48 protein-coding genes, 1 rRNA gene, 3 pseudogenes and 1 riboswitch are annotated in these 54,327 nt (G+C 42.3%); of the genes and pseudogenes, 29 read left to right on the top strand and 23 right to left on the bottom strand.

Going from position 1 to position 54,327, the window contains the following annotated elements:
- The 9 genes and pseudogenes from E2K74_RS11475 to E2K74_RS11435 all read left to right on the top strand — a co-directional run.
- Positions 1–115 (top strand): annotated as a pseudogene (locus E2K74_RS11475) (IS5/IS1182 family transposase); the annotation flags it as partial.
- A 251-nt stretch (positions 116–366) separates the two neighbouring features.
- Complete coding sequence (gene sstT / locus E2K74_RS11470) at positions 367–1,563, top strand: serine/threonine transporter SstT (RefSeq protein WP_151207701.1); 1,197 nt, start codon at positions 367–369, stop codon at positions 1,561–1,563.
- Between the two features lie 44 nt (positions 1,564–1,607).
- The gene (locus E2K74_RS11465) at positions 1,608–2,282 is read left to right on the top strand and encodes a YoaK family protein (protein ID WP_151207699.1); all 675 of its coding nucleotides are present in this window, start codon (positions 1,608–1,610) and stop codon (positions 2,280–2,282) included.
- Between the two features lie 15 nt (positions 2,283–2,297).
- Positions 2,298–2,834 (top strand): DUF2058 domain-containing protein, encoded by a 537-nt coding sequence (locus E2K74_RS11460; protein WP_151207697.1) that lies wholly within the window; start codon positions 2,298–2,300, stop codon positions 2,832–2,834.
- Between the two features lie 197 nt (positions 2,835–3,031).
- A complete protein-coding gene (locus E2K74_RS11455; RefSeq protein ID WP_151203385.1) occupies positions 3,032–4,288 on the top strand; it encodes a mechanosensitive ion channel family protein in 1,257 nt (418 codons plus the stop codon).
- A gap of 274 nt (positions 4,289–4,562) precedes the next feature.
- Positions 4,563–6,419 (top strand): ABC transporter ATP-binding protein, encoded by a 1,857-nt coding sequence (locus tag E2K74_RS11450; RefSeq protein WP_151203384.1) that lies wholly within the window; start codon positions 4,563–4,565, stop codon positions 6,417–6,419.
- Between the two features lie 378 nt (positions 6,420–6,797).
- A complete protein-coding gene (locus E2K74_RS11445) occupies positions 6,798–7,826 on the top strand; it encodes an AraC family transcriptional regulator (RefSeq protein WP_151203383.1) in 1,029 nt (342 codons plus the stop codon).
- An 81-nt stretch (positions 7,827–7,907) separates the two neighbouring features.
- Positions 7,908–8,282 carry a glycine cleavage system protein GcvH gene (gene gcvH, locus E2K74_RS11440; protein WP_151207695.1) on the top strand — a complete coding sequence of 125 codons (375 nt, stop codon included), beginning with the start codon at positions 7,908–7,910 and terminating at the stop codon, positions 8,280–8,282.
- Positions 8,283–8,536: 254 nt separating this feature from the next.
- Positions 8,537–9,709 (top strand): MFS transporter, encoded by a 1,173-nt coding sequence (locus tag E2K74_RS11435; protein WP_151207693.1) that lies wholly within the window; start codon positions 8,537–8,539, stop codon positions 9,707–9,709.
- A gap of 452 nt (positions 9,710–10,161) precedes the next feature.
- On the opposite strand, the gene E2K74_RS11430 is transcribed toward E2K74_RS11435, so the two are convergent.
- The 3 genes from E2K74_RS11430 to E2K74_RS11420 all read right to left on the bottom strand — a co-directional run bounded on the left by E2K74_RS11430 (position 10,162) and on the right by E2K74_RS11420 (position 13,775).
- The gene (locus E2K74_RS11430) at positions 10,162–11,211 is read right to left on the bottom strand and encodes a 3-deoxy-7-phosphoheptulonate synthase (protein WP_151207691.1); all 1,050 of its coding nucleotides are present in this window, start codon (positions 11,209–11,211) and stop codon (positions 10,162–10,164) included.
- Between the two features lie 520 nt (positions 11,212–11,731).
- Positions 11,732–12,262, bottom strand: coding sequence for a hypothetical protein (locus E2K74_RS11425; protein WP_151207689.1), 531 nt, complete (start codon positions 12,260–12,262; stop codon positions 11,732–11,734).
- Between the two features lie 400 nt (positions 12,263–12,662).
- Entirely contained in the window at positions 12,663–13,775 is a 1,113-nt protein-coding gene (locus tag E2K74_RS11420; RefSeq protein ID WP_151207687.1) for an S-(hydroxymethyl)glutathione dehydrogenase/class III alcohol dehydrogenase, read from the bottom strand.
- Between the two features lie 120 nt (positions 13,776–13,895).
- Here E2K74_RS11420 and E2K74_RS11415 point away from each other — a divergent pair, with 120 nt between their 5' ends.
- Entirely contained in the window at positions 13,896–15,449 is a 1,554-nt protein-coding gene (locus E2K74_RS11415; RefSeq protein ID WP_151207685.1) for a phospholipase D family protein, read from the top strand.
- A 173-nt stretch (positions 15,450–15,622) separates the two neighbouring features.
- On the top strand, positions 15,623–16,060 hold the full coding sequence (locus tag E2K74_RS11410; RefSeq protein WP_151207683.1) for a hypothetical protein: 438 nt from the start codon (positions 15,623–15,625) through the stop codon (positions 16,058–16,060).
- 150 nt (positions 16,061–16,210) lie between these two features.
- On the opposite strand, the gene E2K74_RS11405 is transcribed toward E2K74_RS11410, so the two are convergent.
- From E2K74_RS11405 to E2K74_RS11380, 6 genes are all read right to left on the bottom strand, one after another.
- Positions 16,211–16,795: a uracil-DNA glycosylase family protein gene (locus tag E2K74_RS11405; RefSeq protein ID WP_151207681.1), complete on the bottom strand. Its 585-nt coding sequence runs from the start codon at positions 16,793–16,795 to the stop codon at positions 16,211–16,213.
- A gap of 32 nt (positions 16,796–16,827) precedes the next feature.
- Entirely contained in the window at positions 16,828–17,538 is a 711-nt protein-coding gene (locus E2K74_RS11400; RefSeq protein ID WP_151207679.1) for an SGNH/GDSL hydrolase family protein, read from the bottom strand.
- A gap of 203 nt (positions 17,539–17,741) precedes the next feature.
- A complete protein-coding gene (locus tag E2K74_RS11395) occupies positions 17,742–18,485 on the bottom strand; it encodes an SDR family oxidoreductase (protein ID WP_151207677.1) in 744 nt (247 codons plus the stop codon).
- Between the two features lie 30 nt (positions 18,486–18,515).
- The gene (locus E2K74_RS11390; RefSeq protein ID WP_151207675.1) at positions 18,516–19,214 is read right to left on the bottom strand and encodes a histidine phosphatase family protein; all 699 of its coding nucleotides are present in this window, start codon (positions 19,212–19,214) and stop codon (positions 18,516–18,518) included.
- Positions 19,211–20,332 (bottom strand): phosphotransferase family protein, encoded by a 1,122-nt coding sequence (locus E2K74_RS11385; RefSeq protein WP_151207673.1) that lies wholly within the window; start codon positions 20,330–20,332, stop codon positions 19,211–19,213. Before E2K74_RS11385 ends, E2K74_RS11390 begins: the two co-directional genes overlap by 4 nt.
- Positions 20,333–20,458: 126 nt before the next feature.
- Positions 20,459–21,703 (bottom strand): acyl-CoA dehydrogenase family protein, encoded by a 1,245-nt coding sequence (locus E2K74_RS11380; RefSeq protein ID WP_151207671.1) that lies wholly within the window; start codon positions 21,701–21,703, stop codon positions 20,459–20,461.
- 89 nt (positions 21,704–21,792) lie between these two features.
- On the opposite strand from E2K74_RS11380, the gene E2K74_RS11375 reads away from it, so the two are divergent.
- Positions 21,793–22,710: a LysR family transcriptional regulator gene (locus tag E2K74_RS11375; RefSeq protein WP_151207669.1), complete on the top strand. Its 918-nt coding sequence runs from the start codon at positions 21,793–21,795 to the stop codon at positions 22,708–22,710.
- Positions 22,711–22,963: 253 nt separating this feature from the next.
- Positions 22,964–23,488: a thermonuclease family protein gene (locus E2K74_RS15070; protein ID WP_162850571.1), complete on the top strand. Its 525-nt coding sequence runs from the start codon at positions 22,964–22,966 to the stop codon at positions 23,486–23,488.
- 60 nt (positions 23,489–23,548) lie between these two features.
- Here the strand turns inward: E2K74_RS15070 and E2K74_RS11365 are convergent, their stop codons facing one another.
- From E2K74_RS11365 to E2K74_RS11355, 3 genes are read right to left on the bottom strand one after another with little or no spacing between them, the layout of a single operon-like run.
- Positions 23,549–23,656 carry a DUF2474 domain-containing protein gene (locus tag E2K74_RS11365; RefSeq protein WP_151207665.1) on the bottom strand — a complete coding sequence of 36 codons (108 nt, stop codon included), beginning with the start codon at positions 23,654–23,656 and terminating at the stop codon, positions 23,549–23,551.
- 9 nt (positions 23,657–23,665) lie between these two features.
- On the bottom strand, positions 23,666–24,670 hold the full coding sequence (gene cydB / locus E2K74_RS11360) for a cytochrome d ubiquinol oxidase subunit II (RefSeq protein ID WP_151205199.1): 1,005 nt from the start codon (positions 24,668–24,670) through the stop codon (positions 23,666–23,668).
- Positions 24,667–26,112, bottom strand: coding sequence for a cytochrome ubiquinol oxidase subunit I (locus E2K74_RS11355; protein ID WP_151207663.1), 1,446 nt, complete (start codon positions 26,110–26,112; stop codon positions 24,667–24,669). Before E2K74_RS11355 ends, cydB begins: the two co-directional genes overlap by 4 nt.
- Before the next feature lie 542 nt (positions 26,113–26,654).
- On the opposite strand from E2K74_RS11355, the gene E2K74_RS11350 reads away from it, so the two are divergent.
- Both E2K74_RS11350 and E2K74_RS11345 read left to right on the top strand, forming a co-directional pair.
- Positions 26,655–27,098, top strand: coding sequence for a MarR family winged helix-turn-helix transcriptional regulator (locus E2K74_RS11350; protein ID WP_227548032.1), 444 nt, complete (start codon positions 26,655–26,657; stop codon positions 27,096–27,098).
- The gene (locus E2K74_RS11345) at positions 27,085–28,284 is read left to right on the top strand and encodes an MFS transporter (RefSeq protein ID WP_151207659.1); all 1,200 of its coding nucleotides are present in this window, start codon (positions 27,085–27,087) and stop codon (positions 28,282–28,284) included. Before E2K74_RS11350 ends, E2K74_RS11345 begins: the two co-directional genes overlap by 14 nt.
- A gap of 4 nt (positions 28,285–28,288) precedes the next feature.
- Here the strand turns inward: E2K74_RS11345 and E2K74_RS11340 are convergent, their stop codons facing one another.
- Positions 28,289–29,269 (bottom strand): GlxA family transcriptional regulator, encoded by a 981-nt coding sequence (locus tag E2K74_RS11340; protein ID WP_151207657.1) that lies wholly within the window; start codon positions 29,267–29,269, stop codon positions 28,289–28,291.
- 113 nt (positions 29,270–29,382) lie between these two features.
- Between E2K74_RS11340 and E2K74_RS11335 the strand changes: the two genes are divergently transcribed.
- Positions 29,383–31,170 (top strand): acyl-CoA dehydrogenase, encoded by a 1,788-nt coding sequence (locus E2K74_RS11335; protein ID WP_151207655.1) that lies wholly within the window; start codon positions 29,383–29,385, stop codon positions 31,168–31,170.
- A 309-nt stretch (positions 31,171–31,479) separates the two neighbouring features.
- On the opposite strand, the gene E2K74_RS11330 is transcribed toward E2K74_RS11335, so the two are convergent.
- A complete protein-coding gene (locus E2K74_RS11330) occupies positions 31,480–32,697 on the bottom strand; it encodes an alkane 1-monooxygenase (protein ID WP_151207653.1) in 1,218 nt (405 codons plus the stop codon).
- Between the two features lie 184 nt (positions 32,698–32,881).
- On the opposite strand from E2K74_RS11330, the gene E2K74_RS11325 reads away from it, so the two are divergent.
- Complete coding sequence (locus E2K74_RS11325; RefSeq protein ID WP_151207651.1) at positions 32,882–33,832, top strand: AraC family transcriptional regulator; 951 nt, start codon at positions 32,882–32,884, stop codon at positions 33,830–33,832.
- Here E2K74_RS11325 and lpxB read toward each other — a convergent pair.
- A complete protein-coding gene (lpxB, locus tag E2K74_RS11320; RefSeq protein ID WP_151207649.1) occupies positions 33,821–34,993 on the bottom strand; it encodes a lipid-A-disaccharide synthase in 1,173 nt (390 codons plus the stop codon). The genes E2K74_RS11325 and lpxB overlap by 12 nt on opposite strands.
- A 548-nt stretch (positions 34,994–35,541) precedes the next feature.
- Between lpxB and E2K74_RS11315 the strand changes: the two genes are divergently transcribed.
- From E2K74_RS11315 to E2K74_RS11305, 3 genes are all read left to right on the top strand, one after another.
- Positions 35,542–36,432, top strand: a complete 891-nt coding sequence (locus E2K74_RS11315) for a sulfite exporter TauE/SafE family protein (protein WP_151207647.1) — start codon at positions 35,542–35,544, stop codon at positions 36,430–36,432.
- 127 nt (positions 36,433–36,559) lie between these two features.
- Complete coding sequence (locus tag E2K74_RS11310) at positions 36,560–37,651, top strand: 3-deoxy-7-phosphoheptulonate synthase (RefSeq protein ID WP_151204388.1); 1,092 nt, start codon at positions 36,560–36,562, stop codon at positions 37,649–37,651.
- 64 nt (positions 37,652–37,715) lie between these two features.
- The gene (locus tag E2K74_RS11305; protein WP_151207645.1) at positions 37,716–38,240 is read left to right on the top strand and encodes a protein tyrosine phosphatase family protein; all 525 of its coding nucleotides are present in this window, start codon (positions 37,716–37,718) and stop codon (positions 38,238–38,240) included.
- Between the two features lie 2 nt (positions 38,241–38,242).
- Here the strand turns inward: E2K74_RS11305 and ispF are convergent, their stop codons facing one another.
- Entirely contained in the window at positions 38,243–38,731 is a 489-nt protein-coding gene (ispF, locus tag E2K74_RS11300; protein ID WP_151207643.1) for a 2-C-methyl-D-erythritol 2,4-cyclodiphosphate synthase, read from the bottom strand.
- 100 nt (positions 38,732–38,831) lie between these two features.
- Between ispF and E2K74_RS11295 the strand changes: the two genes are divergently transcribed.
- Positions 38,832–39,488, top strand: a complete 657-nt coding sequence (locus E2K74_RS11295) for a hypothetical protein (RefSeq protein ID WP_151207641.1) — start codon at positions 38,832–38,834, stop codon at positions 39,486–39,488.
- Between the two features lie 118 nt (positions 39,489–39,606).
- On the opposite strand, the gene E2K74_RS11290 is transcribed toward E2K74_RS11295, so the two are convergent.
- The 6 genes and pseudogenes from E2K74_RS11290 to E2K74_RS11265 all read right to left on the bottom strand — a co-directional run bounded on the left by E2K74_RS11290 (position 39,607) and on the right by E2K74_RS11265 (position 45,656).
- Positions 39,607–40,851 carry a D-amino acid dehydrogenase gene (locus E2K74_RS11290; protein WP_151207639.1) on the bottom strand — a complete coding sequence of 415 codons (1,245 nt, stop codon included), beginning with the start codon at positions 40,849–40,851 and terminating at the stop codon, positions 39,607–39,609.
- Positions 40,852–40,977: 126 nt separating this feature from the next.
- Positions 40,978–41,065, bottom strand: a riboswitch (glycine riboswitch).
- Positions 41,066–41,330: 265 nt separating this feature from the next.
- The gene (locus E2K74_RS11285; RefSeq protein ID WP_151207637.1) at positions 41,331–42,239 is read right to left on the bottom strand and encodes an AEC family transporter; all 909 of its coding nucleotides are present in this window, start codon (positions 42,237–42,239) and stop codon (positions 41,331–41,333) included.
- A gap of 126 nt (positions 42,240–42,365) precedes the next feature.
- Positions 42,366–42,884: pseudogene (locus E2K74_RS11280) on the bottom strand (GNAT family N-acetyltransferase).
- 68 nt (positions 42,885–42,952) lie between these two features.
- Entirely contained in the window at positions 42,953–44,047 is a 1,095-nt protein-coding gene (gene aroC / locus E2K74_RS11275; RefSeq protein ID WP_151207635.1) for a chorismate synthase, read from the bottom strand.
- 13 nt (positions 44,048–44,060) lie between these two features.
- The gene (gene prmB / locus E2K74_RS11270; protein WP_151207633.1) at positions 44,061–45,071 is read right to left on the bottom strand and encodes a 50S ribosomal protein L3 N(5)-glutamine methyltransferase; all 1,011 of its coding nucleotides are present in this window, start codon (positions 45,069–45,071) and stop codon (positions 44,061–44,063) included.
- A 198-nt stretch (positions 45,072–45,269) separates the two neighbouring features.
- Entirely contained in the window at positions 45,270–45,656 is a 387-nt protein-coding gene (locus E2K74_RS11265) for a lysozyme inhibitor LprI family protein (RefSeq protein WP_151207631.1), read from the bottom strand.
- Positions 45,657–45,857: 201 nt separating this feature from the next.
- Between E2K74_RS11265 and E2K74_RS11260 the strand changes: the two genes are divergently transcribed.
- From E2K74_RS11260 to E2K74_RS11225, 8 genes and pseudogenes are all read left to right on the top strand, one after another.
- Positions 45,858–46,166 carry a hypothetical protein gene (locus tag E2K74_RS11260; protein WP_151204378.1) on the top strand — a complete coding sequence of 103 codons (309 nt, stop codon included), beginning with the start codon at positions 45,858–45,860 and terminating at the stop codon, positions 46,164–46,166.
- A gap of 156 nt (positions 46,167–46,322) precedes the next feature.
- Positions 46,323–47,696 (top strand): ABC1 kinase family protein, encoded by a 1,374-nt coding sequence (locus tag E2K74_RS11255; RefSeq protein ID WP_151207629.1) that lies wholly within the window; start codon positions 46,323–46,325, stop codon positions 47,694–47,696.
- A gap of 255 nt (positions 47,697–47,951) precedes the next feature.
- On the top strand, positions 47,952–49,238 hold the full coding sequence (locus E2K74_RS11250) for an acyl-CoA dehydrogenase family protein (protein WP_171480679.1): 1,287 nt from the start codon (positions 47,952–47,954) through the stop codon (positions 49,236–49,238).
- 22 nt (positions 49,239–49,260) lie between these two features.
- The gene (locus E2K74_RS11245) at positions 49,261–50,460 is read left to right on the top strand and encodes an acyl-CoA dehydrogenase family protein (protein WP_151207625.1); all 1,200 of its coding nucleotides are present in this window, start codon (positions 49,261–49,263) and stop codon (positions 50,458–50,460) included.
- Positions 50,461–50,571: 111 nt separating this feature from the next.
- Positions 50,572–51,057 carry a GNAT family N-acetyltransferase gene (locus tag E2K74_RS11240; RefSeq protein WP_151207623.1) on the top strand — a complete coding sequence of 162 codons (486 nt, stop codon included), beginning with the start codon at positions 50,572–50,574 and terminating at the stop codon, positions 51,055–51,057.
- Positions 51,058–51,143: 86 nt separating this feature from the next.
- A complete protein-coding gene (locus E2K74_RS11235; protein ID WP_151207621.1) occupies positions 51,144–51,965 on the top strand; it encodes an IS5 family transposase in 822 nt (273 codons plus the stop codon).
- A gap of 236 nt (positions 51,966–52,201) precedes the next feature.
- Positions 52,202–52,783, top strand: a complete 582-nt coding sequence (locus E2K74_RS11230; RefSeq protein WP_151207619.1) for a lytic transglycosylase domain-containing protein — start codon at positions 52,202–52,204, stop codon at positions 52,781–52,783.
- A 449-nt stretch (positions 52,784–53,232) separates the two neighbouring features.
- Positions 53,233–54,071, top strand: a pseudogene (locus E2K74_RS11225) (IS30 family transposase).
- A gap of 141 nt (positions 54,072–54,212) precedes the next feature.
- Here E2K74_RS11225 and rrf read toward each other — a convergent pair.
- Positions 54,213–54,327 (bottom strand): 5S ribosomal RNA (rrf, locus tag E2K74_RS11220).

Below are 54,327 nucleotides of genomic sequence, written 5' to 3'. Positions count from 1 at the left end.
ATTTGCGAGATTAAAACATTTCCGTGCTATTGCTACCCGATTTGATAAGCTTGCACGAAATTATCAGTCTATGATTTACATTGCTTGCATGTTTATTTGGTGTAAAGCCAAATGAGGACACGCCCTAATATTTAATTGCTATTTATTTGATAAATGAAAATCTGGAATTCAAGATAAAATAAGCCCCAAAATAGATATCTTACGGACAGAATCGATTATTTTAAAAAAGGTTTTAACTATAATTTCCATTTCATATCAAGGGTTTATTTTTTATCTGAAAATATTTTCAATCCCTTTGAAATTTAAGTATAAAATAGTGCCAATTTTTTTTAAATTTCGCCCTCGTAATTTTCACAAGGCAACCTTATGTTTTCTGCCCTTTCGCGTATAAGTTTAGTCTCTCGAATCATTATCGCCATTATTTTAGGTGTAGCCGTAGCTGTGGTTTTTCCCGAAGCTGCGCCGTCACTCCGTCTGTTGGGTGATCTGTTTATTAAAGCACTAAAATCTGTTGCGCCGATTCTGGTATTCGTTCTGGTCTTAGCTTCAATCGCGAATTTTAAAGTTGGTCAGACCAATTTCGCGATTCGTCCTATCATGCTGATGTATGGTGCCGGCATGTTCTTGGCTGCACTCAGTGCCGTTGTGGCGAGCATGCTGTTCCCAAGCACGTTATTTCTGGACATTGCAGCCCAGGCTGACTTGCAACCACCGGGGAGCCTGGGTGAAATTTTGCAGAATTTAGTGCTGAGCTTTGTGGCAAACCCGATAGTGGCAATTTCGGAAGCCAATTTTATTGGCATTCTGGCTTGGGCAGTGGCTTTGGGAATGGCATTTCGCCATGCTTCGGACAGCAGCAAAACCTTGCTGAATGACACTGCTTCTGCCGTGAATCATGTGATTCGTCTGGTGATTAGTTTCGCGCCTGTCGGTATTTTTGGTCTGGTGGCAGTGACCTTTGCTGAAGCAGGTCTTGAAACCTTGTCCAACTACGCCCAATTGCTCACGGTTCTTCTGGGCACCATGCTTTTTGTTGCTCTGGTGATTAACCCCTTAATGGTGGCGCTGGTCACACGCCGTAATCCTTATCCTCTGGTCTTTACCTGCTTACGGGAAAGTGGCATTACCGCCTTCTTTACCCGCAGTTCCGCAGCGAATATTCCTGTTAATCTGGATCTGGCCAAGCGTTTAGGAGTGAGTGAGTCAACCTCAAGTGTGGCAATTCCACTAGGTGCGACCATCAATATGGGCGGTGCTTCAGTCACCATTACAGTACTTACTTTAGCCGCAGTTCATACGCTGGGCATCAGCGTAGACTTTAGCACCATGCTGATTCTGTCTGTTGTTGCGGCGGTATCTGCATGTGGGGCTTCAGGTGTAGCCGGTGGCTCCCTGTTGCTCATTCCAGTAGCATGTGGCCTGTTTGGAATTTCTTCGGATATTGCCATGCAGGTGGTTGCGATTGGTATGGTGATTAGTGTCTTGCAAGACTCGACTGAAACTGCCTTAAACTCCTCTACCGATGTTTTATTTACGGTAGCAGTAGACCGCGCTTTAAATTGATTTTATATTGATTAATCAATAATTTTTTTGTTAATGATGTTGTTATGCCGTTACAGCGTTTGCCCGTGTGGGTACAGTTGGGTGCGTTTTTACTTGCCCTGAATGCAGGTATGATTAACGTGCTGGGACTGCTGACTGTATTGAATCAGTCTGTTTCCCATATGACCGGTAATGTCAGCATGCTGACTATGGCTTTACTAGAATGGCAGCCAGAAATGATGCTATATCTGGTATTGATCATCCTGTGTTATGTAATGGGTTCTATGTATAGTGGCCTGATTCTTGGAAACAGCCACTTTCGCCTGAGACGCCTGTATGGCTACCCTCTCAGTCTGGTGGCTTTTTTTATTTTTCTGTGCTGGTTATTACTGCCCTATTTTCCACGGTATGCTCTGCTTTGGGCCTGTGTCGCCATGGGTCTGCAAAATGCCATGGTCAGCCATTATAAAGGCACGATTATCAGGACCACCCATTTATCCGGTGTTCTCACGGACTTAGGTCTGGCTTTGGGCTATCGCCTGCGAAGGCTGGAAGTGGAATCTCGCCGCGTCATTCTGCATGGGCTGATTTTTCTTGGTTTTCTGATTGGTGGTATCCTTGCCAGTTGGACCTATCCTTATTTAAAATTGAATGCATTCCTGATTCCTACGGCGCTCAGCTTTCTGTTAAGCCTGAGTTATTGGATCATCTATTTGCGTTATCGGCATCAACACGACTAATTTCTGGAAATTCTCATGGTTAAAAATGCATTACAGGCACAATTGTTAAAAGCTGGCCTGGTCGATAATAAAAAAGCAAAAAAACTGTCTAAACAGGCAGTACATGCAAAACGTACGGGTGACAGCAGTGAAGCTGAAATCAAGGCGAAGATTGCACAGGACCAACAGGAAAAGCTGGCCAAAGATCAGGCCATTGAGCGAGCGAAAAAAGCCCAGTTACAGGAAAAAGAACTGCAAGCTGCCATCGTACAGATGATCAATCAGCATAAAATCCGCGATACCGATGGCGAAATCAGCTACCAGTTCATTGATAATGATAAAATCAAAAAAGTCTATATCAATCAACAGATTTATAATGCTTTAGTGGCTGGCAGTCTCGTGATTGCGCGTGACAATACCCAGTATGCTTTCCTGCCTAAAGCATTGGCAGAACGTATCAATGCCAAAATGGAAGGTTTTATTCTGGTTAACAATTCAGAGAAAAATGAAAAAATTACTGATGAAGAGGATCCGTATGCAGCCTATGTCATTCCAGATGACCTGATGTGGTAGTTTGCTCTGCAACCTCGCCAGAAAACATCTGGAAATATAAACCGGCAAACCTGCCGGTTTTTTATATTCAATGAAACGATGAGGCTAAAAAAAGTATAAGACCTAGAGGGATATGTTTTAAAAAGTTATCCAGGATTAAAAAGTCAGCTTCAAAGCTATAAACTCTATCAAATTTTTTAGTCTAAGAGAAAGATCAGTTGGAACAGTTTAATTTTATTCAGAACATTCAGGATTGGACAGATCAGTATCCCTGGCTGGAAATGCTGTCTTCATTAAGCATCCTGATTCTATTTGCCCTTATTACCAATTTATTTGCTAAAAAAGTGGTTGTTCGTGGAATTCGTAAACTCATTTCCAAAATGCCTTTTGCCAATAACACGATTTTTGCTCAGCATAGCGTGATTCGCCGGATTGCCAATATTGTGCCGGCCATCGTGATCATGAATGGTATCAGTACCGTACCGCATTTATCAGATAAGGCTCAAGCCCTTATCGAAATGGGCGCGCAAGCCTTTATTTTCCTGACCATTGCACTGGCACTCGGCGAGCTGCTTAATATTTTCAACCTGATTTACCAGCGTAATCCAAAATCGCGTAACAAACCGATTAAAGGTTATTTACAATTGGTAAAGCTGATTATTTTTATCGTTTGCGGCTTGATGATTCTGGGTACCTTCCTGAGAAAGGATGTATTCACCCTGCTCGCCGGTTTTGGTGCGATGGCCGCGGTGTTGATGCTGGTTTTCCAGAACACGATTTTATCGCTGGTGGCTTCAGTCCAGATTTCCTCGTATGACATGGTACGTATTGGTGACTGGATTGAAATGCCTTCACTGAATGCCGATGGTGATGTCATTGATATGTCATTACATACCGTGACAGTGCAAAACTTTGATAAGACCATAACGACCATTCCCACCAACAAGCTGGTCACGGATACCTTTAAAAACTGGCGCGGTATGCAGGAAGCTGGTGCACGCCGGATCAAGCGTTCAATCCACATTGACCAAAGCAGTGTGCATTTTATGAGTGCCGAAGAACAGACCAAGCTGAAAAATTTTATCCTGCTGGATCAGTATTTGAATAGTAAAAGTGAAGAAATAGAAAAATTCAACCAACAGTTACAGCATCATTCACAATATAACCAGCGCCGTCTGACCAATCTGGGAACATTCCGTGCCTATCTGGAGTTTTATTTACAGCAGCATCCCGGGATTGCCAAAGATTTTTCTTTAATGGTGCGTCAGTTACAACCGACCAGTGAAGGCTTGCCGCTTGAAATTTATGCCTTTACCAATACCACTGCCTGGACTGAATATGAGAATATCCAATCCGATATCATGGATCATATCTTGGCGATTATTCCCGAGTTTGAGCTGAAAGTGTATCAGGCTCCTTCAGGTCATGATCTAAAAGAAGCTTTTACTCCACCACCTTCGCCAATTATTCACTAAACGTTTCACTGAATAGCGCAAGCCTAAATGCAAGCCTGAAATGATGCGTCATTTCAGGCTTTTTATATGCGTATTGTCTGCTGCTTTACCCAATGCCATCAAATATTTCTTTTAAATACAGCAATAGAGATACAACTCATCTAAGCGTTCAACCTGCAATCTAAAGTTTGATTTCGTTAATCATTGTGTGGCAATTTCACCCAATTGCAGACTTTAAAAAATAGAATCCTTTATACTTCCTGAAAAGCAGCATGCATGAGCAAAGAGTACGACAATGTTTCGATGGCTTGAACGGCTGGTGGACCCTTATCCCACCAAACATCTGAATCAGCCCTTGCCTACCCAGTTTTTTCCTTTTGTCTGGCAGGCGGCCTATGGAGTGCGCCGTTATTTATTGATTCTGGTGCTATGTACCGCAGGTGCTGCCAGCTTTGAAGCCGTGCTCTATTCCCAGATTGGCGAACTGGTCAACTGGCTCAGCCGCAGCCAGCCAGAGACTTTTTTAGAAGAACATGCCCGTAATCTTATCTGGTTAAGCTTTATTCTGCTGGCCAATATTTTATTTGCCAGTGCCCAGTCGCTCATCAAACATCAGATTCTATACAGTAACTTTCCGATGCGCTTGCGCTGGCGCTTTCATAATCTGTTACTTAAACAAAGTCTGGATTTTTTCCATAATGATTTTGCCGGACGCTTATCTGCCAAAGTGATGCAAACCTCTCTGGCGATTCGTGAATTCTGGGTGATTCTGGGCGATATGCTGGCCTATGTCCTGATTTACTTCATTACGATCAATATTGTACTAGGCGCCATTTCTCCTTTACTGGTTCTGCCCCTGTTGTTATGGCTGCTGCTGTTTATTTGTGCTGCCTGTTACTTTATTCCAAAACTGAGTAAAATTTCCTCGCAACAGGCTGATGCCCGTGCAGTGATGACCGGACGGGTCACCGATGCTTATACCAATATCCAAACGGTCAAGCTCTTTGCTCATGCCGGACGCGAAAGTCAGTACGCCAAGTCCTCCATGCAGGAGTTTATGCAGACTGTTTATAAACAAATGCGTCTGGGCGCCCAATATGAAATCAGCATTTTATTTCTGAGCGTGATTCTGTATGGAGGTGTCTTGGGGACGGCGGTCTGGCTCTGGATGCAGGGACAGGCTGAACTCGGCATTATTGCAGCTACCACCGCCATGGTGCTGAAATTGAACAGTATTGCCGAATTTATGATGTGGCAAACCTCTGCTCTGTTTGAAAATGTCGGCACCATTCAGGACGGAATGCGTACGCTGGGACGTAAAATTTCTATTGAAGACCGTCCGGATGCGAAAGAGTTACAGCTCAAGCAAGGAGAAATCAGGTTTGAAAATATCACCTTTGCCTATAATGAAAAACCGGTCATTGACCAGTTTGATCTAACGATTCGTCCGGGTGAAAAAATCGGCATCGTTGGTCGTTCAGGTGCAGGAAAATCCACCCTGATTCAATTATTATTACATTTCTACCAGCTGGATCAGGGCCGAATCCTGATTGATGGTCAGGATATTGATCATGTCACTGAGGACAGCTTGCGTAAAAATATTGCCCTGGTAACCCAAGACACCTCTTTATTGCATCGTACAGTCGCAGAAAATATCAAGTATGGCCGTCCGGATGCGACCGATGAAGAAATGTATGATGCTGTGCGCAAAGCCAAGGCAGAAGAATTTATTCCGAACTTGAGCGACTTACGTGGACGTAAAGGTTATGAGGCTTATGTGGGTGAACGCGGCGTGAAACTTTCTGGTGGCCAGCGTCAACGTATTGCAATTGCCCGGGTCTTTTTGAAAGATGCCCCTATTCTGATTCTGGATGAAGCGACAAGTGCGCTCGATTCTGAAGTAGAAGCGGCAATTCAGAGCAGTCTGGATGACCTGATGCAGGATAAAACAGTGATTGCGATTGCACATCGCCTCTCGACCATTGCCCAGATGGATCGCCTGATTGTCATGGATCAGGGCCGCATTGCAGAGCAAGGCACGCATGAGGAGCTGGTCGCGTTAAACGGTATTTATGCTCATCTCTGGCAGCGACAAACAGGCGGTTTCCTGATCGAACAGCAGGCTCACAAAGCGCCATCGACCGATCTATAACTTTTTTCAAATAGCTTTGATTTAAAAGAAATACTACCTCCAAACCCCAAGCCTGATCCGAATGTACATCTTTCAGATCAGGCCTGCGGCTTTGGTTAAGATTGGTGGTGATGTCTCTTTTTCATTCATTAAGCGGTCTGTTGACATGATTGCCTTTTAATAAAATGGTTTTTATCATTCTGAAAGAATAAATTTTTCTCTTAGATACATGAATTATATAACTTTTAGATCAATTTTTGGCTATAATCAGGCTCATCCTCTAATTTAAGCAGGACAATTTAGCCAGCTTTTGTCCAACAATATGAATGAAAAAATGACTGTTTCATGCCAATATCAGGGCATAAGTAGAAAAACTTGTATGAGTGCAACGGATCGCGCATGAAAATAATAGCCTCACGCCAAGACCAGGGTATTCCTGGCGTATACGGTCTTTTACTCCTCGATGTGATTTCTCGCTGGGGGTATAACAGTGAATCATTATTTACACCATTTGGCCTAACTGCTGAACAACTGGCCGATCCTGATTTTCGGATCCCGACTCCTGTGGCCAATGAGCTGGTTAAGCATGCCCTGAAACTGACTGGTGAACCAACACTGGGTTATCATCTGGGTACGCAAATGCGGATTTCGATTCATGGCTTTATCGGCTATGCCATCATGACAGCTCACGATATTACGGATGCACTGGTACTTGCGAACCGTTTTATCCAGTTGCGTATGCCCTTTCTGCAACTATTTTTTTCAACCTTTGGCAGCAAGGCCACAGTACAGTTACAAACAGATATTCAGCTGGAACCCCTGCGTACCGAAATTTCCATTGCGCTGATTATCGGCATGATCAGCATGGCCAAAGCCATTACGGGCATTGATCATGTCTCCGGTGAAATTGATTTTGACTTTAAAAAGCCCGACGGCTTTGAACGTTTCATGGCGAAATTTCCAAATCACCAGTTCCGTTTTGAACAGCCACATTTAATTTTAAGCTTTGATAAAAGCTACTTAATGAACAAGCTGGTCCACGCCGATCCAATTGCCAGCCAGATCGCCATTAACCAGTGTGAAGCAGAACTGTCTGCACTGGGCGAACGGCACCGGATTGCGATGCGGGTTCGGGATATTCTGACACATTCGGAGCAGCACTATCTGAGTATTGAAAGTGTGGCAGATCGTCTGCATATGTCCGACCGCACCTTAAAACGCCAGTTGGCGGCTGAAGGCACTTCTTTTTCAACCCTGGTCGATGAAGTACGCTACCGGCATGCGACCTCACTGCTGTCGCGGACCGACTTTACTTTAGAACAGATTGCCGATGAGCTCGGTTATAGCGATGTGGCCAATTTTAGCCGGGCATTTAAACGCTGGAGTGGTCGCAGCCCAAGCAGCTGGCGTAAAGATCCTTATTTATAAAGGATCCTAGCCTTTTGTTTTGACCAAAAAGAATGTATAAAACATGTCAAAAATGATCTTAAGATTTTTAAGGAGTTATCAATGAATCATCCTTCAGAACTAAAGTACGCAAGTACACATGAATGGGTACGCATTGAAGGTGATCTTGTTGTGACCGGTATTTCCGACCATGCACAGGATGCACTAGGTGATTTGGTCTATGTCGAAGCACCTGAACTGAATGCACAGCTTACCGCAGGTCAGCAGGCCGGCGTAGTTGAATCGGTTAAAACCGCCTCTGACATTCATGCTCCTGTATCGGGCGTGGTGGTTGAAGTTAATGCTGATCTTGAAGATGATCCAGATTTTATTAATGACGACCCTTATGGCAAAGGCTGGATCTATAAAATCAAACCGGACAATATGGATAATGTGAGCAAGCTGCTCGCCAATACAGAATATGAAGCAGGCTTATAATTCCACTTTTTATAAAATAGTGGTTCATATAAAAAATCAGCTTAAGGGCTGATTTTTTATATCAGTTCAATGGTATAAAAGTCCTGTGAGTATTCAATTTAATGGATCACATTAAAATATTATTGTAATTTTCACGTATTTTTCTTAAAGTTCCTATACACCTTGCTTCGCTCCTAGATATGTCGTGCTTATTTATCACAATAATTCTTTCATATTAAGCCCCGCATCTCGCAGCACATCATTTTAGGAAAATCATGAATACTGCTCCATCGCCGTTATGGACCAAGTCCTTTGTACTTTGTCTGGCCAACAACCTGTTTTTATTTATTTTCTATTTTGCGCAAACGACAATTTTGCCTATTTATATCTTAAATGAACTTGGTGGCAACTTGACCCAAGCAGGTCTGGCCATGACTTTATTTATGGTTTCGGCAATTGCAGTTCGTCCTTTTAGTGGCCTGATTATTGAAAAATTTGGGGTGCGTAAAACTCTGATTGTTTCAGAAGTATTCTTTAGCCTGTTTTCTTTGGCTTATCTGCTGGCAGATCAGCTGATTCTCCTGTTCATCATCCGATTTTTACATGGGATCTGGTTCAGTATATTGACCACGGTTTGTGTCCCTGTAGTCAATCAGTTTATTCCAGAACAGCGTAAAGGCGAAGGTATGGGCTATTTCGTCATGTCGGTCAATCTGGGCATTGTGCTTGGTCCATTGCTGGGGCTTAGCCTAATTGAATACTGGTCTTATGTTGAGGTGAGTACCCTGCTGATCGCTCTGGTCTTTATCGGTTTCGGTTTTTGTTTTCTGATTCCGGTCAAAGAACCTGAAAAATTCGCTGGTCATTCCAATCAAAAGTCTATTGCTCTGACAGATTTGGTGGAAAAGAAAGTTCTACCAATTGCCGTACTGGCGATGCTAATTTCATTTTCTTATGCCAGTATCATGTCCTTTATCGCCCCCTTTGCTGAAAGCAAAAACTTAATGGCCTATGCCGGCTTATTCTTCGTGGTTTTTGCAATTTCCATGATGAGTTTACGCCCCCTTACTGGAAAAGTTTATGATCGTAAGGGGCCGCAATATGTGATTTATCCTGCACTGGTGGCCTTTAGTCTGGGCTTGTTTCTACTGAGCCAGATTCAAACTTTATGGGGGTTTATGCTGGCTGCGGTGATGGTGGGGGTAGGTTTTGGGAGCGTACAGCCCTGTATGCAAACGCTGGCCATTCAACGTGCACCTAAACACCGTATTGGCTATGCAACTTCGACTTTTTATACCTTTTATGATCTGGGCATTGCCATTGGTTCCCTGTTGATTGGCGCCATTATTGCAGCCTACAGTTACCAGTTCGCCTTTATCCTGTGTAGCTTGTTGACTCTAAGCAGCATTGTGTACTTTAAGCTGGTCATTCAGCGCAAATCAACCTAACAGGCTCCATATTAAAAATACAAACAGGCAGATCAATCTGCCTGTTTTTTTAGAAGTTTAGGCCGAGATTTTAAGGGTGTACATAAATGGCAGGACACCTTATAGGAGAAGTTTTACTTAGATTAGCACTTACAATGATTTTTGCTCTTCTTGAGAATAACTGTCTGCTAGCTTGGTTTTTTTACCAGTTAAATCCTACTGATTAAAAGGCTTTATCAGGCCTTGATATTTAATACTTGGCGGAAAATCTGCGGTAATAAATCAATAAAAAAATTGAATCAATGATTTTTTACGAATTGTGCAATGCTTTATGTCCGGAGACAAAATAATTTACTGACAATAAAAATATTATTTTAAAGGTGTGATAGATGTCATATTTATCTTGTTTTTATAAAGCCGATCAAGTGCTAAACGAAAAAGGACTTTCCTCGGGAAAGTCCTGTTCTCTGAATTTAAGCGCTACGTTTTAAACAAGTCGATGCCAGAGTATGAGCCACTTCCAGTAAAAGCTGCTCGGTTTTCTCCCAGCCCAGACAGCCATCAGTCACCGACTGACCATATTGCATCTCCGTAGAAATTTTCTGGTTACCATCTATTAAATGGCTTTCCAGCATCACTCCGCGCACATTGGTTTTCAGACGTTCTGTCACAATCGTATGCAGCACTTGCGGCTGTAATAATGGATTTTTCGAGCTGTTTCCATGACTGCAATCAATTACCAAAGCGGGCAACTCTGCTGCATGCTGGGCCTTGATCTTTTCAATGTCGGCCAACTGGTAATTTGGTCCATTATTTGAACCACGCAGAATAAGATGAGCCTGAGGATTACCCGCTGAGTGAATCATGCAAGGCAGCCCCGACTGGCTCATGCCTAAGAACTGATGTGGCTTGGACGCGGACTGGATGGCATCCAGTGCAATCTGAATAGAACCATCGGTACCATTTTTGAAACCAATGCTATAAGGCATATGGCTGGAAATTTCACGATGAATCTGGGATTCACTGGTACGAGCCCCAATCGCACCCCAAGCCAAAAGATCATCGAAATATACCGTTGCCATAGGACTTAAGACCTCTGAGGCAATCGGCAAACCCAGCTCAAGGATATTTAAGTAAAGTGCACGTGATCTTTCCAAGCCAAGCTGCATATCAGAAGAGCCATCCAGATTGGGATCGTAGAGAAAGCCCTTCCAGCCAACGGTGGTACGTGGTTTTTCAATATAGGCCCGCATGACCAGAAAAATCTGGTCGGCAACTTGAGTCTGGAGCTGTTTTAATTTTTTTGCATAATCCAGTGCAGAAGCTTCGTCATGAATGGAACAGGGTCCGGTAATCACCAGCAAACGCTGATCCTTACCGGCTAGAATATTTTGAATAACTTGGCGATGTTCAACCACCTGAGCAGTCAACTGAGGAGACAGTGGCAAGTGCTGCTTAAGCTGCTGGGGTAAGCTTAGAATTGTTTCTGTTTGATTTTTTACTAATGTATTTGCGGTATTCATGACTTTTCATCCTGGGACTGCTACTCAGTCCGAACTTTTATTTGAGCGTTATGGGTCTGATCGAAGAAATCGAAAGAGTTACTAACTGGCTAAAATAAGACCAATAAAAGTTGCTAAAGTATGAATAGTTAAAGTTGGTCATGGCTGTCTCCGAAAAAATTGTTAAATTACATGCATAAAAAAACCTGATCAGGGTTGCCGATCAGGTATCAACTGGTGGGCAACCTTTTCATCGCCCAAACGCATTCAGGCAATTATCTAAACTGCCAAAAATAAAAATAAACGTTTGAAATGATAGGTTGCTTTAACATGTTTATGTCTGTTCATAAAATGTGGTTCTTAACTTAAAATACGCGCTCTGAACCGGTTTGACAAGCCTAAAATACAAAAAAAATCTTTATGAGTTAGATGATTTTTACTTATTAATCCGATTATTGGTCAACTCAGTGCAAAATTGACAAGCACTGAATCCAAGCAGGTCTTGTCAATTTTGCAGCATTTCGTTGCTAAACAAGCAGAATTAGCGTGTCACGCGGTTCCATGCATCACGTACTGCATATTTTGCCTGTTCCCAGGTCAGACGTGATTCACCTTTCATTTGTTCCCATTTGAGCTTCAGATCAGACTCGGCATCTTCAAAACGGGTATTGGCATCATAAGCCCCGCGATTTTCATAACCCACACGATAAGCTATGTCATAGTCACGGTCATAATCCAGATCACTATAAGTGCTACGTGCTTCTGAATAATAAGGGGTATGTACTGAATTTTCACGCCAATAAGCGGCTTCTTCAGTCGGATTTATCGCTTCACCGACTTCTTTACCTGCAAGACCTCCGACGACTGCCCCCACTACGCCACCGACGACTGCTCCGACAGGCCCACCGGCAGCACCAACAGCTGCACCTGCTGCTGCACCACCGGCAGCACCAACACCTGTCCCAACCGGATGAGCACCGGGTTCACCGGTAATTGGATCGGCATTTAAATCATCCCGGACTTCCTTTGGAGAGTTCTTTATTGCATCACGATCAAAATTATCATTCGACATAGTGCTTATCCTTATTTTTTAAAATGGTTTTAATCACGTATAAATACGCTCTTATCAGAAACTATTGACATTTCATAAATGGATTGTGGTGCAGCGCAAACTGAAAGGGTTTTAGCTGCAGCCTTTTAGGACCAGCATATTTGTTGCTGCTATCTCGTGATGAGTCATTCAAAAGGGCTAAATTTCATGTCTCATGTCTTATAGCAGCTAAAAAAATATGCGATGCTGCAAACATAGAAAAGAAGTGTCAACAGTTCCTAATATAAACATATGTCATGTAATCACCTTAGAAGGCTTGTGTTTTTTCAGTTAATCTATGTGCTGCTTTAATAGGCAAATGTATCTGGAAGCAAAAATATAAAAAAAGACCGGTCAAAGCCGGTCTTTTGAGTCAAATGACTTAGTCAAAATGAATGACACTGCGAATTGACTTGCCTTCGTGCATCAAGTCAAATGCTTCATTGATCTGCTCAAGTGGCATAGTATGAGTTACAAAAGGCTCAAGCTGAATATCCCCCTGCATGGCTTCTTCCACCATACCTGGTAATTGTGAACGGCCTTTCACCCCACCAAAAGCGGTTCCTTTCCAGCTACGACCTGTAACTAGCTGGAATGGACGGGTCGAAATTTCCTGACCTGCCCCAGCCACACCAATAATAATCGATTGTCCCCAGCCACGATGCGCACACTCTAATGCCGAACGCATCACATTGGTATTGCCAATACATTCAAAAGAATGGTCGACTCCCCAGCCAGTTTTTTCAACAATCACCTCTTGAATGGGACGATCATAATCTTTTGGGTTTAAGAATTCTGTTGCACCAAATTGTTCAGCCAATTTGAATTTTTCAGGATTGGTATCAATGGCAATAATACGGCTGGCTTTGGCTTTCTTGGCACCTTGAACTACGGCCAAACCAATTCCGCCTAAACCAAATACCGCAACGGTATCTCCCTCTTGAACTTTGGCGGTATTTTTTACTGCTCCCAAGCCTGTCGTTACACCACAGCCCAGCAAACAGACCTGTTCATGATTAGCTTCAGGGTTGATTTTTGCTAAAGAGACTTCAGCAACGACGGTATATTCACTAAAAGTCGAGCAGCCCATATAGTGATAAATCGGCTGGCCCTGATAAGAAAAACGAGTTGTGCCATCAGGCATCAGGCCTTTGCCCTGAGTTGCACGGACAGCTACACACAAATTAGTTTTACCTGACTGACAGAATAAACATTCACCACATTCTGCGGTATAAAGCGGAATAACATGGTCCCCCGGTTTCACGCTGGTTACGCCTTCACCGACTTCTACCACAACCCCTGCACCTTCATGACCTAAAACAGCAGGAAAAACTCCTTCAGGATCATCGCCGGACAAAGTAAATGCATCAGTATGGCATACTCCCGTATGCGTGATTTTAACCAATACTTCACCTTTTTGCGGTGGAGCAACATCAATTTCAACAATTTCCAAAGGTTGACCTGGACCAAATGCGACCGCTGCACGTGATTTCATAGATAACTCATCCTTCATTTAGTTCTTTAACAGTTGAGCTACAGTAACCTCTTTTTATTATCGGATTCAACCATTAACATGATGTTAATATATTGATAACTTAATGACTTCATAATAAATATGCAGATTAAACCACGCACTCAAGCTGCTTTACTTTCATCTGTAGTCATTACTTTGACAGGATGCAGTTTGCCTATGAATGAATCACAAAAGCAATTGCCTATTCAGGCTCATGCTGAGCATTGGTTAAATGGTGCAAAGGTGGATGAACAACTCGCCCAAGGTTTAAGTGCCTATTTGGCTTTGGATGATGCCTTTATTAGCATCGCATCACGACTGCATCTGATTAACAAAGCACAGTACAATCTCGATTTACAATATTATATTTGGGAAGATGATTCGATTGGACAGCTCATGCTGGCTGAACTGCTCAAGGCAGCAGATCGTGGTGTCAAGGTCCGTTTATTGATTGATGACCAAAATGGAACTCAGCTGGACTCCAACCTCAAACAATTAGCCCAGCATCCCAACTTTGAAATTAAAATTTTTAATCCCTATAAATTTAGAAAATTACGGGTGATTGACTACGCATTTCGATTCAAAAATATCAATCATCGTATGCACAACAAACTGATCATTGCAGATGGCGCTATTGCCGTTACTGGTGGTCGCAACATCAGCCGCGAGTATTTCGAAGCCAGTGACAACTTCCAATTTACCGATATGGATATTTTGTTTTATGGTACTGCGGTCAAGCATGCCAATACAGTTTTCCACCAGTTTTGGCATGACGATTTAAGCTATCCGGTTCCGCAACTATTAGGTGAAGGCCACCCTGAACAACTGGTTAGATTACGCAAGTATTATGAATTGACGGCCTTACAAAAAGACCAATTAAAGAGCCGCATTGAACTTGCCGCACAACAGATCAATGAGCATTTAAAAGCCCGTAAAATGAACTGGGCAAAAGCATATTTTGTGGCCGATGCCCCCGATAAAATTCGTGGTCAAGCTTCCCCAGATCAACTGATTTACAGGCAGATGATCAATATTATGGGAGAACCCAAACAGCACCTGGAACTGGTTTCGGCTTATTTTGTGCCTACCCGTAAAGGCACAGATTATTTGGCGACTTTGGTCCAAAATGGGGTCAATGTTCGGGTATTGACCAATTCATTTTTAGCCAATGATGTGCCTTTGGTTCATGCTTTCTATCAGCAATATCGCCAAAATTTACTGAAAAATGGCGTAAAACTGTATGAATTTAAACCCTATATAGAACGCACCAAAAGAACCTGGTACGAGATAGTGACCGGTAATGTAATTCCCGCTAAGGGTAAAAATGCATCCAGTTTGCATGCCAAATTCTTTGATATTGACGGCATGGTATTTATTGGTTCTTTTAATTTTGATCCACGCTCAGCCAATTTAAACACCGAAGTGGGATTGGTGGTCGAATCTGATCTTTTACAAAATCAGATTTCTACGGCTTTAAATACATATTTACCGCAAATCGCCTATGAGCTCAAACTCAATTCACAAGGTGAAGTCATTTGGCTCGATCACCATAAAGATGGTTCAAGTACAGAATATTCATACGATCCGGAATCTACTAAATTCCAGCGTTTTGCCATGAAAGCAGTGTCTTATCTTCCTATTGAATGGATGATGTAATGACATTATCAGCACAGTTGACGAAAAGAGGCATTGAGAAATAAAACTGACTTTAAACAGCTGAATATAAATCAAGCAAAAGAAAGAAACTGCACCAAAATATTGTACAGTAGCGAGGCGGTGCTTTAAAATCTTGGTTTTTAGTATTTTGCGAATTTTTGCCATTTTCTCCCATGCAATTTTTTGATTTAAGCCGCCAGTTCAAGCTCAGTGATATTCTTACACCCGTAAAAACCCTTCAAGATCTATTGCAGCAGGAATGGTTCCTGAGCAAAATTCGAGTCGAACATGACTGTTTATCTAATTCGGACCTAATAGAAGGTCAAGTCGTCCTAAAATCTAGTGAAAATATTCAGATAGAGCTGGAATGGCTGATTCAGGATACCGGTTATGAGTTGCAGATACTCTTTAAGGGGGTAGAAACTGAAGCTTCAGAAGAAACTCTAGTGGTGGTAAAAGGCGCCCAGCTGATTGATGAACAGCAGCAATTACTTTCTGCACAAGCCTTAAGCCTATGGCTTGATGGCAGCCTGTTACCGATGCTGCCGCATATACGCAAGGAAATAAAAGCACGACTTAATTTGTGGGAGTATGTGGAATATGATGCTTAGTGCGTGTTCATGAGTATTTAAAGTTTTTCTCCCGGCGGTAGGAGGAACATGCTCCACAAGACAGGATGAGGAGCTTGTGATAAGAGCTTCTCCCTAAGCTTCTGCGACCATGAAAGAACACGAATGACCAATTATTTTAAAATCGTAAATTTAAATTAAGCCAACATGTTCAAACATCATCCGGTAGCTTTCAGCTTTTTTCTCTACAGACAAAGGATAAGCACGGGACGAAGATGGCATTCGGTATAAATAAAAATCACGACCTAAAAAGTGAGCCTGGGTGGGTTGGCCAATACTGGGTTTCAAGGTTCCTTCCGGCATGGAGAGCATCAAGGTGTCAGTCGCTTTATCACCAGTGGTCATAATATGATTACATTTAGGTATTTTCTTCAACAATTCCTGTAAATTAGCCGGTACGATAATTTCCAGAAACTTATCTGAAGCATTGCCTTTCAGACGTCTAATCTGATAGCCACTGTCAAAAATCGCAATCCCTGTTTCGGTTAAAAACTCCCGGATTAAAGCCTCCTGAAATTTTTTATTCGGTAAATCCAGAAAATAGTCTTTATTGTCAAAAAAGATTAATCCGAAAATTCGCCACATATCATTATTAAAATTTGGATAATAAAAGTCCATTTTCCAGCGTGTAGGAGGTGGTGGAAAACTGCCTAACATCAATAATTCGGCATTTGGCGGTAAAAATGGTAGGAATGGATGGGTTTCAATATCCGACATAAACTATTCCAAATTCAGGCATTTCGGTTAGTTTAAAATGCCTGGCGAATCCTGTGAGTTACTTCTTGTCCCCAAAGTGTATAAACTTCCTTGCTCGGATGAAAGCCATCCTGCGCCATCTGTAAATTTAATTGCTGATATTTTTCAAGATCATATTCAATCCATTGCATATTATTTTGCTCCCCTACAAACCTGGCCAGTTGCTGATTCATCTTTTGAGCATATTGTCCAAATAACCACGCCAAAGGATGAGGCAAGGCTGGAAATAGGTGCATCGGTGGTACACCTGCTGCAATCACCAGCTTGGGGCTAAAGTTTTGCTGAATTTTTCCATAGAGTTGGTGTTGTTTTTCAATCCAGGTTTTGGCCGACATCAGTTGAGTGACGTCATTTACTCCCACTGAAGTCACAACAACATCATAATGACGCTTTTCAAGCTCATCTAAGGCATGCAGGACTTTAGAAGTCGTATCACCAGTTTTGGCCTGGAGTTTCCATTCAATTTCAAAATCATTTTTTAATTGCTTTAAAATCGCCCCCAATAAGGCATCATCCTGATGCTCCACCCCCACACCTGCTGCCGCAGAATCACCCAGAATTAATAAGGACAGCTTTTTTCCTTTTCCGGTAATTCCTTCACGTTCTCCTAAAGGTTCGGAAAGTTTGAGCGTATTTTTTTTGACACGCCAGCCCTGAAACACCAGTGCCGGAATTAACACAACAGTAATGGTTTTTAATAGCATATGATTTATTTTCTTGGCACAGATTTTATTGGAATATTAATATATTTTATCGCTTCTGGTGGACTGAATCATCTACTCATAAAAATATGATTATGGAATCAATGCTGCTGCTTTTATCCCGTCGAACGCTTGGCCAGAACTCAAAAATATCTCAAATAAAAAAAAGAGGCTCTTCTCGCCTCTTTTTAAATATTGCTTTGCAATCAACCCAGTTTATTGACCAGCTTTAATGGTAATAGTTTCATCGCCAAACCTAATGGCAACCAAGGCCATTGAGGTACATAAGCCTTAACTGGTGCTTTTTCAATAGCTTTGACCAGTAAATGTGAACCGGTTTTTTCATCGACTTCAAAAGGCAGTTTTTTTGCACCTTCATTTAGCTCGGTGCGAATATAACCCGGGAAAATGGTGGTCACTTTAATCGGTGTATTAATCAACTCTGCACGGATGCCTTCTGCCAGATGAGCAACACCAGCCTTGCTTGCTCCATACGCCGTCAAATGTTTTGGCATACCACGCATTGCACTCATGGAAGAAATCATCACCAGATGACCTGAATTTTGGGCACGGAAAATCTCCACCGCTGCTTCACATTGTGCCAAGGCGGATATGAAGTTGGTTTCAACAGTGGCCCTGTTGATTGCAAAATTACCTTTACCAATCCGGCGGCCTTCACCAACCCCAGCATTGACAATAATCCGGTCAAGGGTGCCAAATTCTTCTTTAAAAGCACGGAAGACTTCAAAAACCTGATCGTAATTGGTGACATCCAGAGTTTTTGCAATCACTTTGATGCCATACTGGCTTTCAAGCTCCTGCTTTAATGCCTCCAGACGCTCCAGACGGCGCGCACAGATTGCCAGATTATAGCCTTTTTGTGCGAATTCACGTGCCATCCCGGCACCAATCCCTGAACTTGCACCCGTAATTAAAATTGTTTTTGTCATGTGTATACCCTTTACCTTATTTTTAATGGATTAAATCCAAGTCAGCAAATCTGGACGCTTTGCCTTGATATAGTGATGCTCATTTAAGCTTAAAAGCTGAGGTTCATTGCCCACCAAACGCAGCGTAGTCATGCTGGTATTGGCAATCGCCCAATTTAGGGCAAAGGTTTTAGTCGGACTCAGACCGAGAATTTTCCCTGCTGCAACAGAAATGACCCCACCTGACGTAAACACCACTGCATAACGCGGTTGAGAGGCAGCCAGTTGATCACATAAATTCTGTAATCCACTTTCTACTCGCTGCTTAAAATCCGGCCATGCTTCTTCATATTCATGGTGATAGTCACCACCGGTCCAGCGTTCAATCGCACCTTCAAAGATTTTACTCAAATATGCCCGTGGATTGGCATGTTTTTCGACATCCTCTTTAAGTAGTTCCGGTTCATTGAAACGCGGCTCGTATTGGGCAAAAACCTGCTGATGGTTAAACTCGTTCCAGACAGAATCCGTTATGATTTTACTTTCCGGAAAGCACTGATCCAGACATAGCTGCGCCGTTTGCTGATGGCGTTGCATGGAGCCAGCTATCACATAAGGCGCTTCTTTTAAAATATGGTCAAAATATTGTCCCAATAATTTCGCTTGTAATTCACCATTTGGGGAAAGCTGATCATAACTTTTTGCCCCAAAAGAGGCTTGACCGTGGCGAATCAGATAAATGGTGGTCATGACGGCATCAAATCCTTAAATTTGGCGATATATTTTTGCGCCAATTCATTGGCTTCAATTTTCTGTAAACCAATCAGTTTTAAAGCACGAATATGCAACGCATGAATGATTACCCAGAAGTCCTTGAATACAGGATTAGTGGTTTGTTTATGGTAATAACGGTAATAAATCTGCTGGGCGATGACAGCTAGACGGAAAATGCCGAACACTTCATAAAATGTCCAGTTATCGGCCTGTAAACCTGTTTTTTCCAGATAATATTCCACGACTTCTTTACGGCTCAGCATGCCTTTTAGATTAGTCGGCTGACGGCGGGTCGCCTTAAAAAGTGTGTTGTCTGTATCTTCTACCCAATAAGCCAAAGCTGAACCCAAATCCATTAACGGATCACCCAGCGTTGCCATTTCCCAATCCAGTACGCCAATTACCTGAGTCGGATTGTTCGGATCTAAAATGACATTGTCAAAACGCCAGTCATTATGAATCACACAGGTTTTTGAATCCGCCGGAATATTGTCTTTAAGCCAGTTTCGTACATATTTAAACGAAGGCACATTGATGGTTTTGGCCTTTTCATAGCGACCATCCCAACCTTCGACCTGACGACGGCAATAGCCTGCCCCCTTACCTAATTTTTCCAGTTCTGTACCTTCATAAGGCACTTGATGTAACTCGATCAACTTGTCGATTACATTGATACATAATTCCCGAACCTGAAGTTCATCAAAGTCCAACTCTTTGGGTAAATTGGCACGTGGAATAATCCCTTCAATGCGATTCATAACATAGAAATCACAACCAATGATGGATTCATCCTGACAAAGTGCCAGCATTTCAGGTACAACCGGATAATATTCGGCCAATGCTTTTTGCACATGATATTCACGTGCCATATCATGTGCAGACTTGGCTTTGGTGCCTTTAGGCGGACGGCGCAGAATTAAATCGGCATTGCTATATTTCAGACGATATGTCCAGTTTGAAGCGCCACCAGAATATTGAGTGACTTCCACCTGGCCTTGTAAATCGACACCTTGTGCTTTTAGCCAATGTTCTATAGCAATTACGTCTAGCTCTTCGCCTGTACGGACATTTCCAGCCACATCAATAACTGACATTTTTATTTCCCTAAATCTTCAATTTTAAAAGACTTCTTAACTTACTTATTTATACCTAATTGATTTTCTATTCATAGCAACTTTTTTAGGCAAATTGTAAGAAGTCTCAACAACTATTTCTCTAATTTAATCTTTTTGACGACGCGTACTATATCCACGTTTTGCCAGTTCCAGTTTGGCAATCATGCCTTTATGCACCTCATCTGGGCCATCGGCCAAACGTAAAGAACGTGCCTGGGCAAAAAATCCTGTCAATGGCGTATCACGAGACACTCCGGCACCGCCGTGGATCTGGATTGCCATATCCACCACTTTTTCCAGCACACTTGGTGCAACCACTTTAATTGCCGAGATTTCAGTCAGTGCAGCCATATTTCCTAAAGTATCCATTTTATAGGCAGCATACAAGGTCAAAAGTCGTGCCTGATCTATGGCCACACGTGCTTCTGCAACGCGCTCCAGATTACCGCCCAGTTTTAAGATTTCCTTGCCAAACGCAGTACGCGTCATACCACGATCAATCATCAGCTCCAGAGATTTTTCTGCGGCTCCAATACAACGCATGCAATGGTGAATACGTCCCGGCCCCAAGCGACCTTGCGCAATTTCAAAGCCTTGACCTGCTCCACCAATAAAGTTTGAAACCGGTACACGCACATTGTCAAAACTGATTTCGCCATGACCATGTGGTGCATCATAATCACCGAATACTGGCAGCATTCGTTCAATTTTAACACCCGCCGTATTTATTGGAACCAAGACCATTGAATGCTGATGATGACGGTCTTTGCTTGCATCTGGGGTATGCGCCATAAAGATAATAACTTTAGCATTAGGATCGCCCAGACCTGAAGACCACCATTTGCGGCCATTCAATACAATTTCCTCACCCTCCACCACCGCCGTAGCCTGCATATTGGTCGCATCACTCGAAGCTACTGCAGGTTCAGTCATACAGAATACGGAACGGATTTTTCCTTCTAATAAAGGCATTAGCCATTGCTGTTTTTGGGCTTCTGAACCATAACGCCATAAGACTTCCATATTGCCGCTATCTGGTGCATTACAGTTAAATACCGTTGGCGCAATCAGACTACGTCCGGAAAGCTCAGCAATATGTGCATATTCTTGAACAGATAGACCCTGGCCCAGCTCCGGGCAAGGCAAAAACATATTCCATAGGCCGGCAGTTTTGGCTTTGGCTTTTAAGGTTTCTAGTTCAGCAGGCCATTGCCAGGTGGTCCAGTCACCACCCTGATTGAGTTCATGCAGTTTTTGCCAGAAATCAGCTTCAATCGGCTCGATTTCATTTTTAATAAATTGTTTGGTACGCTCAATATAGTCTTGTGCACGTGCTGATAATTCAAACATGCTGCTTCCTCTGAATATGATTATTTTGCTTTACAAGACCTTAACCCAAAAACTATTATGAATAAAATGATTTTATTCAATACAACATTATGAATTATATTCATCACAAAGCCACCATGGATTTACGTGCTTTTCATGGTATAGACATTAATTTATATCCGCTTTTTATTGCGGTATTTGAGCAAAAGAGTATTTCAAAGGCAGCTCATATTCTCTCAATTACCCAATCAGCAGCCAGTCATGCCTTGCAGCGTTTAAGACGGCAACTACAGGATGACCTGTTTGTCCGTACTGGTGCCAAAATGCAACCTACGCCCTTGTCTGAACAGATTTATCCTGAAATTAAGCGTGCACTCATCACGATACAGAATATTTCAATACCGCATCAGGTGTTTGAACCTAAAGCAGTGCAAAGTTTAAAAATTGCGGTACATGATGAAATTGAACCGATGGTTTTTCCTAAACTGGTTGCACATTTTCAGCAATTTAACCCAGAAATCCAGTTCAGTAGCATCAAGCTCGACCGAAAAAATATCATTGCTGATCTGGCTGCTCAGCAAGTTGATTTTGTGATTGACTTGGAACAGGTCTTGGGTGAAAAAATCAAGTTTGAACGTTTGATTCAGGACCAATTTGTGGTGTGTACGCAGCAAACCGAGATGTCTGAACATATTTATCTGGCCTCGCCTCATATTGGCGTTTCTTCACGACGTACTGGTGTGTTGATTGAGGATTTATATTTAAGTCGTAAGCAACTATCGCGGCAGATTCTCCTGCGCTGTCAGCATTATTCAACTGCTCTGCAAGTTTTGCAGCAGTATCCTACTGCCATGCTGACTCTGCCACAGAATATTGTGAGTCATTTACAGATCGAACATACACTCCATATTTTTAATGTGCCTGTGAAACTGCCGCATATCAATATGGGGATGTATTGGCATAAGGATCTGGAAGAAAATAAAAGACATCAATTTTTAAGAAGTGAAATTTTTAAAATTTTTACCTAGGCTATTTTTATATGATAATATTAAGATGCTTAGGCTATTTAGAAAATCATATTTTTTATAAAACAATTTTTGGCTCTACATTTAAGCTTAGGCTATTTCTATCAGTACACATCTAAATACTGACTGCTTAGCTTTTAAGCTACTCTCATGCAGGCTTTAATCTAAAATGTCTAAACTTTTAGTGCTGTTCTTGCACTAATTTCTGCTGATTTGGATCTTGCTCTTGTTACATCTTTCTCTCACCTGGCAAATTATGCTGGGCCTGGTTTTATTATGCTTTTCTTATTATCTGATTTATAAATTTGTGGTTTATTTAAAGGATCTCTTTCGCCCGTTTAAAAAAAATAAAAAATATTGGTGCAGAGTCCGAAGCGTTAGTGATGGCGATACCCTAACCTGCTACCGCTTCAATGTCAGACGCTCTGAAACCAAATTGCGCTTTGCCCATGTTGATGCTCCCGAATCCAAGCAGGCCTATGGTAAAGAATCCCAACGTCTGGTTAAAAGTATGGTGCAAAATAAGATCGTACGGGTCAAAATTACCGATATTGACCGCTATGGCCGTTGTGTTGGGATAGTTTACCGTTACCGCAAGAATATTAATGAAGAAATTATCAAGCGTGGTGCGGCTTGGGTCTACGAAGAATATATCCATGATAAGCATCATTTGACTTATATGCTTCAGCTACAAAACAAAGCCAAAAAACAGAAAAAAGGATTATGGAAAAGTAGCCGCCCAATTCGCCCAAGTGTGTACCGAAAGCAGCAAAAATCCTGATTTATCTATTCTCAACCTAGCAAAGCGATCTATACATCATGATCACTTTGCTAGTGAAATTTAATAAGCCAAATGCACCAGAAAGCGAAAAGCGCCTGCAATTAGTGCCAGAGTGAGAAATCCTGCCAGCCACAAGCCGGCAAACCATAATAGCTGTTTGCCTTTCATGATTGCTCCTCAATGATACCCATCATCACCCACACGGACTTTGTGACGGAACACCCAATACGACATACCGGTATAAATAATAATGATTGGAATTAACAGTAAGGCACCAATCAGAGTAAATAACTGGCTATTTTCAGGAGCTGCAGCCTGCCAGATGGTCACAGATGGCGGAATAATATAAGGCCATAAACTGATTAAAAATCCGCTATAAGCCAGAAATACCAGAATTAGCATATAGGAAAATGGCCCTAATTCACTGCGTTTTTTACAGGCGCGTAAAGCCAACCAGGTAAAGAGCAAGACCAGAACCGGTACTGGCATAAAATAGGTTAGCTGCGGTTGACTGAACCAGCGCTCGGCAATTGCCGGATGGGTCAACGGCGTATAAATACTGACTGCGCCCAGAATGATTAGCAAGGCAATAATCAGCTTTGGCATTAACTGGTACATACGATCCTGCAAGCTGTCACCAGTTTTAAAGATCAGCCATCCACACCCTAGTGCTGCATACATGACGACCACACCCACGCCGGTGAATAAACTAAATGGCGTCAACCAATCTAATCCTCCACCTACATATACGCCATTACGTGTTTCTATTCCCTGAATATAGGCTCCCAGGATTACGCCTTGCAGGAAGCTGGTCAAGGTAGAGCCCCAAATAAAGGCCTTATCCCACCAGTGTTTGCTGTGTTGGGCCTTAAAGCGGAATTCAAACGCGACCCCACGAAAAATCAGGGCAATAACCATAAGAATAATCGGCATATATAAAGCAGATAATACCGTTGCATAGGCCAGTGGAAAGGCTGCAAACAGCCCTGCTCCACCGAGTACCATCCAGGTCTCATTTCCATCCCATACAGGTGCCACGGTATTCATCATCACATCGCGCTCATCCTGATGTGAAAAGAAGGGAAATAAGATACCAATACCCAAATCGAAGCCATCCATAATGACATAAATAAATACGCCAATAGCAATGATGACAATCCAAACTAGTGATAAATCAATCATTTTTTATCCCCCTGATTTGGGTCTTCAGCCACATCTTCAATGCGTTCACGAATACTGCTGAGAGGTCGACGGGAAGCCTGAATGACGGCACTATCTGTTTTATCTTCCGGTGCGGAATGAATAAATTCCGGGCCTTTATGCATGAGACGGAGTATGTAATAAATCCCTATCCCAAAAACTACACAATACACCAGCACAAAGATAATCAAGGTCAAACCGACCTGTTCTGCCGACACCGGAGATAGCGCATCACGGGTACGCATCACGCCATAGACCACCCATGGCTGACGGCCGACTTCAGTGGTAAACCAGCCTGCAAGCAAGGCGATAAAACCGGACGGTCCCATAATCAGCGCAAATCGGTGCAGGCTACGAGACTCATAGAAGCGTCCTCGTTGACGTGCCCAGGCACCCCATACAGCCAGTAAAAGCATCAATATGCCCAGCCCCACCATAATCCGGAAGCTCCAGAATACAATCAATGAATTCGGCCGGTCTTCAGGCGCAAAATCTTTCAGGCCAGTTACTTTTCCATCCATCGAATGCGTCAAAATCAGACTGCCCACATTTGGAATCCCGATCGCATATTTGGTTTTTTCGGCTTGCATGTCCGGTATACCGAACAGGTAAAGTGGCATTCCTCCATCATGATTGGTTTCCCAATGCCCTTCCATGGCAGCCAGTTTGGCTGGCTGATGTTTGAGGGTATTCAGACCGTGTAGATCTCCAATGAACACCTGTAAAGGCGAAAGCACCAGAATCAGCCACATTGCCATGGAAAATGACGTTTTTACCAGAGCATCACGCCGCCCTTTAATCAGATGCCAAGCTGCCGTACCCGCGACCAGCAAGGCCGAGACTAAAAAGGCAGCAATGGCCATATGGGCCAGCCGATAAGGAAAGGATGGATTAAATACGATAGCGAGCCAGTCCTGTGGCACAATAATGCCATTTTCAATCGCAAAGCCTTGTGGAGTCTGCATCCAGCTGTTTGAAGATAAAATCCAGAACATCGAGATACAGGTACCGACGGCCACCATCAGGGTCGAGAAAAAGTGAGCACGCGGCCCCACTCGCCCCCAGCCAAACAACATGATGCCCAGAAAACCGGCTTCCAAAAAGAAGGCTGTGAGCACTTCATAAGCCAGTAAAGGGCCGGTTACACTGCCCGCGATCCGGGAAAACTCACTCCAGTTGGTACCAAACTGATAGCTCATGACCACGCCGGAAACGACGCCCATGCCAAAGGCCACCGCGAAAATTTTGACCCAGAATTTAAACAGGTCCTGATAAATCGGGTTTCGGGTTCTTAGCCAGCGCCATTCCAATATTGCTAAGAAACTGGCTAACCCAATAGAAATGGCAGGAAAAATGATGTGAAAGGACACAGTAAAGGCAAACTGTATCCGCGCTAATTCTAATGCAGTTAGACCCAAGCTCATAAGTTTCACCTATGAATAAGTTATTAGGGTTGGTTGACAATTCATTTATGTCTGCGACGTAAAGAATATATTTCGCAAGATTTTTAGCTGATATAAGACAGGCAATTTAGTCACTTTAAATAAATGACTCATAACGAGATAGCAGCAAAAAATATACTCGTCCTGAAAGGCAGTAGCTCAAACCAGCTCAGATTTTGTTATGAAACCGGGCAATATTTTTGCTCTTCCCTTTGTTTCATACCTCATCTGCTCGATGTGAGCTTACAGCGCAATCCATTTATGAAATCTCAACAAACCTTAAGTCGATATCCCTTAATTTTTAAGACACTAAACTTTTAATTCTATTTAGCTTAGACCTAAGCCCTGCTTAAATATGTAGCAATTTGTCGATCATTCTTTACACAGCTTAACATTTAGCTAAATCTGTTCAGCTCAGTAAAAATCGCTCGGCAGCTTTTTATTTCCCCAATCTTGTATCTATAAAAAAATAAGCGTACATTGAACAAAAATTAGTTAGCCAGGTTAACTATATGCAGCCTACTATGCTCCGGTTTCGTGCTCTGCTTTTACGCTGTGCACGGCTCATGAGTGATGAAATCAATATCATATTGCTGTCATCACAACTTAATTATTCTTTGTGGCAGGTGCTCTATGTGATTCAGTCACAGCAGCAATGTACGCTGGCCGACATTTCCAGCTATCTGAATGTATCTAAGCCCTGTATTACCAAACGGATTCAGTATCTGGTCGAATTAGACCTTATTTCTCAGCTTGAAACCCCAGACCGACGTCAGAAGCTTTTTACTTTAACCCCCAAAGGTCTTGAGACTTTTGCAGTCTGTTCCACACAGATTGATGCTTTTGAAGATCAGCTTCTGGCTCAAATTCCAGATAAAGAAATCGCTGCCAGCCGACATGTTTTATTGGAATTGATGCAGCAATTGCAGCCTACTTCGTCTCAAGGAGATGCCAATGAGCCAAGATAAAGCTCCTCTTTGGACTTCCAATTTCATCCTGATCAGTTTGGTGAATTTTCAACTGGTACTGGTTTTCTATTTGTTGGTGATTGTGATTGTCGGCTACTCTGTGGCCGAATTGGGCGCCAGTACAGCGCAAGCCGGTCTGGTTTCCGGCCTGTTTATTGTCGGGACCTTATTGGGCCGTATTATTATTGGAAAATTACTGAACCGTCTGGGTCTCAAACTTACCCTTCTGTCAGGTTTAACAGGTTTTTTGATCTTTTCCGGACTTTATATGATTCCGGTTCAGCTGGAACTTCTGTTAGGGATTCGCCTGATCCATGGCTTTATGATGGGGGTGGCATCAACTGTGCTGGGTACGGTGATTGCCCAGACTATTCCGGTAACACGGCGCGGTGAAGGAATTGGCTACTTCAGTATGAGCAATACGGTCGGCACCGCAATTGGTCCCTTTATGGGCATCTGGTTGATGTCACATTTTGATTATCAGATGATTTTTTTAGTGAGCAGTGTCATCGCTCTAAGCAGCCTTATCTGTAGCGTATTTATCCAGCCGCCGCCTATTAAATCAAGGACATCCATTCAAGCGACTTCACAGGCTTCTAGTAAACTGGCGCAATATATTGAGCCGAAAGCCCTACCAATTGCAGTCATTGTCCTGTTGTTAACGACGTGTTATTCAGGCGTTTTGTCTTTTATCCATTTCTATGCCCAAGACATTGATCTGGTCGAAACAGCCTCTTTCTTCTTTCTGATGTATGCCATTGCCATTTTGCTATCGCGCCCTTTTACTGGCCCACTAATGGATCGTAAAGGTGAAAATATCATTATTTATCCTGCGATTATCCTTATGGCATTGGGTATTTTTTTGCTCAGTCAGGCCCAAAACTCAGCCATGTTACTAACAAGCGCAGCGCTGCTTGGTTTTGGTTTCGGCAATATCCTGTCGGTCTGTCAGACGATTGCTGTAAAAAGTACCACTTTGCAGCGTATGGGTCTGGCGACTTCGACCTTCTTTATTGCTCTGGATGCCGGTCTAGGTTTTGGACCTTATTTTTTGGGAATGTTGCTGGATCAGATCGGCTATCGTCAGTTATATCTCGTCTTGGCCTTAGTCAGTATCAGCGGCCTAATCTGGTATTATCTGTTGCATGGCAGAACAGCTGCCAAACTCCAAACTTCAAGTGAATAACATTTTAAAAGCGCTGGCTAAACCGGCGCCGATATTCTAAAGGAGTTAGTCCTGTTTTTCTATGAAACAAACGTCGGAATGAGCTGGGATCTTGATAGCCCACATACTGCATAATAAGATCGACGGCCTGATCAGTTTCTTCTAGCCGTTTGCGTGCTGCTTCAATACGGATGGCTTGCAAATATTGGTTTGGCGGTATATCTAACGCCTGCTTAAAGCGTCGGATCAGAGTTCTAGTGGTCACATTAAACTGGCCCGCCAGCTCATGCAGAACAAAATTCCGATCAAAGTTCTGCTGCAGCCAATCCTGTACCTTTTGTACCAGTTCGTCCTGATGCGGCTTGCCAATTTTCAATAAAGAATAAGACAACTGACTATCACGCCGATAATCAATGACAAAAGACTTGGCGGATTGCATGGCAACTTCAAAGCCATGGAAACGCTCGATCAAATGCAGTCCCAGATCAAACCAGGCCAAACCTCCACCCGCACAATAAATATGTTGATCGCGGCTAATCATCAAATCAGCATTCAGTTTGACCTGCGGATAGCGTAAGCGAAACATATCCTGAAAGCCCCAATGTGTGGTGGCGACACGATCGTCTAAAATTCCAGCCTCTGCAAGAAAGAAATTCCCGGTACAATTTCCAGCAATGAGAATTGCCTGCGTATGAGCGGTTTTAAGAAACTCGATCAGGCTCCGATTCTGCTCCAATACTTCCAGAATCGGAGCAGCAATTGTGGGCACAACCAGAATATCCGCGTTCTTAATTTCGTGATAGGCACAATGGGCCTGCAATTCCAGACCATTAATGCAGCGGACAGCTTGCCCATCAGGACTGGCAACCTTAACTGTAAACCGACGTTGCACATGCTGCTGCTGAATCCGGTTCCAGCTCACACCAGCCATGGCGAATAAATCGGCCACTCCAGTAATTGCTGAAGCCAAAGCGCCATCAAAACCTAAAATTACTATCTGTTGCATCTTTGCTTTTTGTCGTTTTTCACCCACTTCATGTCATTATTGACAATCCTCTTAAATAAAAGCAACTGCTAGTCTGAAAAGCTATCTCAAGGATGTTTTTTCAGGACCGAACCATGACTCAACTAATCAATGATAAAGATCTTAATTTCCTGCTTTATGATGTATTTAAACTGGTCGCGCTAACCGAACTGGAGCGCTATCAGGATCATGATAAAAACACCTTTGATAGTATCCTGGATACAGCTAAAGGCATCGCAACTGATTATTTTGCGCCGCACAATGCCAAGGCTGATCAGCATGAGCCCAGCTTTGACGGTACAAAGGTAGAAACCATTGCTGAAGTCAAAGTAGCCTGGCAACAGTTTGCCAATGCCGGACTGCTCTGTGCCCAACATGATTATGTAGATGGCGGTATGCAATTGCCGGTTCTGGTGAATATGGCGTGTAATGCCTATTTTATGTCAGCGAACCCTTCAACTGTGGCCTATTCTTTTCTGACTGCTGCCGCAGCCAATCTGATTCAGGCCTTTGCCTCGGCAGAACAAAAACAGCTGTTTTTACCACCTATGTTGAGTGGCCGCTTTGCAGGCACCATGGCAATGACTGAACCGAATGTCGGTTCTTCTCTAGGAGATCTGACCACGAGAGCTACTCCTCAAGCAGATGGCAGCTATCGCATTAAAGGTCAAAAAATGTTTATTTCTGGCGGCGATCAGGATATTACTGAAAATATAGTACATCTTGTTTTGGCCCGTATTCAGGATGCTCCGCAAGGAGTGAAAGGCATTTCCCTGTTTATTGTGCCGAAATTCCAAACTAATAGTGATGGTTCACTCGGTGAATCTAATGATGTACAACTGGCGGGTCTTCTGCACAAGATGGGTTATCGTGGAACCACGTCAACCATTTTGAGTTTTGGTGAAAGTGACAATTGCTTAGGCTATTTAATCGGTGAGCCAGGACAGGGCTTAAAATACATGTTCAAGATGATGAATGAAGCACGTGTCGGCGTAGGCCTTGGCGCTGCCATGATTGGTTATCGCGGCTATCTGGAGTCGCTGGATTATGCCAAGAACCGTCCACAAGGCCGTCCGGTACATAAAAAAGGCACTGATATCAAACCCGTCAATATTATTGAGCACACAGATGTAAAACGTATGCTGCTGGCACAGAAGTCTTATGTAGAAGGCTCTCTGGCCCTTTGCCTTTTTGCAGCCCGATTAATTGATGAGCATCAGGCTGCAGAAAATGAAGACAGTGCTATCTTGCTAGATTTAATTACGCCTGTGGTCAAATCATTCCCGTCTGCTTATGGGGTTAAAGCCAATGATCTGGCAATCCAGGTTTTGGGGGGCGCTGGCTATACCCGCGAATATCCGGTGGAACAATGTTATCGGGATAATCGCCTGAATCCGATTCATGAAGGCACGTATGGGATTCAATCGCTGGATTTGCTCGGACGCAAACTCTGGCAGCACAATGGTAAGGGCCTGAGCTTGCTGATGCAGCGAATGCAGAAAACCCTGTCGGATATTCAGCATACAACATTGGTCGAATTGGCAGAACAATTTAAACAGCATTTAAATACGATACAGGCCACTACACAGAAACTGGGTCAGGCCTTAATGCAGGGTCAGGTCAGTGAGTCCTTGGCGAATTCAGGTTTATATCTGGACATGATGGGCAAAACCATCATTGCCTGGCTCTGGCTAGAGATGGCTCATCAAGCTCAACACAAATTCGCCTCTTCCCCTCAGCAAGAAGATCAGGATTTTTTGGCCGGAAAAATGCAGGCGGCTCAATATTTTATTCGATGGGAATTACCTGAAATTGAACATCAGGCCAAGTTACTGATGAACTTTGATGACACCTGCCTGAAGATGCAGGCTGACTGGTTCTAAGATCTTTTGTATGTTTAATTAGCTGTTGAGCGCATATAAAATGGCTTAACTTTTAAAGTTTAAGTTTATGAATATACTATACAGCAAAACCTCTTCCGCACTGGTTGGAGGTTAGACTGCATGAAACTCGTTCCATTCTGTGATCTCAAATAAGAGCAGATATTTAACGGGTTTTAAGCTATGCTGCGCATGTGAACCAAACCCAAATAATCAAAATAATTGCTGAAATTTAATGCAGAATGAAAAAATGCCAAATCAAAATCAGAACGTGTATTTCTAAACTTCTCATACAGAATAAAGCCAATTCAATTAGGCCACTGTCCTGTCTAGCACACCAAATTTTTTAAAGATTTTAGCCCGCTTGGAAGGCAAAATATTAGCCTTGGTCAAATCCCCTTGATAATGCTGATATACGCGCTGATCCATCATTTTATACCATAAAGGTGGAATTAAAGCTGGGATCAGCATCGTGGCATAACCACCTGGCAATTCCGGTGCTTCATCAAAATGGCGCAGTGCCTGGAATGGCCGGCTTGGAAAAGCATGATGATCCGAATGGCGCTGTAACTGATATAAAAACAGGTTGGTCACAATATTGTTATTGTTCCAGCTATGTTCCGGCAATGTTCTTTCATAACTGCCATCGGCTTTTAGTCCGCGTTTCAGACCATAATGTTCAAGATAATTCACAATCTCGAATAGGCTGATGCCATAAAATGCCTGCGTCACAGTATAAGGAATAAGTTTCTTGCCATACGCCTTGAACATCAGGGCATGATAAGAGGCACTCATGGCCCAGCCATGAAACAGCTCGTTTTCCGTACTGAAGAACTTTAAACCTTTACGCTCCAAGCGTCTTTTTTCAATCTGAACTGCGGATTTCAGCCCCCCTATTACGGTGCGTGGCCAGAAACGATAAAAAGATTCGCCCATTTTTGAAGAAGCCGGATCTTCCGGGGTCGCTACCCGCTTATGATGCCCATATGGATGTTCAATACGAAAATGGTTGTAGACCAACGGCATCAGACTGGCATGTGACCAGTAATGGTCTTTTTTATGAGGACGATGACTCAGCTCATGAGCTGTGTTCACCCCAATGCCGTTAATCGCACCCATCGACATACCAAGCAGGATCTGATCCAGCAAAGACACTTCCGGACGAGTCACTACATAGCCTGCAAAGGCATTAGCTGCTATTTGTAAGGGAATAAACAGTTTCACAATACGGTCATAATAAGGATCTTTAACCAGTGCCTGAATCTGCACATCATCGGGATTATTGGCATCATCACCAATCAGGGCATCCAAGCTCGGAATAATTACATGCAGTAGTAAAGGTCCACCCAAGGCAAAAACTTTTTTAGTTGCCTTAGGGCCAAAATGATAACCAGCCAGAATTCCCATACCAATTACAGGTAAGCCGGGGCTGAGTAGCCAGCCAAAACGTTTCTTATCCAGTTGCCGCCCTTTGAGTGCGGGTGCATCCTGCTTGAACTGAACGGTTTGAATTTGTGCAGGGGCATTCATTGCGACCCTCCTTTTTTATGTTACTCTGCACATATAGTTCAATATTTCAGCATCGGCGAACAGTATTTAAAGTCCAGAAAAACTATGTCAGCGTCTTTGGCTCCATGGGCCAAATTTTGGCCCTCAATCACAAACACCAGATCATTTGAAATAAACTGACTAAAATAGTCACATCGAGTTAGGCATGGATGCTTTAAGTAAAATTTTTGATGATATTCATTTGGAGAAATCAGAATACCTTTATATTAAGGTCTTTCATCCAGGTGGCTTTACCTATCAGCATGAACCATCCATGCTGGCTTATGTACTGTTACACGGCCAGGCACAATTAAAATTCATGGACGGCAGTCTGTTGGAGCTGCAACAAGGCGATCTGGTGTTATTACCCGCGGGCACTGCACACCGCCTGTCTTGCCCGGACAGCACCGATTTCTCTGAATACCTTCCGATTAATCCGTTTTTTCCGACCCATTCGCAGCAATGTGTAGATCTCAATCCGGATCAATCGGCAGAACACAGTTTTATGCTGGCCATTCGCTCAAGTATGGATATTCAGATGGCTAAACCTTTGCTCAGTGCATTACCCAAGCATCTGCATATTCAGCATATTCTGGGTGATACGGCCCCGGAATGGCTACAAATCGGCCTACAGTTTCTGGCCCAAGAAACCCAGCAGCAGCGTCCGGGACGTGATAAAATTTTGGACCATCTGGTCAGTATCTTACTGATTGAATGTGTCCGTGATCATATTCTGAATCTGGAAGATGCTTCAAGCTGGCTGAATGCCCTTTCACATCCTGAACTGTCGAATGCCCTGGCAGTTATTCATGGCAAGCCGGAACAACCTTGGACCGTTGAAAGTCTGGCCGGACAATGTCACATGTCCAGATCCAAATTTGCCCAACTATTTACTCAGGTCGTGGGTGAGCCGCCTCTGGCCTATCTGCAACAGCACCGTCTGCGTCTAGCCGCCCAATATTTAAGAAATAGCGGATTTAGCATCCAGCAAATTGCCTATCTGGTGGGCTATTCATCTGAGACGGCGTTTAGTCAAAGCTTTAAAAAACAGTTTGAACAAACGCCAACCCGCTATCGCTCCAATTGCCAGAGCACTAAAGTTCGATTATTGGACTAAGTCTAGTATTGCCTTAACAGGATCTTCACTATTACTGGATAGCAGCTGCTTGTGCATGGTGATGTGCTGCATAACCTGAATCTGAGCCACTTCAATATTCATCAGCTTTTCAATTTCGGTCGCCAGCTTTTCTGGGGTCGCTTCAGACTGGATGAGTTCCTGAATGACTTTTTTGCCCGCAATAATATTTGGCAATGAGAAATAGGGAATTTTCACCAACAGTTTGGCAATTCGATAAGTCAGCCAATGCAGTTTATAAAAGGTTACCATTGGTCGATGCAATAGCATCGCCTCCAGCGTCGCGGTCCCGGAAGCCAAGGCAATAATATTCGAGGCATTCATCACTTGACGGCCAATCTTTGACTCGCGACCGCTATTTTCTATGAGTCGTACCCGCGCTGTTAAACTGGCCGGATATTGCGCCAACAAACTTTCAATTTGCTGTTTGCGTGCCTCATTAATGGCAGGAACCAGGAAAATATAATCGGGATGTTTCTGGTGTAAAAGGTTGGCTGCATCCAAGACCAACGGCCCTAAACGCTCAATCTCTCCGCGGCGGCTTCCTGGCAGCAAGGCGATGTATTTCAATGCCGGATCCAGCCCCAGTTCTGTCTGAGCCTCGGTCAGATCATTTTTTAGCGGTAATTGACCTGCCAGTGGATGGCCGACAAAGGCCGCTGGAATATCCCACTTTTTAAAGAACACTTTTTCAAAAGGAAATAAACACAAGACCAGATCAATACTGGCTTTGATTCCATGCACACGCCCCTGACGCCACGCCCACACCGAAGGGCTGACATATTGCACGGTTTTAATCGGTAACTGCTTCTGCTTCAGGCTTTTAGAAAGACGCAGGTTAAAATCGGGCGCATCAATACCAATAAAAATATCGACCGGATCTTTACTCCAAATGTCCACCAGACCATCACGGACGGCAAACAGCTTTTTAATATCTTTGAGAACTTCAACTATTCCCATGACCGACAGAATATCCATTGGATAATAGCTCTTAAAGCCTTCGGCCAACATTTGCGGCCCGCCAATCCCTTCAAATTCCACATCAATACCCTGCTCTCGAAAACTACGGATGAGCTTTGCACCAAGCGTATCTCCCGATACCTCTCCCACCACGATTCCGATTTTAAGTTTCCGTTTTTGCAAGTGTATTCCCTCAGATGTGTTGAATGTCAGCCTTACAGGATTCTAACATAATCCATAATTTAATCCTGAGTAAGCAATATCCAGCGAACCTAGCCGCCGAAATAAAAGAAAATGATGGGGTAAAAGTAATCTTAAGCAGTGAACTCCTTATCTAAAGGATCGAAGATAAAATGCTCAGGTATTAAAAAGTATTGAAGAAAATCGCCTAATCCTAAAACAGCCTGTAGATAAATATTCTTGTATTAACTGTACTTTGCGAAACCCACAGTGCCAATAAGTTTCCAGCTCTCTGTATGGAAAACAGAGCTTGTATTTCTTCTGAGTTTAAATATTCAAGAAAATCTCACTGTTTCGGCTTTTATAATTTTACACTTCAGATTTGTTAAAACTGCATTGGTAAGATTGAACTAATCACTTGAATATTAAGAATCAACCTTTAGTCAATAAAATCTTTATCTTTTTTTAGAATAAGTAAATCATCAATAAAGACAACAATTTAAGCTTAAAAACCATAAGATAAGCTCGTTTGTTTATTTTGGCATACATGCATGTTTGGTCCAATTGAATTTATTCTGGCAGGCGTTCTGGTGGGTTTTTGTGTAGGCATTACTGGTGTAGGTGGTGGCTCGCTGATGACTCCAATCCTGATTGGCCTGTTCCGGATTGAGCCGCATATCGCCATTGGGACGGACCTGCTCTATGCTGCCATTTCCAAATTTTGCGGTTCTTTTGTTCATGCCAAAAAAATGAATATTGTGTGGCCAATCGTTATCTGGCTGGTTGTAGGCAGTATTCCGGCTTCTTTTGCCACGCATTGGGTACTGGATAATTATCTAAGCCAATCGGCTCACTATAAACTAGTATTGACAATGGTTTTGGGTTTCATGCTCACCCTGACCGGCACCTCGATTGTATTTCGTAGCCAGATTGAAGCGCTATTTAATACATACCGTAAACAGGCATTTCCAGATATGACCCAAGAACTGGAGCATGTCAAACTGCAAGCCAATGATAAACGTGTCCTGATCATGATTATGGGGATTATACTGGGCGTGTTTGTCACCCTTTCCTCGGTAGGTGCTGGCGCATTTGGAATTATGGCACTGGTCTTGATGTTTCCCAATTTACCCATGATCCGTATTATTGGTTCTGACGTGGTACATGCGGTATTACTGACTTTAGTCGCAGGCCTTGGCCATATGAGTTCAGGTAATGTAGACTTTTATCTGTTGGGATGGTTGCTTGTCGGTTCTATTCCTGCAATTGTGATCGGTACTTTACTCAGCTCACGTATGCCGGAAAAACTGATCCGCAAAATTCTGGGAATCACCCTGTTTGCTCTTGGTATCAATTTCATGCTTAATCCGGTGAAATCTAAACCTGTGCAACCTGTTGAATCCGCAGTGATACTTCAACCCGACAAAATACAGCCTGTTTAAACTAACTATCCGATTCATCAATTTTTTTTCAAAGAAATATTCATCTTTTTTATAACAAAGTGACGCATCATTCATGTTATATTCAGGCTATTAAACAACCTTTTGTATGATCAAACCAGTGACGGCAATGAATACACTACAGTCAAAACCTATTTCAGCATCAGATATTGATGACGTGAATATCCAAAGCATGATTCCTCTGGTAACGCCTGCTCAGTTAAAAACAGAATTACCATTGACTGAAACTGCTTATCAAACCGTACTGCATGGTCGTGAAACGATTCGCAATATTCTAGATGGTCAGGATAAACGTCTATTTGTGGTCATTGGTCCATGTTCTATCCATGATCCGGCTGCTGCACACGAATATGCTGAACGCCTGAAAGTATTGAGCGAGAAAGTCAAAGATACGCTGTATATCGTGATGCGTGTTTATTTTGAAAAGCCACGTACGACTGTGGGCTGGAAAGGTCTGATCAATGACCCGGATATGAATGACTCTTTCAATATTGAAAAAGGTCTGCGTATCGGTCGTAAACTGTTAACGGAACTCAATGAAATGGGCCTGCCATGTGCAACCGAAGCCCTGGATCCAAACTCTCCGCAATATTATCAGGATCTAATTTCATGGTCAGCGATTGGTGCGCGTACCACCGAGAGCCAAACTCACCGTGAAATGTCTTCCGGCCTGTCTTCACCAGTAGGCTTTAAAAATGGTACTGATGGCGGTTTAACAGTTGCAACCAATGCCATGCAATCAGTTAAACATGGCCATAGCTTCCTCGGTTTGAATGATCAAGGACAGGTTGCTGTGATTCGCACCTCAGGTAACCCATATGCACATGTGGTACTCCGTGGTGGTAATGGCAAGCCGAACTATGATGCCGGCTCGGTTGCTGATGCTGAAGCTGCTTTGGCCAAAGCCAAAGTCAGTAGCAAGATCATGATTGATGCCAGCCATGCCAACTCGAATAAAGATCCGTTCTTACAACCTCTAGTCTTAAAAAACATTACCGAACAAATTCTTGATGGAAACAAGTCAATTGTTGGTATTATGGTAGAGAGTCACCTGAAAGGGGGTCGTCAGGATATTCCAGCCAATCTGGCCGATTTGGAATATGGTAAATCAGTAACTGATGGCTGCATCGACTGGGATACTACAGAAAAAGTATTACTCGACATGCATGAGGCATTAAAAGACGTTTTACCGAACCGTTAAACGATCCGACAAACGCCATCGCCAAGATGGCGTTTTTCTTTCTGCACAAGGAAAATTTTATCTGATGAATGACATTGAAACTGCGCTCAGCCAAATTGAAAATTTTCAGTTCATCCATGAGCATCTGTTCAGCTCGGGCCAACCGACTGCCGAACAGCTAAAACTGATGAAAGAATACGGCGTATCCACTGTTATTAATGTGGCTTTGACCGACAGCGTCCAACATTTATTACATGAAGATAAAATTTGCCTTGACCTGGGTTTGAACTATATCCAGCTGCCCATTTCCTGGGAAAGACCTTCTGACGATCAATGTCTGTTAGTACTTGATCTGATTGATCATCTGGTAAAACAGCACATGGTCTGGGTACATTGCTCAAAGAATTATCATGTCAGCTGCCTGATGTATTTATACCGTCAATACTCAATGAATATAGATATGCCAGCTGCCCAGGAATATTTGCATGAAATCTGGGAACCCAATGAAACCTGGACCGGACTCATGCACGCGGTTGCCCTACAGCTTCAAGGCCGTAAAGCAACCCATGAACTGGAATTGTCCCTGATTCATCCCCATCAATTTGTTTGATGTTATTTATGATGACTAACCAGGACAGTCGCCGTGGCCAGGATACCTTCCTGACGTCCGGTAAAGCCTAATTTTTCAGTAGTGGTGGCTTTAATACTGATTTGAGTCACATCTACATTCAACACACTGGCAATGCTCTGACGCATTTCCAGATTATGTTTGGCCAGTTTTGGACGTTCACAGGCAACCGTGATGTCTGCATTATTCAGTATATAACCACGGTCCAGAATCAACTGATAGACATGTTTTAATAACACCTTGCTGTCCGCTCCTTTGAACTGCGGATCGGTATCTGGAAAATGCTGACCAATATCCCCCAGTGCCAATGCCCCGAGTAAGGCATCACTCAATGCATGCAGAATCACATCACCATCAGAATGGGCCTTTAAGCCATGCGTATGCGGAATCTGGATACCCGCCAAGGTCACAAAATCCCCTTCCTCAAATGCGTGTATATCCAGACCCTGACCAATACGAATTTGTGCAACCACTGCTTTTATCCTTTAGAAATAACCAATTGAAATCTTGTATACTACGTTTCTATTTCGCTATAGTTAGACCAAGCGTAACACAGTGAAAGTATAAGCGATCATGCTACTGAAAACTGATCTAAATATGATGAAAATAATCGGCCTATGTTTCGGCACAGCAATGCTGGCGACGACCAGCAGCCATGCAGAATTACCGGATTGCGTGAAGCAAAGTAATAATAATGCCGCGATAAAAAAAATGTGTTCGTCAGATCTGGATGAGCCTCGGGAAAAACTGGCCGCTCAATATCTGACCGCTTTTTTAATTACCGATGCGCCGCTGTATTTACTTAAAGATACGCATCAGTTATGGGCAAAACGCATACAGCAATGTAAAACCCTAGACTGTTTCAAGCAGCAGTTTGAGCTGCGTCTGGATGACTTAAATATTTATATTTCTCTTAACCAGAGCCTTACCCAGCATTATCTGAAATTTGAAAATGGATACATGGCCAAACAGCCCGTACATCTCAAAATTCACCAACTGAGCAAAGACCGCATCAAGATTGAAGGAATCGCCTATCGTAGTCCAAATAACCGCCCTGAAACACAGACTGTTCCTTTTTTGGCCTATAGCACACCGGACACGAAAACCCAGATTTTTGACAATGAACATGATTGCAAATATGAGTTTCGCTATGACAAAGCCATCTTGAAAGTCAGTAGTCAACAAAAAGGCTGTGAACGCTTTAATGGAATATACCGTCTGTATGACTAAATAACTAAAACCGATTATTTCTATACAATATTTAATTATATTTCAGTAAATTAGACAATTAATTTTCTACCCACTAACACTTTCTTATTTTAAAGGCACTGAAGTGGGTTAAGCCTTTTTAGGCAGGATACTGCCGGACAATCTGTTGACTAATCATAGCCGCTGTTGCAGCTGACAGGGTCCAGCCCAAATGACCATGACCAGTATTATAAAATATCCTTTCCCGTTTACTCTGACGTACCACAGGCATCATATCCGGCATCATAGGACGCAGCCCTGCCCAAGGAAGAACATGCTCGGTACACAAATTTAAATTACGTTGTGTCCAGTCGATCAAAGGCTGAATGCGGTCTGCACGAATATCCCGGTTATAACCATTAAATTCAGCTGTTCCTGCAACACGCAGGCGGTCTTGGCCTAAACGCGATAAAACAATTTTAGCACTTTCATCCAGCAGACTGACCCAAGGTGCGTTGTGCTGACTTTGCTGATCATTTAACTGTACTGTAATTGAATAACCTTTGACCGGATAGATATTGACCCGCTCACCAAGCAGATTAGCCAGTTGATAACTACCTACCCCTGCACAGACCACAATCGCATCTGCCTTTATCTCTACAATCCCATTACGATTTGCATGTACATTTTCAGTACTTGGCCGGTATTTCAAGGTGACATGCTGTAGCTGATACGCTATTGCAAACACATCCTGACCAAATTCGAATCTCACTCCTTTTTGCATACAGACTTTGGCAAGACCTGTACTGAATTTATGAATATCCCCTGATGCGTCATGCTGACTGTAGAAACCGGCATAGTAATTCCCCGTTAATGCAGGCTCAATCTGCTTGATTTCTTCATTGCTAATCGCATTACGTTCCAGCCCTCCGCTACACAGCAGGTCATTCACTCGAATCGCCACATCATAATCGGCTTTATTATGGTAAAAATGTAGAATCCCGCGCTTTTCCAGATCAAAGTCGATTTGCTCCATTTCGGCAATCTCAAACAGACGCTTTCTTGCCAGTAGAGCCAATTTGACCGTTTCCCGGGTATTGGCTTCATAGTTTTTGATATTCCCCAAAAATTCCATCAGCCAGCTGTATTTATGCAAACTAAAAGCGGGATTGAGCAAAAGTGGTGCCGTTTTTTGTGACATCCATTTAATGCCTTTCAGCACAGTAGCTTTCTGGTTCCAGACCTCTGCATTACAAGCAGAAAGCTGGCCGCCATTGGCAAAGGATGTTTCCATTGCCGGATAAAGATGACGATCCAGCACAGTGACCTGATAGCCAAGTAAAGCCAGCTCGTAGGCTGTGGTTATACCAGTAATGCCTGCTCCAATTACGACCACATGACGCATAGGCACCTCCTTGCTTTATGATGTCTTCCTATCTGTCAGGTATACCTGAGAGCTTCGGTCACTGTATAGCACTCATAGCAGCCTTTCCCCTTCGATGAGTAATTAAACACTTGTCTCCAGAGTTTTTATATTATTGCAGTCCTTTTGCCTGAGAATTTCCTGGGAGCTTGCTCCTTCGGTGAATGCAGCAGCATTTCTCTCCTGCAATAATATTTTTATTATCTTGAGCAATATATGTATCATTTTATAGAAAAAGAGAGTTTTTATTTATGTTAATTCACGTGATGAAAAGCGTGATGTATCTGTGTCAGATATTCAATAAAAAACATTGAATGGATGAAAGAATTTGAGTTTTCCTATCAATCAGTTTTAGATTTTCTGGATTTATAAAAAGTCCCGAGAGTAAAAAGAATAGCTCCAGCTTGCTTAGGCTATTTACTAGGTTAAAAATACAGTGATATGGCTTTAAGATTCTGAAGTTAAATCAGCCAGGAAAGCACTAGCATTAAAGAGCCTGCCGCCACCACCGTCTGTACACTGATTATACTGGCCATCAGCTGACTGTCTCCGCCATAAACCCGAGTTAGTACATAAGAGGCTGAAGCAGTCGGTAAGGCAAAAAACAAAACCAATACCTGAGTAGTTAAGCTATCAATTTCAAATAATTGACAAATAAAAAATGCAGCCAGCGGCATGCCCAATAGGCGTCCAAATGTAGATAAACTAAGCGGTAGAATATCCCGTTGAAGTCCTTGGAATTGTAAGGCAGCCCCCACACACATCAGGCCTAAGGGTAAACTGCATAAGGCAAGCTGCTTTAAAAACAGTTCCAGACCTGGCCAGAGTGACCAGCCTGAAAAGTTAAATAGTCCCCCAGCAATACAGCCCAATATTAGTGGATTTTTTAACAGATCTATCAGGATTTTGCTGATCTGCATGTCATGGCTACGAGTAAATGCCAGTACGGACAGGACATTCACCAGCGGAATACACAATACCATCACGACGGCAAAAATAGTCATCCCCTGCTGCTGAAACAAAGCGTTGATTGCTGCGAGGCCAATATAGGTATTAAAACGTAGCAAGCTCTGAACATAGACCCCGAAACGTGCATAACCAATCTGGTAAATCTGTCGCAAAATATATAATGCAATATTGACCACAGTCACGAGGCTAAAAATCACCAGAGCCACATCCTGAATAACCTCTATCTTAATCTTTGCGGCAGCCAGATTTAAGAACAGCATTACAGGAAATAACACATAATAATTTAACTTTTCTGCACCCCGCCAAAAATCTTCACTCAACCATTGAGTACGCTTCAGCAGATAACCAAAACTGATCAGCCCGATGAGAGGAAATAAAGAAGTTAAAATAATATGCAGCATGTGACATCCTGGTCTGTTTTCTGCCTAATCTTAAGTCGCTTAGACTAAACAGAAAACTTAGCATATTCAGGAGCTTTCCCACTACTCAATTTAAGTGGAAAAAAGCTTGGATTTTTTATCAACTAATCATGTTGGTCTGATGATTTTTTCTAAGATTAGCAAATGTAACAGGATCAAAGGTTCTCCGACATTTTGATCCAGTGGATATGTCTCAATCTTTTCAGTCAGCTGATAGCCACGGCGCTGATAATATGCCAGCAGTTCAGTACGGACATTTAATACTGACATCTGAATCACTTTCTTCTTAAATATTTCGAAAATATGGGATTCAGCAAAGTCCAATAATTGCTTGCCATAACCCGAGTTTTGCTCAGCAGGCGCCACAGCAAAACTGCCAATCTCTGCTGCCTGCTGTCTTAGGCTAACGCCAATACAACCAAGAAGCTTATTTTCAATTTCCAACACAAACAGCTGAAAATGTGCTGAATTGAGCAATTCATATAACTGTTGTTATTGAATACGATCACCCTTGATCATTCCTGCTTCAGTCGTCCATCCACCCCGAGTACGATAAGCTGTATTCATCAGTATGGTAAGTTGCTGAATATCAGCCTTGCTTGCCAATCGTATATTCTTCTTTTGCATTATTTTCAATATAAAAAAGTCAGACCGGAGTCTGACTTTAATTATATTTACTGAAGATGAAAAGCAGATTATTTTGGTTCAATTGGCTCAAACGGCGCAACGACATCGGCATTTTGTGCACGATGACGCATGAAGTGATCCATCAAAACAATTGCCAGCATCGCTTCAGCAATCGGTGTTGCACGCACACCCACGCAAGGATCATGACGGCCTTTGGTCAGTACATCTGTATCTTCACGGTTAATGGTAATGGTTTTACCTGGCGTGGTAATTGACGCAGTGGGTTTCAGCGCAATCGAAACACGAATGTCCTGACCACTGGAAATACCGCCTAAAATTCCCCCAGCATGATTGGCAAGGAAACCGTCAGTTGTCAGTTCATCACGGGTTTCATGCCCAAACTGCTCAGCCACACCAAAACCGTCACCAATTTCCACACCTTTGACGGCATTAATCGACATCATTGCATGAGCAATATCCGCATCAAGACGGTCAAAAACCGGCTCCCCCCAACCAACCGGAACTCCAGAAGCTATAATTTCAAGACGCGCACCGCAACTGGTGCCTTGTTCACGCAAAGATGTGACTAAGGCTTCAAAACGCGGAACGGCATCCACATCACCGCAAAAAAACGGATTGTTTGGCACTTCATTCCAGTCCAGTTTTTCAGCTTTTTCAGTGCCAATCTGCGTCACATGACCACGAACTTCAATTCCGAATTTTTCAAACAGAAATTTTTTGGCAATTGCACCCGCCGCCACACGCATTGCAGTTTCACGCGCACTAGAGCGGCCACCACCACGATAATCACGAAAACCATACTTCTGGGTATAGGTATAGTCTGCATGTCCAGGTCGGAAAGTTTGCGCAATATTGCCATAATCTTTAGATTTCTGGTCAGTATTACGAATCAGCAGTCCAATAGAAGTTCCAGTCGTTTTACCCTCAAATACCCCAGAAATAATCTCAACTTCATCAGGTTCTTTGCGCTGAGTTGCAAATTTCGAAGTCCCCGGCTTACGGCGGTCCAGATCCTTTTGTAAATCAGCTTCAGACAGTTCAATTCCTGGTGGAACCCCATCAATAATGGCCATCAGGCCAACACCATGAGATTCACCACAAGTCGTTACACGGAAGAGTTGCCCTATACTATTACCTGCCATGTTCAACGACTCCTTATGAATGAACAGATTGAATGAATAAATCGCGATATTGGCGGCATTGTGCTGCTGTCAGTGCAAAAATACCTGAACCGCCGCGCTGAAATTGTAGCCAGTAAAAATCAACTGTATTAAAGTTTTGACGCATGGCCCATTCCGAATTTCCGACTTCAATCACGATCAAACCATCTTCAGTAAGATAATCGGCGGCTTGAGCCAGCATTTTACGCACCAGATCCAGACCGTCTTGACCCGCTGCCAATGCCAGTTCTGGCTCATGATGGAATTCATCCGGAAGATCAGCCATATCTTCTGCATCGACATACGGTGGATTAGACACGATCAGATCATATTGATTTTCAGCAGGAATTTTCGCAAACAGATCAGATTCCAGCAGTGCCACCTGATACTGCTTGTTATGATGTTCACAGTTGATCTGTGCAACCTCCAGAGCATCCTTGGAAATATCGGTAGCATCTACTTCTGAATCTGGGAAAGCATAAGCCAATGCAATCGCAATACAGCCTGAACCTGTACACATGTCCAGAATACGTTGCGGTGTTTTTGGATTCGGGTTTTCTGGCAAGTTATTTACTGCTGCTCCCTTTTCACCATTTTCAGTCAGGCAATAGGGCGCAAAACGGTTTTCAATCAGCTCGACAATTGGAGAACGTGGAATCAGGACGCGTTCATCGACATAAAACGGTTTGCCGAAGAAATAAGCCAGATTCAATAAATAAGAAGTTGGCACTCTTTCATTGATGCGACGTTCCAGGAGATTGAGAAATTCAGCCACTTCGCTCGGCAACAGTTTGGAATCCAGAATTTCTGGATCAGCATTCCAGTCCAGCGACAAGGTTTGTAATACCAGTGCCGAACTTTCAGCAAAATAATCTTCTGTACCTTGGCCTAAATGCGCATCGTATTGACGTAATGCTGTAACACCAAAGCGAACAAAGTCACGAATGGTCGTTAAATTTTCAGCGGCTTCCTGCAAATGTTCAGGGCTAATAGTCGGTCGATCCACTTAAGGCGTCTCCAAGGTCATTTTTTAAAACGCTTTATGATACCTTGTTTTAACGGCTTTTATAATGCCAAAACCATGAAAAACGTGAATTCTCCATGGCTGGTTAATCTGCCAGATTTCTGCCTTTACATCCATTCAACCTTTAGTTTCTGATACAGGCTACAACTCTTCGACCGGTTTATTGGCCTGAAAATCCTGTTAAAGCCCTCTAATATAAGAACGGGATTGATACAGATTGGCCTGATCCACGACCAGCGCTAGCCTGCATTGGCCTTGTTGAATCTGTACATATTGCCCGGTCATTCCCAGATTACATTGCTGGGACATTTTTCGCTCCCATAGCGTATGCTGAGCACGGATATTATTTTGATAAGGCGAATTCAATTTCAAATAAGTTTTATAATTCTTCTTTAAGCGTTTTTTTTGCGCTTTCAATTCTTTTTTGACACATTTTTTTGCTTTCGCGGTATTACCATAACTGAAGTTCATACACTGAGTATATGCCTTAGAATAACCTTCTGCTGCCTGAACCTGTAGCCCCAATGCCCCCAAACAACCTGCAACCAATAAACATGCAAAACGCATCATATCCCCTTTAGCCAAACTGGTCTATTTCAAATTAATCTTGAACAACAAATCTTGTATAAATTATTGCCCGATACTAACCCAGTCCTTATTAAAATCCTATCGTTTTTTCGCTTAAAAAGATGTCACATTTAGAGGTTTGAAAATCTGTAATCTGCCTCCATATCATCTGGCAATAAAGTCCAAACGAGCCCAGACCTTATGAGCTATAAGCACAATAATCTTATGGCAATGCGCCAAAATTACTGGAATGATCAATTATCCATTCAGGTGCAGCAAGAAAAGATATTTTTACAAACGACTTTAATACAGCAAGGTGTATTTGATAGCGCAACTTTGGAAGATGCCAAATACCTGTTCTTTAGCTTGCCCAGTATTGTTATTGTAAAAGGTTATGCACTGGGCTTTATGCATGAAGTAGTGCAGGGTCTGATTCATCAACACATTCAAACAAATAAACAACACTTACAGCAACGATCTGAATTAAAAATCCAATTTCAAATGTCATAATAGCTGTCCTACACTGGTCTAAGTTGGTAAGTGACCAAATCTTGCTAAGGTTTTACTGTGAATTCAACGGCTCAAACTGTTTTAATATCTGTAGACACGGTAATATTCACTACAATGATTTATTTTGCTTTATGCTGATGAAAGGATTGAGTTTACATGTCAGATCAGAACGATAAGCTTAAACAACTGAAAACTTCCTCAATGGATCGACGCTTATCGATCGCAAAGGCATCCTTACTGGCAGGTACGCGCTGGGCGGCATCGAGCGCGAGTTCCATGTTCTCTAGCGAGGAAGAAAAAGAAAGAAAACGCAAAAAAGCCATGAAAGAACAGGCTGATTATCTGGTTGCAGAAATTGGTAAACTAAAAGGCTCAATCGTCAAAATTGGCCAGATGATGGCGCTTTATGGCGAACATTTTCTGCCCGAAGAAATTACTCAGGCTCTCAATACCCTGAATAACCAGACCGTTGCTCTGGCATGGCCGGCAATTAAAGCTCAATTACAACAGCAGCTGGGTTCAAAGCTAGATGATCTGACAGTGGATCATGAACCTTTGGGTACCGCCTCTCTGGCCCAAGTTCACCGTGCTATTCGTAAATCAGATGGCATGGAATTGGTCCTTAAAATTCAGTATCCAGGTGTGGCTGAAGCGATCGATTCCGACATGAGCCTGTTCAGGAACATGCTGAAGCTCACTCGCGTGGTGCCGCAGACACGTGAATTCGACCAGTGGTTCGATGAAGTCCGCGAAATGATGCATCGTGAGGTCAATTATAAAATTGAAGCTGACACTACGCGCCGTTTTGCTGCTCGTTTAAAAGAAGATCCGCGTTATATCGTGCCTACCATTATCGATCAATACTGTACTGACCGTGTGCTGTGCATGACCTTTGAACGTGGTGTGCCAATTAATAGTCCCGTTATGCTGTCCCTGCCTCAGGAACGCCGCAACCAGCTTGGTGAAGCATCTCTAGAAATTGCTGTGCGTGAAATTTTCGAATGGGGCGAGATGCAGACCGATCCAAACTTCGGTAATTACCTGGTTCGCTTAGGTAATGGTGAAAATATTAGCGACAAAATTGTCCTGCTGGATTTTGGGGCAATTCGTCAGTTTGACCAGCACCTGCTAAACGTTGCGCGCAACCTGATTCAGGCAGGTTATCATCATGATGCGGATATGATGGTGAAAGCAATGACCGGTTATGAGTTCTTTGACTCGATCCCGCATAGCATTAAACCGGATATGGCCAAAGTCTTTTTATTAGCCACTGAAGCATTTAGTTCACCCCTTAATAATAAAGACCTGCCTGCCGGAGTTATGGATGAATATGACCGCTATAACTGGAAAAAAAGCCAGCTACATAGCCGTGTGATGCAGCAAGCTTCAAAATCAATGGCTTCACGTTATTTCAGTGTCCCGCCCAAAGAATTTATGTTTATTAGCCGTAAATTCATTGGTGCCTATACTTTTATGACCGTGATTGATGCCAGAACTAATGTACGCAGCATGATTAAACGTTACCTCTGATGTATTAAAACCAGCTTTGAGCTTTAAGCCTAGACCCGGATAATTCTGTCATCCGGGTCAATTATTATAAAATTCAAAATTTCAAATATTTTATTTTTCTCTTAGTTTTCATCTATTTAATTCTTTAGTTAATCATTTTGATTTGATTGTAAATTGACAATATTTCATGTCATTGATGACATGGTTTTTTCTCCGACTACGTGTCAGCATTAAGAAAATAACATAATATTCCACAGGATAATCAGAATGAATAATATAGTAAATAAAGCTCAAGGATTTGGCTTGTCTCTTCTGACCAGAGTGGCTGGCAGCGATTTACTTGACCAATTCAGGTTACGAAAACTTTTAGAAAAATCTCTGTATCAAAGCTCAAAGGCTGGCTTTAAGACGCTCAGCCAGACACAAAAAATCCTAAAATCTGGTCAAACACTCCAAAAGCAACGTCTCCCACATCAGTCCAAATCACTATTTGACTTAAACTTGACGCAAGAACAGCAAATGACCTGTGATGCCATGCAGCAATTTGCCAGAGAAGTGCTCTATCCTCTGGCACATGAGGCAGATCACCATGAAAACTTCCCCAAGGAACTCTGGCAATATTCAACTGATTTAGGCCTCAACTTTTATGCCCTTCCTGAAGCTTTAGGTGGGGTGGCATCAGAGCAGAATATTGTCAGTAATGTTCTGATTGCCCAAAGTCTAGCCCAAGGTGATTTCAGCTTGACAGCCGGGTTGCTATCTACCTTTAGTGTCATCAATGCCCTTACTCACTGGGGTTCGGAACAGATTCAGACAGATTATCTTCCTGCCTTTACTGAAGACCCTCAGCTAAAAGCCACTTTTGCAGTACAGGAAGCAACTGCCGCATTTAATCCATATCAGCTAAAGACAACAGCCACCCCCAATCAGAATCATTATCTGATCAATGGGGAAAAGACGCTGGTCATCCTGGGAGAAAGTGCTGACCTCTATCTGGTCAGTGCCAGTTTGAATGGAACGGCCGACGTCTTTGTTGTACAGCGTGACCAGACCATTACTGCACAAAAATCTCCAGCCATGGGCCTAAAAGCCACTCAAACCATGAGCTTGAAGTTTGACAACACACCGGCTCAGCGCTTAGGAGATGAAGATTTTGATTACACCGCTTTTGTGGACCTAGGCAATTTAATGTGGTGCGCGATGGCCGTCGGTACTTGTGAGGCTGTGAAAAAATACTGCATACAGTATGCCAATGAACGGACGGCTTTTGGTGAACCAATTTCACATCGTCAAAGTGTGGCTTTTATGATTGCTGATATGGCAATTGAAATAGATGCCATGCAGATGCTAATCCTAAATGCTGCGAGTCTGGCTGAATCTGGTCAGAATTTTCATCGTGAAGCCTATCTGGCACGCCTGCTGTGTGCAGAAAAATCTATGAAAATTGGTACGGATGGCGTACAGATTCTCGGAGGACACGGCTTTACCAAGGAACATCCGGTCGAACGCTGGTATCGGGATTTAAGAGCAACTGCCATCCTGCATTCTGGTTTGCACGCGTAAGCAAAAATAAGGAAAAAAAGAGATGAACTTACAAAATCCTAAAAAATTTAAAATGCTGATTGATCAAGCTCATGAAGTTGCAGTAAATGTACTCCGCCCTATTTCACGTAAATATGACAAAATTGAACATACTTATCCCAAAGAGCTGGACATGCTGGCTTCTGTCGTCGATGGCATGAATCAAGGTAGTGAAGGCATGAATGCCGGTGCTGCGGTGAACAAGCGCGGTGATAGCGACGAAAGTAATAAAAATGGCGTCAATATGTCTACAGCGCTCAGTATTGTCGAGATGTGTTATGGCGATACTGGCCTATTGTTATCCATGCCACGTCAAGGTTTAGGAAACTCTGCAATTGCTGCCGTTGCCAATGATGAACAGTTACAGCGCTTTCAGGGAATTTGGGCGGCTATGGCAATTACAGAACCGGGTTGTGGCTCAGACTCGGCAGCCATTCGTACTACGGCTACAAAAGATGGCGATGACTATATTCTGAATGGCGAGAAAATTTTTGTGACTTCTGGAGAACGTGCCGATGCGGTTGTAGTCTGGGCAACTCTGGATAAAAAACTGGGCCGTGCTGCCATCAAATCTTTTGTGGTCGCTAAAAATACGCCTGGCATGAAGATTGAGCGTCTGGAACATAAACTGGGTATTAAAGCTTCAGATACCGCAGCAATTAGTTTTATTGACTGCCGTGTTCCAGCTGCCAACTTGTTAGGGCATGAGGAGATCGATGTCGCCAAAGGTTTTGCGGGAGTAATGGAAACCTTTGACAATACCCGTCCATTGGTCGCTGCCATGGCAATTGGCTGCGCAAAAGCATCTCTGGAGCGTATTAAAGAAATTTTCAAAGATGAACTAGATGCCCACTACAGCACGCCATATTTACAAAGTTCCAATATCGCTGCACAGATTTACCGTATGGAAGCGGAATGGGAAGCAGCACGTTTATTGATGTTAAAAGCTGCCTGGATGGCAGATAATCGCAAACCTAATTCACGTGAAGCTTCAATTTCTAAGGCCAAAGCTGGCCGGATCGGTAATGAAATCACCTTAAAATGCGTCGAGCTGGCAGCTACATTAGGCTACAATGAAACCGAACTTCTGGAAAAATGGGCACGTGATTCCAAAATCTTGGATATTTTTGAAGGTACTCAACAGATTCAACAACTGATTATTGCCCGACGTGAACTGAATAAATCCTCTAGTGAATTAAAATAGTTTTTACTTTGCTGATAAATCAAACAATTAAATTGATTAAATGGTGGATTTTTTAAGCATTTAAGGCTATAAAAATTCATCATTTTTTATTTCACCATTCAATAAATTTATATGTATTCTATTCGCCTAATCCAACCTGAAGATAATGCTCAAATTGCTGCCATTATTCGTCGTGTTTCCCAAGAATTTGGACTGGCAGCTGAATCCGGTTTTGCTGTAGGGGATTCTATTTTAGATAAACTTTATCAGGTTTATCAGCAATCCAATTCAGCTTATTGGGTAATTATAGATAAACAAAATATAATCTATGGTGGTGGTGGAATTGCTCCACTGCAAGGTGATGCAAATATTTTAGAAATTCAAAAAATGTACTTTCTACCTGGAATCCGTCGGCAAGGATTAGCTAAAAAAGTTTTAGAGTTAGCATTTGAATTTGCACAGGCGCATCACATTAATTCAGTCTATTTAGAAACCACTAAAGCGCTGTGGCAGGCAGTCAGACTGTATGAAAAACTGGGATTTGAGCATTTAGACTCCCCTAAAGGAAATACTGGACATAGTGAAGCCTGTGAAATCTGGATGTTAAAAAAGCTTTAAATTAAGTAATTTGCATTATTTATTGCGGTAGTACTTGTATAGACTAGATCTCTTGCGAAAGTAAAAACTGCCTCAATATAAATTTCATGAGATATCAAAAATTAAATCGTTTTTCAGATTCTGACTTCAAACGCTTGGTTGGCGTACCTCGACAAGTTTTTACTGAAATGGTTGAGGTCTTAGAAAAAGCAGAATCACTCAAAAAGAAATCAGGTCGTCCTCATACTTTAGATATAGAGGATCAGTTGTTATTGACTCTCAATTACTTACGAAACTACAGTACTCAACTGGAATTGGCGGCAAATTACCATATCGCTGAAAGTAATGTGAATCGAACCATTAAAAAGGTTGAAAATGCATTGATGAAATCAAGACGTTTTATCCTGCCAAAACGAAGCATTACCACAGCAGACGAACACTTTAACTGGGTCATTATTGATACTACAGAATGTTCAATTGAACGCCCGAAAAAAAATCAGAGTAAGTTCTACAGTGGTAAAAAGAAGAAACATACGCTAAAAGCCCAAGTGATCTATCATCCGAAGAATAAACAAATCATAGGGCTAGATATATCGAATGGCAGTCAGCATGACATTAAACTGACAAGAACAACGGTTAAGAAATTTAACCATTGTGAATATGTTATTACCGATTTAGGATACTACGGATTAGAGCAAGACGGCTTTAAATTATTGATGCCAATAAAGAAACAGAAGAATTTCCCCTTATTTGATGTTGAGAAAAAGTACAATAACATGATTGGAAAAATACGAGTTGTGATCGAACACATCAATAGTCAATTGAAAACATTTAGAATATTGAGTGAGCGCTATCGAAATAGACGGAAAAGATTCGGCTTACGCATTAATTTAATCGCTGCATTAGTAAACCGAATAAACTCGCAATAAGGACTTTCGCAAGAGGTCTACTGATTGATTGCAATATCAATTTAAAAAAATATAAATCAATAAGATATTATTTAAATTGTAGCCTAGTGAAAGCAAAATATAAGTTTTATCAATTCAGTCGTTTAAAGTTTTATAGCCCCATTTAAAAATAGAGAGTTTTTACTGTTTCTCGGGTTGACTCAAATGGATTGCTTACATACCATCTAAACGTGTAATTTAGGCATGGAACTTAAGTTTTGCTTTTTTCTCGTTATTTCACTGATTTTAATCTTAAATCTTCATTATCTCGTTCGACTTCATTTAAACTTTCTTCTATTGTACTCACTACTTTAGTTTTTACTGGGTGCTCATCCCTAGGTGGCGGATCTATAGAAAAACGTGCTGCCAAATTATCAAAAGGTATTCAGACTGCTTATTCAACACCTGCCAGTACTGCTGAGCGAGTATCTCCCATGATCGTGTTACATTCAGAACGTCAGGGGCTAGATCCACTTTTAGTTGCTGCTGTAATTCGCCAGGAATCGACATACCGGAGTCAGGCAGTCTCGCCTGCAGGTGCAGTAGGACTCATGCAAGTGATGCCACGCTACTGGCAGCAAACTTGTCCAGGCAACTTATATAATGAAAATAATAATATTCAATGTGGATCCTATATCTTAACTAAATACCATCAATCCGCAGGAGACTGGGAAAAAGCACTCGCTTATTACAATGTTGGACCTTCAAATTACGAAAATAATCGTAAGATGAAAAAACAAGGTAAACGCTATGCCAAGCAAGTTAAACAACATAAACAAGCTTTAAAAAGTGCACTTTAATCTCTAAAGAAAACGAATTGACCCAAAACCGCTTAGGCTATTTTGCTTAAAATATATTGATTAATATTAATAAGTAATGGTTAGTTTAACCCTACTTAATAAAATCAAAGCATATTTAATGAAAGATAAATTCCTAAGCAGTTTAATACGAGCCAGAACAACAAATAGCTCTCTTGATAATAACTTCTTTTCTTTAAAAAATAACTAACTCTTGTAAAAATTTAAATTATAAATTTCATTAATTTGGATGAAGATCAATTCCAACTATTTATCCATATTTCAACTATAAACTCAATTTTGGTTTTTATTGATGAGTTAATTATAGTTTTTAAATTGTTTAATCTACGCAGATTCAAGTCACAAGTGTGACACATTTGTAGTTTGTTGAAAAAGTTAGGAGCATTCATAGAATCATTAGACTTTTTTAAGTCACAATTGAAAAGCACACAATGAAGAAATGCACTCAACTTTATCAAGATGATAAGATGCGAAATTTATGCAACTTTAAAAAGTAATAGTTTAATCGCTACGCTTGCTCGACTTAGGACGTTCACGATCAACCATCTATCCTGAATTAAAAAGAAATACTGGGCAATGTGGATATAGAGCTCAACAAGCAGCAAAATTTGCAAATCAAAGACAGTATCATCCTTCATCACAAATAATTGTGTGTGCTTTCGCTTATATTGATTATTTGATTGGCTTAAACTGGTCACCTGAAAAAATTCCAGGTGCTTTAACATAATGGGATTGATTAGATGTATCTTCACATGAGTTGATTTACCAGTATATTTATCAAAGTAAATCAAAAGGCGCTAAAACTTCATCTTCATTTAAGATATCAAAAAAATATCGTAAACATGGCTATAGAAATACCGATATTAGAGGATAAGTTTTTGATAAAACTAGTATTCAGTGCCGAGACGAGGTTGTTGATCAACGACAACGTTTAGGAGACCTCGGAGGTGATACTGTAATAGGTAAGAATTATCAGGGAGTATTCTTAACTTTGGTTGAACTCAAGAGCCTGTATGTTCATGTCGTTCATTTAGGTCAAACGAGAACTTCATCTAAAACGATTAGCTGTGCATTAGAACATTCACAGATGAGTCATACTTATAGCGTGACTTTTGATCCATACAAGTCTATCCAGCCAGCGAGAAATGAAAATACGAATGGTCTGATCAGACAATATCTGCCAAAATCATCATCGTTTAATGGCGTGTCAAACCAACAAAGAGAGCAGATAGAATTTGCACTATATTCCCCTAGCAGATGTATCGGATAATTAGTCTGGATAGATATAAGACTGTATCTATAGTTGAGTGCTGCGCATGACTCATATAGATAACGATGTAATTCGTTTATTTTTTTCTTTTTATAAAAAAAGAAATCCCCCTGCTGATTAGCAGGGGGATTTTGAATAATGAGCTGGCGATGACTTACTCTCACATGGGTAACCCCACACTACCATCAGCGCAAAGAGGTTTCACTTCTGAGTTCGGGAAGGGATCAGGTGGTTCACTCTTGCTATGGTCGCCAGC

This window comes from Acinetobacter sp. RF15B (assembly GCF_007558235.1).
GTDB classification, from domain to species: domain Bacteria; phylum Pseudomonadota; class Gammaproteobacteria; order Pseudomonadales; family Moraxellaceae; genus Acinetobacter; species Acinetobacter lwoffii_C.
Note: the sequence above shows the minus strand (reverse complement) of the source record. Positions and strands in the feature narration are given on the sequence as shown.

Excerpts from the sequence above, each read along its gene's own strand:
- E2K74_RS11395 (WP_151207677.1), bottom strand. The coding sequence starts at position 18,485 with ATGACAAAAACAATTTTAATTACGGGTGCAAGTTCAGGGATTGGTGCC.
- E2K74_RS11315 (WP_151207647.1), top strand. The coding sequence starts at position 35,542 with ATGTTTGGTCCAATTGAATTTATTCTGGCAGGCGTTCTGGTGGGTTTT.
- E2K74_RS11385 (WP_151207673.1), bottom strand. The coding sequence starts at position 20,332 with ATGTCAGTTATTGATGTGGCTGGAAATGTCCGTACAGGCGAAGAGCTA.
- E2K74_RS11350 (WP_227548032.1), top strand. The coding sequence starts at position 26,655 with ATGCTCCGGTTTCGTGCTCTGCTTTTACGCTGTGCACGGCTCATGAGT.
- E2K74_RS11290 (WP_151207639.1), bottom strand. The coding sequence starts at position 40,851 with ATGCGTCATGTGGTCGTAATTGGAGCAGGCATTACTGGTATAACCACA.
- E2K74_RS11345 (WP_151207659.1), top strand. The coding sequence starts at position 27,085 with ATGAGCCAAGATAAAGCTCCTCTTTGGACTTCCAATTTCATCCTGATC.
- gcvH (WP_151207695.1), top strand. The coding sequence starts at position 7,908 with ATGAATCATCCTTCAGAACTAAAGTACGCAAGTACACATGAATGGGTA.
- E2K74_RS11305 (WP_151207645.1), top strand. The coding sequence starts at position 37,716 with ATGAATGACATTGAAACTGCGCTCAGCCAAATTGAAAATTTTCAGTTC.
- E2K74_RS11390 (WP_151207675.1), bottom strand. The coding sequence starts at position 19,214 with ATGACCACCATTTATCTGATTCGCCACGGTCAAGCCTCTTTTGGGGCA.
- E2K74_RS11325 (WP_151207651.1), top strand. The coding sequence starts at position 32,882 with ATGGATGCTTTAAGTAAAATTTTTGATGATATTCATTTGGAGAAATCA.
- E2K74_RS11450 (WP_151203384.1), top strand. The coding sequence starts at position 4,563 with ATGTTTCGATGGCTTGAACGGCTGGTGGACCCTTATCCCACCAAACAT.
- E2K74_RS11380 (WP_151207671.1), bottom strand. The coding sequence starts at position 21,703 with ATGTTTGAATTATCAGCACGTGCACAAGACTATATTGAGCGTACCAAA.
- E2K74_RS11365 (WP_151207665.1), bottom strand. The coding sequence starts at position 23,656 with ATGAAAGGCAAACAGCTATTATGGTTTGCCGGCTTGTGGCTGGCAGGA.
- E2K74_RS11415 (WP_151207685.1), top strand. The coding sequence starts at position 13,896 with ATGCAGATTAAACCACGCACTCAAGCTGCTTTACTTTCATCTGTAGTC.
- E2K74_RS11410 (WP_151207683.1), top strand. The coding sequence starts at position 15,623 with ATGCAATTTTTTGATTTAAGCCGCCAGTTCAAGCTCAGTGATATTCTT.
- E2K74_RS11335 (WP_151207655.1), top strand. The coding sequence starts at position 29,383 with ATGACTCAACTAATCAATGATAAAGATCTTAATTTCCTGCTTTATGAT.
- E2K74_RS11430 (WP_151207691.1), bottom strand. The coding sequence starts at position 11,211 with ATGAATACCGCAAATACATTAGTAAAAAATCAAACAGAAACAATTCTA.
- E2K74_RS11245 (WP_151207625.1), top strand. The coding sequence starts at position 49,261 with ATGAACTTACAAAATCCTAAAAAATTTAAAATGCTGATTGATCAAGCT.
- E2K74_RS11260 (WP_151204378.1), top strand. The coding sequence starts at position 45,858 with ATGAGCTATAAGCACAATAATCTTATGGCAATGCGCCAAAATTACTGG.
- E2K74_RS11465 (WP_151207699.1), top strand. The coding sequence starts at position 1,608 with ATGCCGTTACAGCGTTTGCCCGTGTGGGTACAGTTGGGTGCGTTTTTA.
- E2K74_RS11255 (WP_151207629.1), top strand. The coding sequence starts at position 46,323 with ATGTCAGATCAGAACGATAAGCTTAAACAACTGAAAACTTCCTCAATG.
- E2K74_RS11265 (WP_151207631.1), bottom strand. The coding sequence starts at position 45,656 with ATGCGTTTTGCATGTTTATTGGTTGCAGGTTGTTTGGGGGCATTGGGG.
- E2K74_RS11405 (WP_151207681.1), bottom strand. The coding sequence starts at position 16,795 with ATGTCGGATATTGAAACCCATCCATTCCTACCATTTTTACCGCCAAAT.
- E2K74_RS11375 (WP_151207669.1), top strand. The coding sequence starts at position 21,793 with ATGAATTATATTCATCACAAAGCCACCATGGATTTACGTGCTTTTCAT.
- E2K74_RS15070 (WP_162850571.1), top strand. The coding sequence starts at position 22,964 with ATGCTGGGCCTGGTTTTATTATGCTTTTCTTATTATCTGATTTATAAA.
- E2K74_RS11330 (WP_151207653.1), bottom strand. The coding sequence starts at position 32,697 with ATGAATGCCCCTGCACAAATTCAAACCGTTCAGTTCAAGCAGGATGCA.
- E2K74_RS11420 (WP_151207687.1), bottom strand. The coding sequence starts at position 13,775 with ATGAAATCACGTGCAGCGGTCGCATTTGGTCCAGGTCAACCTTTGGAA.
- E2K74_RS11240 (WP_151207623.1), top strand. The coding sequence starts at position 50,572 with ATGTATTCTATTCGCCTAATCCAACCTGAAGATAATGCTCAAATTGCT.
- E2K74_RS11425 (WP_151207689.1), bottom strand. The coding sequence starts at position 12,262 with ATGTCGAATGATAATTTTGATCGTGATGCAATAAAGAACTCTCCAAAG.
- cydB (WP_151205199.1), bottom strand. The coding sequence starts at position 24,670 with ATGATTGATTTATCACTAGTTTGGATTGTCATCATTGCTATTGGCGTA.
- sstT (WP_151207701.1), top strand. The coding sequence starts at position 367 with ATGTTTTCTGCCCTTTCGCGTATAAGTTTAGTCTCTCGAATCATTATC.
- E2K74_RS11340 (WP_151207657.1), bottom strand. The coding sequence starts at position 29,269 with ATGCAACAGATAGTAATTTTAGGTTTTGATGGCGCTTTGGCTTCAGCA.
- E2K74_RS11310 (WP_151204388.1), top strand. The coding sequence starts at position 36,560 with ATGAATACACTACAGTCAAAACCTATTTCAGCATCAGATATTGATGAC.
- E2K74_RS11295 (WP_151207641.1), top strand. The coding sequence starts at position 38,832 with ATGCTACTGAAAACTGATCTAAATATGATGAAAATAATCGGCCTATGT.
- E2K74_RS11460 (WP_151207697.1), top strand. The coding sequence starts at position 2,298 with ATGGTTAAAAATGCATTACAGGCACAATTGTTAAAAGCTGGCCTGGTC.
- E2K74_RS11235 (WP_151207621.1), top strand. The coding sequence starts at position 51,144 with ATGAGATATCAAAAATTAAATCGTTTTTCAGATTCTGACTTCAAACGC.
- aroC (WP_151207635.1), bottom strand. The coding sequence starts at position 44,047 with ATGGCAGGTAATAGTATAGGGCAACTCTTCCGTGTAACGACTTGTGGT.
- E2K74_RS11445 (WP_151203383.1), top strand. The coding sequence starts at position 6,798 with ATGAAAATAATAGCCTCACGCCAAGACCAGGGTATTCCTGGCGTATAC.
- E2K74_RS11400 (WP_151207679.1), bottom strand. The coding sequence starts at position 17,538 with ATGCTATTAAAAACCATTACTGTTGTGTTAATTCCGGCACTGGTGTTT.
- E2K74_RS11285 (WP_151207637.1), bottom strand. The coding sequence starts at position 42,239 with ATGCTGCATATTATTTTAACTTCTTTATTTCCTCTCATCGGGCTGATC.
- E2K74_RS11435 (WP_151207693.1), top strand. The coding sequence starts at position 8,537 with ATGAATACTGCTCCATCGCCGTTATGGACCAAGTCCTTTGTACTTTGT.
- E2K74_RS11355 (WP_151207663.1), bottom strand. The coding sequence starts at position 26,112 with ATGAGCTTGGGTCTAACTGCATTAGAATTAGCGCGGATACAGTTTGCC.